Origin of the sequence: Rhizobium aethiopicum, assembly GCF_900094625.1 — a bacterium.
Classification (GTDB): Bacteria; Pseudomonadota; Alphaproteobacteria; order Rhizobiales; family Rhizobiaceae; genus Rhizobium; species Rhizobium aethiopicum.
This window is the reverse complement of sequence record NZ_FMAJ01000006.1, coordinates 57125-114795: the sequence shown is the minus strand read 5'-3', so window position 1 is coordinate 114795 and position 57671 is coordinate 57125. Positions and strand designations below refer to the sequence as shown.

General features: G+C 62.3%; 49 protein-coding genes (2 of these 49 running past the window's edge). 34 read left to right on the top strand and 15 right to left on the bottom strand.

The annotated features are described in order from the left end of the window. The 6 genes from pcaH to GA0061105_RS14710 form a co-directional block, all read left to right on the top strand. Positions 1-410: the 3' portion of a protocatechuate 3,4-dioxygenase subunit beta gene (gene pcaH / locus GA0061105_RS14735; protein ID WP_064808128.1), read on the top strand. 340 nt of this gene lie to the left of the window's left edge; only the last 410 of its 750 coding nucleotides appear in the window; its start codon lies beyond the left edge, outside the window; its stop codon occupies positions 408-410. Between the two features lie 2 nt (positions 411-412). Beyond that, the gene (gene pcaG / locus GA0061105_RS14730; RefSeq protein WP_092751058.1) at positions 413-1024 is read left to right on the top strand and encodes a protocatechuate 3,4-dioxygenase subunit alpha; all 612 of its coding nucleotides are present in this window, start codon (positions 413-415) and stop codon (positions 1022-1024) included. Between the two features lie 176 nt (positions 1025-1200). Further along, a complete protein-coding gene (locus GA0061105_RS14725) occupies positions 1201-2247 on the top strand; it encodes a 3-carboxy-cis,cis-muconate cycloisomerase (protein WP_092751430.1) in 1047 nt (348 codons plus the stop codon). A gap of 327 nt (positions 2248-2574) precedes the next feature. Then, positions 2575-3405, top strand: coding sequence for an MBL fold metallo-hydrolase (locus tag GA0061105_RS14720; protein WP_092751056.1), 831 nt, complete (start codon positions 2575-2577; stop codon positions 3403-3405). 111 nt (positions 3406-3516) lie between these two features. Then, complete coding sequence (locus GA0061105_RS14715) at positions 3517-3891, top strand: GFA family protein (RefSeq protein ID WP_064695589.1); 375 nt, start codon at positions 3517-3519, stop codon at positions 3889-3891. Further along, positions 3888-4763: an alpha/beta fold hydrolase gene (locus GA0061105_RS14710; protein WP_092751054.1), complete on the top strand. Its 876-nt coding sequence runs from the start codon at positions 3888-3890 to the stop codon at positions 4761-4763. Before GA0061105_RS14715 ends, GA0061105_RS14710 begins: the two co-directional genes overlap by 4 nt. 38 nt (positions 4764-4801) lie before the next feature. Here GA0061105_RS14710 and GA0061105_RS14705 read toward each other — a convergent pair whose 3' ends face one another. Then, on the bottom strand, positions 4802-5575 hold the full coding sequence (locus GA0061105_RS14705; RefSeq protein WP_092751052.1) for a polysaccharide deacetylase family protein: 774 nt from the start codon (positions 5573-5575) through the stop codon (positions 4802-4804). After that, positions 5575-6663 (bottom strand): glycosyltransferase family 4 protein, encoded by a 1089-nt coding sequence (locus tag GA0061105_RS14700; RefSeq protein WP_092751050.1) that lies wholly within the window; start codon positions 6661-6663, stop codon positions 5575-5577. Before GA0061105_RS14700 ends, GA0061105_RS14705 begins: the two co-directional genes overlap by 1 nt. Before the next feature lie 271 nt (positions 6664-6934). On the opposite strand from GA0061105_RS14700, the gene GA0061105_RS14695 reads away from it, so the two are divergent. Beyond that, entirely contained in the window at positions 6935-8647 is a 1713-nt protein-coding gene (locus GA0061105_RS14695; RefSeq protein WP_092751428.1) for an adenylate/guanylate cyclase domain-containing protein, read from the top strand. Next, on the top strand, positions 8647-9525 hold the full coding sequence (locus GA0061105_RS14690) for an FkbM family methyltransferase (RefSeq protein ID WP_092751048.1): 879 nt from the start codon (positions 8647-8649) through the stop codon (positions 9523-9525). The genes GA0061105_RS14695 and GA0061105_RS14690 overlap by 1 nt, the downstream gene beginning before the upstream one ends. 130 nt (positions 9526-9655) lie before the next feature. On the opposite strand, the gene GA0061105_RS14685 is transcribed toward GA0061105_RS14690, so the two are convergent. The 3 genes from GA0061105_RS14685 to GA0061105_RS14675 all read right to left on the bottom strand — a co-directional run bounded on the left by GA0061105_RS14685 (position 9656) and on the right by GA0061105_RS14675 (position 11658). Next, the gene (locus tag GA0061105_RS14685) at positions 9656-9985 is read right to left on the bottom strand and encodes a hypothetical protein (RefSeq protein WP_092751046.1); all 330 of its coding nucleotides are present in this window, start codon (positions 9983-9985) and stop codon (positions 9656-9658) included. A 166-nt stretch (positions 9986-10151) separates the two neighbouring features. Then, positions 10152-10505, bottom strand: a complete 354-nt coding sequence (locus GA0061105_RS14680; RefSeq protein ID WP_245304350.1) for a DUF805 domain-containing protein — start codon at positions 10503-10505, stop codon at positions 10152-10154. Between the two features lie 247 nt (positions 10506-10752). Continuing rightward, positions 10753-11658 (bottom strand): NAD(P)/FAD-dependent oxidoreductase, encoded by a 906-nt coding sequence (locus tag GA0061105_RS14675; protein ID WP_064695593.1) that lies wholly within the window; start codon positions 11656-11658, stop codon positions 10753-10755. A 131-nt stretch (positions 11659-11789) separates the two neighbouring features. Here GA0061105_RS14675 and GA0061105_RS14670 point away from each other — a divergent pair, with 131 nt between their 5' ends. After that, positions 11790-12245, top strand: coding sequence for an Rrf2 family transcriptional regulator (locus GA0061105_RS14670; protein WP_064695594.1), 456 nt, complete (start codon positions 11790-11792; stop codon positions 12243-12245). Between the two features lie 125 nt (positions 12246-12370). On the opposite strand, the gene GA0061105_RS14665 is transcribed toward GA0061105_RS14670, so the two are convergent. Beyond that, complete coding sequence (locus tag GA0061105_RS14665; RefSeq protein WP_064695595.1) at positions 12371-12850, bottom strand: class I SAM-dependent methyltransferase; 480 nt, start codon at positions 12848-12850, stop codon at positions 12371-12373. Between the two features lie 124 nt (positions 12851-12974). Here GA0061105_RS14665 and GA0061105_RS14660 point away from each other — a divergent pair, with 124 nt between their 5' ends. Continuing rightward, the gene (locus GA0061105_RS14660) at positions 12975-14150 is read left to right on the top strand and encodes a DUF3095 domain-containing protein (RefSeq protein WP_092751042.1); all 1176 of its coding nucleotides are present in this window, start codon (positions 12975-12977) and stop codon (positions 14148-14150) included. On the opposite strand, the gene GA0061105_RS14655 is transcribed toward GA0061105_RS14660, so the two are convergent. Then, positions 14140-15477 carry a nucleotide sugar dehydrogenase gene (locus GA0061105_RS14655; RefSeq protein WP_064695597.1) on the bottom strand — a complete coding sequence of 446 codons (1338 nt, stop codon included), beginning with the start codon at positions 15475-15477 and terminating at the stop codon, positions 14140-14142. The genes GA0061105_RS14660 and GA0061105_RS14655 overlap by 11 nt on opposite strands. A 509-nt stretch (positions 15478-15986) precedes the next feature. Between GA0061105_RS14655 and GA0061105_RS14650 the strand changes: the two genes are divergently transcribed. From GA0061105_RS14650 to GA0061105_RS14605, 10 genes are all read left to right on the top strand, one after another. After that, a complete protein-coding gene (locus GA0061105_RS14650) occupies positions 15987-17330 on the top strand; it encodes an adenylate/guanylate cyclase domain-containing protein (protein ID WP_064695598.1) in 1344 nt (447 codons plus the stop codon). Positions 17331-17484: 154 nt separating this feature from the next. After that, positions 17485-19380 carry an ABC transporter ATP-binding protein gene (locus GA0061105_RS14645; protein WP_092751040.1) on the top strand — a complete coding sequence of 632 codons (1896 nt, stop codon included), beginning with the start codon at positions 17485-17487 and terminating at the stop codon, positions 19378-19380. Next, positions 19374-21281: an ABC transporter substrate-binding protein gene (locus GA0061105_RS14640; RefSeq protein WP_092751038.1), complete on the top strand. Its 1908-nt coding sequence runs from the start codon at positions 19374-19376 to the stop codon at positions 21279-21281. Before GA0061105_RS14645 ends, GA0061105_RS14640 begins: the two co-directional genes overlap by 7 nt. 3 nt (positions 21282-21284) lie before the next feature. Continuing rightward, positions 21285-22283 (top strand): ABC transporter permease, encoded by a 999-nt coding sequence (locus GA0061105_RS14635; protein ID WP_064695601.1) that lies wholly within the window; start codon positions 21285-21287, stop codon positions 22281-22283. After that, positions 22283-23455: an ABC transporter permease gene (locus tag GA0061105_RS14630; protein ID WP_064695602.1), complete on the top strand. Its 1173-nt coding sequence runs from the start codon at positions 22283-22285 to the stop codon at positions 23453-23455. The genes GA0061105_RS14635 and GA0061105_RS14630 overlap by 1 nt, the downstream gene beginning before the upstream one ends. A gap of 97 nt (positions 23456-23552) precedes the next feature. After that, positions 23553-24761 carry a glycosyltransferase family protein gene (locus tag GA0061105_RS14625; protein ID WP_092751034.1) on the top strand — a complete coding sequence of 403 codons (1209 nt, stop codon included), beginning with the start codon at positions 23553-23555 and terminating at the stop codon, positions 24759-24761. A 9-nt stretch (positions 24762-24770) separates the two neighbouring features. Further along, positions 24771-26018: a glycosyltransferase gene (locus GA0061105_RS14620; RefSeq protein WP_064695604.1), complete on the top strand. Its 1248-nt coding sequence runs from the start codon at positions 24771-24773 to the stop codon at positions 26016-26018. Then, positions 26015-27160 carry a glycosyltransferase family protein gene (locus GA0061105_RS14615; RefSeq protein ID WP_064695745.1) on the top strand — a complete coding sequence of 382 codons (1146 nt, stop codon included), beginning with the start codon at positions 26015-26017 and terminating at the stop codon, positions 27158-27160. Before GA0061105_RS14620 ends, GA0061105_RS14615 begins: the two co-directional genes overlap by 4 nt. A gap of 181 nt (positions 27161-27341) precedes the next feature. Beyond that, positions 27342-30056, top strand: coding sequence for an ABC transporter ATP-binding protein (locus GA0061105_RS14610; RefSeq protein WP_064695605.1), 2715 nt, complete (start codon positions 27342-27344; stop codon positions 30054-30056). 97 nt (positions 30057-30153) lie between these two features. After that, positions 30154-30621: a cyclic nucleotide-binding domain-containing protein gene (locus GA0061105_RS14605; RefSeq protein WP_004679746.1), complete on the top strand. Its 468-nt coding sequence runs from the start codon at positions 30154-30156 to the stop codon at positions 30619-30621. A 3-nt stretch (positions 30622-30624) separates the two neighbouring features. Here the strand turns inward: GA0061105_RS14605 and GA0061105_RS14600 are convergent, their stop codons facing one another. From GA0061105_RS14600 to GA0061105_RS14590, 3 genes are all read right to left on the bottom strand, one after another. Then, positions 30625-30921, bottom strand: coding sequence for a type II toxin-antitoxin system RelE/ParE family toxin (locus GA0061105_RS14600; RefSeq protein ID WP_092751032.1), 297 nt, complete (start codon positions 30919-30921; stop codon positions 30625-30627). Next, positions 30918-31376 carry a hypothetical protein gene (locus tag GA0061105_RS14595; RefSeq protein ID WP_064695607.1) on the bottom strand — a complete coding sequence of 153 codons (459 nt, stop codon included), beginning with the start codon at positions 31374-31376 and terminating at the stop codon, positions 30918-30920. Before GA0061105_RS14595 ends, GA0061105_RS14600 begins: the two co-directional genes overlap by 4 nt. 309 nt (positions 31377-31685) lie before the next feature. After that, positions 31686-33017, bottom strand: coding sequence for an MFS transporter (locus GA0061105_RS14590; RefSeq protein WP_092751030.1), 1332 nt, complete (start codon positions 33015-33017; stop codon positions 31686-31688). 376 nt (positions 33018-33393) lie between these two features. On the opposite strand from GA0061105_RS14590, the gene cyoA reads away from it, so the two are divergent. The 6 genes from cyoA to GA0061105_RS14560 all read left to right on the top strand — a co-directional run bounded on the left by cyoA (position 33394) and on the right by GA0061105_RS14560 (position 39700). Then, complete coding sequence (gene cyoA / locus GA0061105_RS14585) at positions 33394-34560, top strand: ubiquinol oxidase subunit II (protein WP_092751028.1); 1167 nt, start codon at positions 33394-33396, stop codon at positions 34558-34560. A gap of 42 nt (positions 34561-34602) precedes the next feature. Next, positions 34603-36606 carry a cytochrome o ubiquinol oxidase subunit I gene (cyoB, locus tag GA0061105_RS14580; protein ID WP_092751026.1) on the top strand — a complete coding sequence of 668 codons (2004 nt, stop codon included), beginning with the start codon at positions 34603-34605 and terminating at the stop codon, positions 36604-36606. Between the two features lie 5 nt (positions 36607-36611). After that, positions 36612-37232 carry a cytochrome o ubiquinol oxidase subunit III gene (cyoC, locus tag GA0061105_RS14575; protein ID WP_092751426.1) on the top strand — a complete coding sequence of 207 codons (621 nt, stop codon included), beginning with the start codon at positions 36612-36614 and terminating at the stop codon, positions 37230-37232. Further along, positions 37229-37630 (top strand): cytochrome o ubiquinol oxidase subunit IV, encoded by a 402-nt coding sequence (gene cyoD, locus GA0061105_RS14570; RefSeq protein ID WP_092751024.1) that lies wholly within the window; start codon positions 37229-37231, stop codon positions 37628-37630. The genes cyoC and cyoD overlap by 4 nt, the downstream gene beginning before the upstream one ends. A gap of 38 nt (positions 37631-37668) precedes the next feature. Beyond that, entirely contained in the window at positions 37669-38427 is a 759-nt protein-coding gene (locus GA0061105_RS14565) for an SURF1 family protein (RefSeq protein ID WP_092751424.1), read from the top strand. 85 nt (positions 38428-38512) lie between these two features. After that, on the top strand, positions 38513-39700 hold the full coding sequence (locus GA0061105_RS14560; protein ID WP_092751022.1) for an acyltransferase family protein: 1188 nt from the start codon (positions 38513-38515) through the stop codon (positions 39698-39700). 20 nt (positions 39701-39720) lie between these two features. On the opposite strand, the gene GA0061105_RS14555 is transcribed toward GA0061105_RS14560, so the two are convergent. From GA0061105_RS14555 to GA0061105_RS14545, 3 genes are all read right to left on the bottom strand, one after another. Then, positions 39721-41649, bottom strand: coding sequence for a hybrid sensor histidine kinase/response regulator (locus tag GA0061105_RS14555; protein ID WP_092751020.1), 1929 nt, complete (start codon positions 41647-41649; stop codon positions 39721-39723). Between the two features lie 68 nt (positions 41650-41717). Then, positions 41718-43124 carry an FAD/NAD(P)-binding protein gene (locus tag GA0061105_RS14550; protein ID WP_092751422.1) on the bottom strand — a complete coding sequence of 469 codons (1407 nt, stop codon included), beginning with the start codon at positions 43122-43124 and terminating at the stop codon, positions 41718-41720. Positions 43125-43400: 276 nt separating this feature from the next. Then, complete coding sequence (locus GA0061105_RS14545; RefSeq protein WP_092751018.1) at positions 43401-44018, bottom strand: flavodoxin family protein; 618 nt, start codon at positions 44016-44018, stop codon at positions 43401-43403. A gap of 122 nt (positions 44019-44140) precedes the next feature. On the opposite strand from GA0061105_RS14545, the gene GA0061105_RS14540 reads away from it, so the two are divergent. The 5 genes from GA0061105_RS14540 to GA0061105_RS14520 all read left to right on the top strand — a co-directional run bounded on the left by GA0061105_RS14540 (position 44141) and on the right by GA0061105_RS14520 (position 50985). Then, complete coding sequence (locus GA0061105_RS14540; protein WP_208601654.1) at positions 44141-46102, top strand: ABC transporter ATP-binding protein; 1962 nt, start codon at positions 44141-44143, stop codon at positions 46100-46102. A gap of 249 nt (positions 46103-46351) precedes the next feature. After that, positions 46352-48250, top strand: a complete 1899-nt coding sequence (locus GA0061105_RS14535; RefSeq protein WP_092751016.1) for an ABC transporter ATP-binding protein — start codon at positions 46352-46354, stop codon at positions 48248-48250. 104 nt (positions 48251-48354) lie between these two features. Further along, complete coding sequence (locus GA0061105_RS14530; RefSeq protein ID WP_064695617.1) at positions 48355-48651, top strand: hypothetical protein; 297 nt, start codon at positions 48355-48357, stop codon at positions 48649-48651. Between the two features lie 176 nt (positions 48652-48827). Next, entirely contained in the window at positions 48828-49868 is a 1041-nt protein-coding gene (locus GA0061105_RS14525; RefSeq protein ID WP_064695618.1) for a LacI family DNA-binding transcriptional regulator, read from the top strand. Between the two features lie 79 nt (positions 49869-49947). Further along, a complete protein-coding gene (locus tag GA0061105_RS14520) occupies positions 49948-50985 on the top strand; it encodes a LacI family DNA-binding transcriptional regulator (protein WP_064695619.1) in 1038 nt (345 codons plus the stop codon). Between the two features lie 45 nt (positions 50986-51030). Here GA0061105_RS14520 and GA0061105_RS14515 read toward each other — a convergent pair whose 3' ends face one another. Continuing rightward, entirely contained in the window at positions 51031-52230 is a 1200-nt protein-coding gene (locus GA0061105_RS14515) for a multidrug effflux MFS transporter (protein ID WP_092751014.1), read from the bottom strand. Between the two features lie 211 nt (positions 52231-52441). Here GA0061105_RS14515 and GA0061105_RS14510 point away from each other — a divergent pair, with 211 nt between their 5' ends. Beyond that, positions 52442-53179 (top strand): TetR/AcrR family transcriptional regulator, encoded by a 738-nt coding sequence (locus GA0061105_RS14510; RefSeq protein WP_064695621.1) that lies wholly within the window; start codon positions 52442-52444, stop codon positions 53177-53179. A gap of 12 nt (positions 53180-53191) precedes the next feature. On the opposite strand, the gene GA0061105_RS14505 is transcribed toward GA0061105_RS14510, so the two are convergent. Continuing rightward, the gene (locus GA0061105_RS14505; protein ID WP_064695622.1) at positions 53192-53632 is read right to left on the bottom strand and encodes a response regulator; all 441 of its coding nucleotides are present in this window, start codon (positions 53630-53632) and stop codon (positions 53192-53194) included. Between the two features lie 283 nt (positions 53633-53915). Between GA0061105_RS14505 and GA0061105_RS14500 the strand changes: the two genes are divergently transcribed. Both GA0061105_RS14500 and GA0061105_RS14495 read left to right on the top strand, forming a co-directional pair. Further along, a complete protein-coding gene (locus GA0061105_RS14500) occupies positions 53916-54455 on the top strand; it encodes a L,D-transpeptidase family protein (RefSeq protein WP_092751012.1) in 540 nt (179 codons plus the stop codon). Between the two features lie 336 nt (positions 54456-54791). Next, positions 54792-57671, top strand: partial view of an alpha-2-macroglobulin family protein gene (locus GA0061105_RS14495; RefSeq protein ID WP_092751010.1) — the 5' portion only. 2589 nt of this gene lie beyond the right edge of the window; the window shows 2880 of its 5469 coding nt (coding positions 1-2880); its start codon is at positions 54792-54794; its stop codon lies beyond the right edge, outside the window.

Genomic DNA, 57671 nt, shown 5'->3' with positions numbered 1-57671 from the left:
GCTACCGCCACAAGAAGGAAACCTATCTGGCGGCGATCGACCCGAATTTCGGCGGCTGCGGTCGCGCCATCACCGATGAGGAGGGCCGCTACCATTTCCGCACCGTGCGGCCCGGCGCCTATCCCTGGCCGAACGGCGTCAACGACTGGCGCCCCGCCCATATCCATTTCTCGATCTTCGGCCACGGCTTTGCCCAGCGCCTGATCACCCAGATGTATTTCGAGGGCGATCCGATGATCTGGAAATGTCCGATCGTCGGCACCATCCCCGACAAGGCGGCGATCGAGCAGCTGATCGCGCCGCTCGACTGGGGCAACACCATTCCGATGGATTCACGTGCCTATAAATTCGATATCGTGCTGCGCGGCCGCCGCTCGACGATGTTCGAAAACAGGCTGGAGGGCAACTGACCATGCAGCAGCTCGGTTATCTCAAGGAAACCCCGTCGCAGACGGCAGGTCCTTACGTCCATATCGGCCTGACGCCGAATTTCTGCGACATAACGGGCGTCTATGACTGCGATCTGGGCGCGCAGATGGTCAACGACAAAACGCTCGGCGAACGCATCACCGTCACCGGCCGCATTTTCGACGGCGCTGGCGCCCTGGTGCGCGACGCCGTCGTCGAGATCTGGCAGGCCGACAGCGCCGGCCTTTACAACAGCCCCTCGGAAACGCGCGGCGCCGCCGATCCGAATTTTGCCGGCTGGGGCCGCTGTCCGACTCGCGCCGAAGACGGTATCTACAGCTTCGAAACTATCAAACCCGGCCCCGTTCCCTTCAAGGACGGCCGCAGACAGGCTCCGCACATCACCCTCTGGATCGTCGCTCGCGGCATCAATATCGGCCTGCATACCCGCATGTATTTCCCGGAGGAGACGGAAGCCAACGCCAGCGACCCGCTGCTGTCCCGCATCGAACATCGCGAGCGCGTCGCAACCATGGTCGCCACCCGCGACGACGCGACCTGTCATTTCGACATCCATCTGCAGGGGCCGAAGGAGACCGTGTTTCTGGATATTTGAGGGATAGGCGGGCTATTTATTCGGAGAGCTTCGCGCAAGTGGCCCCCTCACCCTGCCCTCTTCCCGCTGGGGAGAGGGGAATAGTGCCACGCGAGATCGCCCCGAGTCCCCTTCTCCCCAACGGGGAGAAGGTGGAGGAAGCCGGATGAAGGGGCCACCACCACAACGAGCAAATGATGACCGCATCACCCTTCGACCACCCCTTCCTTTCCGGCCTCGTTGGCGACGATGAAATCGCGCCTTACTTCTCCGCCGAAGCCGATATTCGCGCCATGCTATCCTTCGAGGCCGCGCTCGCCAGGGCCGAAGCTGTGCACGGCCTCATCCCCGGCGAAGCCGCAAGGAAGATTGCCCAAGCCTGCGCCGATTTTTCTCCGAATCTCACCAGCCTTCGCTCGGCCACGGCAAAAGACGGTGTCGTTGTCCCCGACCTCGTCAAGCAGCTGCGCGCCGCGGTCGGCGAGGAAGCCGGTAAAAACCTGCATCTCGGCGCCACCAGCCAGGATGTGATCGACACCAGCCTGATGATCCGTCTGAAAGCGGTGGTCTTCCTGTTTGCTGGCCGGCTCTCGGCGATAGTCGCGGCGCTCGATGGGTTCGACCGGCGGTTCGGCGGCAACCGCCTGATGGGCCATACCCGTATGCAGGCGGCGATCCCGATTACCGTCTCCGACCGTCTCGACGCTTGGCGCGCGCCGCTCGCGACCTATCGGGACCGCCTGACCGAGCAGAGCTTCCCCGTCCAGTTCGGAGGCGCCGCCGGCACGCTCGACAAGCTTGGACCGCAGGCTGCGGCCGTGCGTGCTTCGCTCGCCCAGGAGCTCGGCCTCACCGACACTAGGCAGTGGCAGAGCGCGCGTCTGCCGATCGCCGATATCGCCGGCCTGTTCGCATCGATCTCCGGCAGCCTCGGCAAGATGGGGCAGGATATCGCCCTGCTCGCCGAGATAGGCGGCGAGATCGAGATCTCAGGCGGCGGCACCTCTTCGGCGATGGCACACAAGCAGAACCCGGTTGCCGCCGAAGTTCTGGTCTCGCTCGCCCGTTTCAATGCCACGGTCCTATCGGGCATCCACCAGTCCCTCGTCCACGAACAGGAACGCTCGGGTGCCGCCTGGACACTCGAATGGCTGCTCCTGCCCGAGATGACGATGGCGACCGCCGCCAGCCTGCGGCTGGCGAAAGAGCTGATGGGCAATATCCAGAGACTTGGTAACGGCTGAGATGGCAGCCCGAAGTCCTGGCGGCGGCAGAGCCGAAGGGCGTGGATTCGACGCAATATGGCGGCAATTGTTTTTTCGATCGCGCGCAACCATCTAATAGACATGACTTGCGGAAAACGCCCCGCCCGAGCAGACCATTTACCGAAAACCAACCATATTGGGTTGCTTTCCGAAGCGAAAGCCGATTGCTTAGGAGAATATACTTCTTCTTCCGCTAGCGGTTAGGAGATTGAAAGGGGGCGCAGGCAAACTCGTGGAATTCTGCTGCTTCGCATCGGGATGAACTATGATTACGATGGCGATGCGGGAAGGCCGGTTTGAAAAACGATGACGACAGAACTGTTTCAAGTTAAATTTTGGGGTGTCCGCGGCAGTATTCCCGTATCAGGCCCCGAATTCGACCGCTACGGCGGCAATACCTCCTGCATCGAGATTCGCTGCGGAAAACATCGGATGCTTTTCGACGCCGGCTCCGGCCTGCGAGAGGCAGGGCTATCGCTGCTTGCCGACGGCGTCAGTGACGTTGATCTGTTCTTCAGCCACTGCCACTACGACCACATCATCGGCCTGCCGTTCTTCAAGGCGATCTATTATCCTTCGATCAACGTCAACATCTGGTCCGGCCATCTCGACGGCAAGATGAGCACAAGGGAAATGGTCGAGCAATTCATCAGCCCGCCCTGGTTTCCGGTCAAGACCGACATCTGTCAGGCGACGATGAACTTCCGCGATTTCCATTCCGGTCAGGTTCTGACCCCGCATGAGGGCATCAAGATCAGGACATTCACGCTGAACCATCCGGGCGGCGCCATCGGCTACCGCATCGAGTGGCAGGGTCGTTCGATCGCTCTCATCTACGACATCGAACATATTCCCGGCAGCTATGATCCTGTCTCCCTGGAGATGATGCAGGGTGCCGATCTCGTCGTCTACGACTGCACCTACAATGAAGACGAAATGCAGCGCTTCAAGGGCTTCGGCCATTCGACCTGGGAGCACGGCACCGAGCTCGCCAGGATGGCAGGCGCTAAACGCTTCGCCCTGTTCCACCACGCCCCCTCCCGCACGGACGAACAGCTGGCCGAGATGGAAGCGCAAGCGGAGGCCGCTTTCCCCGGCGCCTTCGCCGCCCGCGACAACCAGACCGTTGTGATTTAGGCGCTGCGCCCGCGCAATCAGGTGCCGGCCCGTTCGTGCCTTGCTGACGGAACAGATGCCGGCCCTGACCGTTTCCCCGGCAGCGCAGATCGATGAAACGGGGTCTCGACCATGAGTGTGTTTTCCGGACAATGCCTTTGCGGGCAGGTGAAGCTTTCTGTAAGAGGCGAACCCTTGCGCGTCGGCATCTGTCATTGCACCGACTGCCGGAAAGAAAGCGGTTCGGCCTTCACCTTCTACGGCATCTGGCCCGCCGGCCAGTTCGAACATTCCGGCGAAACGGCCGAATTCCACGGCCGACGCTTCTGCACCGGCTGCGGTTCGCGTCTGTTTTCCGCCGATGACGAAGAGGCGGAAATCAAGCTCGGCGCCCTCTCTGAGGCGCCGACGCCCTTGGTGCCGCGCTACGAACTCTGGATCAAACGCCGCGAAGCGTGGCTGCGACCGGTGGAGGGCGCCGAGCAATATCAGGAGGACCGGAAGTGAAGGCGGCGGCTCTCGTCCGGCATCGCTTTGTCACGGTCGCAGGCATCGAGACGTTTTACCGCGAGGCCGGTCCGCAGGAGGCGCCGGTCCTGTTGCTGCCGCACGGCTATCCCTGCTCGTCCTATGAATTTCGCAATCTCATGCCGCGCCTTGGCGACCGCTGGCGCCTGATTGCACCGGATTTTCCGGGCGCCGGCTACAGCGGCACGCCTGACGATTTCGACTACAGCTTCGATGGCTATGCCGCCTGGCTGGAGGCCTTCACCGGCGCGGTCGAAATCGACCGCTTCGCCCTTTACCTCCATGATTTCGGCTCGCCGATCGGAGCGCGACTGGCGATCAGAAACCCCAAACGCATCGCGGCGCTGATCATCCAGAACGGCGATATCCCCTACGAGGACGCCCTCGGCGCGAAATATAAGGATATCGAGGCGACCTGGACGCTACCGCGGGCAGAAATGAGGAAGGCGCTGGCGGATGCGATCAGCGAGGAGACTTTCAGGGAGGAATTCCTCAACGACCTGTCGCCGCCTCTGGCCGACACCATCCCGCCGGATCTCTGGAGGCTGCACTGGTCACTGATCACGCCGCGGCGCAAGGAAATCGCCATCGACCTGATCGCCGGACTGAAGGAGAACCGCGCCTGGTTTCCCGAGCACCGGAAATATCTCCGGGAAAACAGCCCGCCGACCTTGATCGTCTGGGGGCCGAACGACCACTATATGCCGGAAAAATCGGCACGAGCCTATCTCCGCGATTTGCCGGATGCCGAACTGCATCTGCTCGACGGCGGGCATTGGCTGCTCGAGACGCATCTGGAGGAAGTCGCAGCACTCACGCGGGACTTCCTCGGACGCGTTCATACAGGCTGATCGACGGCTTTAATTGCAATGTCGCCCGCGGCGTATAATCAAGTTTGATGCACCACGCTTCGGGCTTTGAGAAGCGCCGGCGCCGGCAACCATTGGGCGGCGGGATGCCGACCGGTCGCCGCAAACAAGGCCGAGAGGAAATCCCAGGCCACCTCATCATGCACCAGATGGTGAGTGAGAAGGCCGATGGGCTCGTCGTTACCGGCAAACCTGTCGCCGAGCTCAGCGACCAACTCGGCCACAAGTTCCTCCTCCCTGCGACCGCCACGGGTGCCGTGCCAGTCGATAATGTCGACATGGGTGTTGAGAAACGGGATCGGCCCGCCCTCTCTTGCCCGCCCGTAAACCGAAAGCGCGGCGAAGGAGAGTTGGGGCAATGCCGGGATGAGGGTGGCGTCGATCCTGTTCCATGGCGGCACCAGCACCGGCAGGAAACGGGCGGGATGCAGCCGTTCCAGGCGCTGCAATCCTTCACGCAGCTCGCCGAGCACCACCTCGGCCGGCCGTTCCCCACCGAGTTCCTGCTTCTTGCGCTCAGGCCCGGCGTGGTTGGTGTGGGACCAGCCATGCACGGCAACGCTGACGCCCGCCTCCTCCGCCAGCCGCGCAGCCAAGGCCTCGCCGGTCAAGCCGGGAATAACGGCAAGCGTCAGCGGTATCCCGTTCTCGCCGGTCAGCACCAGCAGCCGCTCCAGATCGGGCGTCGGCTCGACGGCATCGTCGTCCCGCAGCCAGAACCGCGCCACGCGGCCGGCAGCCCGCCAGCGGTCGAGCTCGCGGTGCAGCGGTTCCCAGCTCATCGCTTCGTTCATCACCTCACCCCTGTTGCTGCGCTGTTGCGCAGAATTTCGTCCAAGGCCCGGGCAGCCGTCGCAAGCGAACGCTCCTCCAGCACGAAGCGCCGCGCCGCCTCACCCATCGCTTCGCGCTTTTTTTCGTCGGCGAGCAGGGCCGCGACGGCCCCGGCATAGGCGGTGACATCGCCTTCCGGCGTCAGCAGCCCGGTCACCCCGGCCTCGACCACGGCGGGCACGCCCGCCGTTTGCTGCGCTACGACAGGCAGGCCGGCGGCTTGGGCTTCGAGATAGGCAAGGCCATAGGCCTCGCCGCAGCCGGGCCAGACATAGACGCCGCCGCGCGCGAGCAAGCCGGCGATCTCGGCCTCACCTTGCTGGCCCAGCCATTCGATGCGGCCGGCAAACCCGGCAAACAGCGCCTCCACCTCCTGGCGCATCGGCCCGTCGCCAATGAGCGAAAGGGTCCATGGCCGGTCTTCGATCAGCCGCAATGCTTCTGCGAGCATCGCATAACTTTCCATTTTGTCGCCGGCCCGCATCATCGCGACCGTCATCAACCGGATCGGATCGGGCGCCGGCGACACGGCCTCGAACGGCACCGGATCGATGAAGGGTTTGAGAGCCGCAAGTCGGGCCTGCGGAAAGGCGGCGCAAAGCCCGGCCCGGTCACGCTCGGTGAAGCTGATATTCACCGCCGCCCGCATGACCGCCTCGCCCACGCGCTTCTGCCGGGCCGCCCAGCCGGTCTTGTCGCGTTTTGCCGCATAAGAGGCCTCGGCGGTGACATAGGGAATGGCGAATTCGGCCGAGATCACCGGCCCGAAAGGATCGGGCGATTTGTAATAGGGGTGGTAGCAGAACCAGAGCTCCGGTCGAGGCTCGGATCTCCATGACAACCGTAGCCGTTCCAGCTCGGCTGAGATGGCAGGTTCGAGCGCCGCTGCCGCTTCGGGTGTCGCGGCATGGGTGCGAAACTCGGAGATGACCACGACCTGATGTCCGGCAAGCTCCAATGCCCGGATCAACAGCCGCGCCATCAACCGGTCGCCGGAGGGCACCGGATGGTTCGGCGATTTCATCGGCGCATAGAAGGCGATCCGCATTCGCATCCCTCAGGTAGACACACCGTTTTCAATCGGCATTCAGGGGCAATCATAGATAACTCGAATTCATAATCAAATCAGCCGGATGAAGCATGACGCCGCACTAAAGTCACACATGGTTTGCAGCCATCGTGTCCGACGGCGAAAAATCCGTTATTGCTGCTTTGCCGAAAACTTGCGCATAAGCATATGGAATGTGATCGCAATAGAAGCAATTCCGCCTTTTCCCGATCTCTATGGGCCCCAACTGATATCGACAAGAACGGGAATGATGACGACGGTCTCGGCCACAAGGATTTTTTCGGAACGCTCGATAAGAAGGGCAAGGCTCGGCTCCGGCCTCGTCATCTTCGTCTTCGTCCTATTGCATCTGTCGAACCATGCGCTGGGGCTGATTTCGCTCGCCGCCACCGACAAGGCCCGTCATCTTTTCATGGCCGTCTGGCGCAATCCGGTCGGCACCACGCTCTTCTACGCCTCGGTGCTGATCCATATGGCGCTGGTGCTGCGCGCCATCTATATGCGCCGCAGCCTGGTCATGCCAAAAGGGGAAACGGCGCAGATCGTGCTTGGGCTGCTGATCCCGCTGCTTCTGATCGATCACGTCATCGGCACACGCATTGCCCATGAACTCTACGGCTATATCGACGATTACGAGACGATAGTCGAGCTGCAATGGATCAAGTCGCCGTCGACAGGCATGCGGCAGGCTCTCGCCGTCCTTGCGGTCTGGATTCACGGCTGTATCGGCATCCATTTCTGGCTGCGCTACCGCGCGTGGTACGCCGATCTCTCGGCGCTGCTGCTCGCGCTGGCGATCCTCATACCGGTGCTCTCGCTTCTCGGCTTCGTCCAGATGGGCCGCACGCTGGCCGACCCCTCCTATCAGCTGACGACCAATCCTTATGAGGTGAACCTCAACGCCCACTATCTGACCGACCCCGAGATCCGCAGCCAGATCGCCATGGTGCGCGCCGGGCTCTACGGCGCCTTCTCGGTCTCGCTTCTCGCCGTCGTTGCCGCCCGCGCCCGGCGCAGGCTGAAGGAGCGCCTTGACCAGGTGGCGGTGCATTATCCGGGCGGTGAGGTGATCCGCGTGCCGCGTGGCTTTACGGTGCTGGAAGCGAGCCGACTCGGCGGCCTGCCGCATTATTCCGTCTGCGGCGGCAAGGGCCAGTGCTCGACCTGCCGGGTGCAGATTCTCGGCGACTACGAACATCTGCCGCTCCCCGACAAGATGGAACAGACGACGCTGCGGCGCATCAATGCCGGCCCTGACGTCCGGCTCGCCTGCCAGCTTCGGCCGAATGCCGACGTCGCGGTCGCGCCTCTTCTCGTGCCGGCCATCGAAACCGCACTTCCCGCCAACAGCCAGGAGACGAGCCCCGGCCGCGAGCGTGAGATCGTCGTGCTCTTCGTCGATATCCGTCATTTCACCACGCTGACGGAAACGCGACTGCCCTTCGACGTCGTCTTCCTGCTGAACCGCTATTTCGCCATCATCGGCAAAGCGGTGGAACAGGCGGGCGGGCGGCTCGACAAGTTCATCGGCGACGGCGCCATGGCGCTCTTCGGCCTCACCGCCGCACCGGAGGCGGCCTGCCGCCAGGCGCTCGACGCGGCGGCGACGATCGTCGCCGGGATCGAGAAACTGGCAGCCGAGCTCGCCGAGGAACTGACGCTGCCGCTGCGCATCGCCATCGGAATTCATACCGGCCCGGCCGTCGTCGGCACGATGGGTTATGGCCGGGTGCGCAGCATGACGGCGATCGGCGATACGGTGAATGTCGCGAGCCGGCTGGAAAGTGCGGCGAAGGAATTCGACGCGGCGATCGTATTCTCAGAGCCGGTGGCCAGGCTTGCCGGCGCCGATCTTTCCGGCATCGAAAGTCGTGAAATCAGCGTGCGCGGCCGCGCCCTGCCCTTGAAAGTCTATGTCATTCCGAGAGAAAAAGCGGCAGAACCGCTCGAAGGAACAGACTAATGCCCCGCAAGCCGTGGCTCACCGCCAAATACTGGAGCCGCCGGCTGCGCAAGGCGCGCAACAGAGCCGCCTCGCGCTTCTTCAACACGCGCTTCGGCCGCCGCCTGCTGATTGAGAATATCGGCCCGCGCGTCGTCTCGATGACGGTCGATGCCGGCGATCATCTGATGACCTTCTCGCCGGCCGACTATATTGGGCGCAAGGTCTTCCGGAAGGGCCATTTCGAGCGCGACGCCGTCGACCGGCTGATCGTCATCCTGCGCGAGCGTGGTCTTCTCAGAAAGGACGCGACGCTGCTCGAGATCGGCGGCAATATCGGCACCCAGACGGTCTATTTCGCCCTGAGTGGCGATTACATCAAGATCGTCAGCGTCGAGCCCGATCCGCGCAATTTTCGGCTGCTTGAACTCAACATCCGCCAGAACCGGCTGGAGGACAAGGTCCGGCTCGTCAACTGCGCCGCCGGCGAGCACGAAGGCGAGATCGACTTTTTCCTCAACCTCAACAATCACGGTAAGAGCAGCGCAATCCGCCAGAGCCCGAGCGACAGGAAGATCAGCGTACCGGTGAAGCCGGTCTCCGAAATTCTCGCCGGTCTTTCCATCGACCCGGCCGCCATCGGCCTCGTCTGGATGGATATCGAAGGCTACGAGCCGGTCGCCTGCCGCTCGATGCAGCCGCTGCTTGCCCGCCGCGTGCCGCTTTACATGGAGTTCACGCCGCTCTTCTACGGGCCGGAGGGAACGAAAACCTTCATAGCGATGCTGTCGGGCTTCTACGAGGATTGTCTCGTGCTCTTCGAGGACCGTGAGGAGGAGATGAAGGTGCGGGATCTGCCGGATGAGTTCGATCAGTACAATGTGCTGTTTTTGCCGTAGCGTATATCCTGAAAGCTGATCGTTGGCGGCACGCCATGTCGGAGCAACGGATTCCGCGCTAGAGCCTTCTCAGCGTGTCTCCAACGCGGTGTCCAGAACCACACCTTCGCTGCCGACGATGAATTCGGCATCATGCTTGCCACCACTTGGCCCTTTCAAGGACGACCTTCCGCATCACTTTGCGGTTGTCGGGAGCCCGGATCTCGATGGTTTTGCCTTTGTTTCCCTTTTTTACCTCTTCACAAACTGCAAACACCGCCGAAAGCACTGGCTCGCCGACAAGATCTGACATTCCAAGAGTGGCTGCAGCTTTGATTGCCGATTCTGGCGTCATCTTGAAACCGCATGTCGACTTCGTCACGTCACGAAAGAACATGGCTACTGTTGTGCGATCGCCGGCTTGAACATGCCCAGTAACCGAAAGAAGAAGCGCCAAAGCGCCAAGAATTCGCAGTTTCATTACTATATCCCTATATCGGAATCTGCGGTCGCGATACAAACCTGCGAATTCCTAAGCCAATTTGCTGCACCCCAAAACCACTAGTTTCGGAATTCGGTCGAAGGCGCGATTCTTCATCTAATGCGAGCGAAAGAGCCAGCGGTCTGGCGTTGCGGATCGGCATGCTCTAGGCAAAGGCCGCTGCGCGCGCTTCGGGATGCAAGGGATCCGGCCCGAACTTGTTCGGCCCTACCGTGCCCGGAAGTATGGAAATCACAATAATCGCCGGGACTGTGACGAAAGCTAGATAGGGAACATAGCTCACGATAAACAGCGCGAGATACCACCAGCCGGAAATGTTGCGATCATGGAAGCGGCGAACCTGTAGAGATACCAGCGGTAAAAAGATTGTGAGTGTGAACACCATCCAGATCACCACGGTATAATGAACCGGCGACGGCGCTCCACCCCCGCTGGTGGCGAAGGCGAGTATAAAGGTCAGAATTGCTAGTGGGAACAGCGCCAGCAAATAGAAGAGCATGAACCACCAATACTCCGATCGGGAAGCCCTGCCGGAAAATGTCACATATTTCAAGACTGTTCGAACGGCTTCAGAAAACCCATTTGCAATGTCCCCATTTCTGCCTGCGGTAGGCGCCGTAGGTTCCGAAGCCGTCTTGCCGCTGGTAGTAGTGCCGATGGAGACAGCTACAATTCAAACGTAAAAATTGCAACAAGTCTCCTGCTAAAACCGTGTTGGGTTGCTGTTCGGACGCCGTCGCAAGCGCCTATCCGGCCGGCGGCATCACCAGCGACTGATGGCAATGCACGCCGGCGAGCACGCCCGAGGCGGAGGCGAGTGTGGCATTGTGCATTGAACTTGCAGCATCGCCGGCGGCGAAGACGCCCTTGACGCTGGTCTCCTTGTTTTCGCCGGTGCGGATGACCGGCCCGAACGGACCGTCATCGAAGGCGCAGCCGAGCTGTTCGGCAATAGGGCTTGCCATCGCCGTTTTCGGCGCGACGAATATGGCGTCGACCGGCACGGTACGGCCATCGGCGAGGCGCACCGCTTGGAGTTTCGGGCTGTCGCCCAATAGCTCCACGACAGGGCTGCGTTCGATGCGTACGCCGCGGGCGGTGAGCCGTGCCAGCTGCTCTTCATCGGGCTCGAACAGGCTCTGGGTGAAAAAGGTCGTCGCGCCCCAGTCCGGGATCATCATGGCGGAATGGGCCGAATGCGGATGGTTTGCGAGGACGCCGAGCTCGCCGCCGCTCACCTCGAAGCCATGGCAATAGGGGCAGTGCAGCGCCGAGCGACCCCAGCGCTCCCTGAGACCGGGGATGTCGGGCAGCGTGTCGCTGACGCCGGTTGCGAGAATGAGGCGGTCAGCGCGTTCTTCACCGCCGCCTTCGATGGCGATTGTGAATTCCTCGCCCTCCTTCTGGGCGCGGATAACCTTGCCGTCGCGCAGCGTTATGTTCGGATAAAGCGAAAGCTGCCTCTTCCCCTCACCCATGATAGCCGCCGGCGCCTGGCCGTCCTGGCCGAGGAAACCGTGCGAGGCGAGCGAAAACCGGTTTCGCGGTTTGCCCGCATCGACGAGCAGAACCCGCCGTCGCGCCCGGGTGAGCTGCATGGCTGCCGACAGGCCGGCAAAATTGCCGCCGATGACGATGACTTCGTAGGACATGCGATCACTCCTTGAACATTGCCTCTCATGAATCAACATAAGTTACATGAAAATCGCCGTCAATACTCATGTCACTTGTCTTGTTACAAATTACTTGTGATAATTGCGCGCTCGATCGACAGGATAGAACCATGCGCAACGACAGCCGCCTTTCTCGCATGCTGCACGTGCTGATCCACATGGATCGGCATCAGGATGCGGCGACCTCCGAAATGATTGCGAAGATGCTGAACACCAATCCCGTCGTCGTCCGCCGCACCATGGCCGGGCTTCGCGAGGAGGGCTATGTGCGCTCGGAAAAAGGCCATGGCGGCGGCTGGAGGCTGGCGCGGCCTTTGTCAGAGATCACCTTGCTCGACGTCTACAACGCGCTCGGCGAACCCCACCTGTTCGCCATCGGCCCCGCCGACGATCAGCCGCAATGTCTGGTCGAGCAGGCGGTGAATGCCGTGCTGGCAGACGCGATGAAGAAGGCTGAGGCCCTGCTGCTGAGACGGCTGGGCGGTGTGACGCTGGAAAAAATCGCGGCCGAGTTCGAGGCAAAAATGACGGCGCGCTCGGCTGCGGCTTATTCCTGCGCCTCGTGAGCGGGGATTATGTTCAACGACAGCCGAAATAGCCGGCATCTCTGAGGACGCCCTAACCGCCTCGGCTGCTGGCACACGACTAAAGGCCTGAGGAGGCATCACGGTTCCGCGCAAGGCACCAACGCTCACACCCTCCGATACAGAAAATACCGCCCTTCCTTGATTCCATCGGGCAGCGGCAGCGCCGTGAGCTCCGGATGCTCCAGCGGCAGACCGCTGACGGCGATCCCGTTCGGGGCGAGCACGCCGGCCATCAGTTGCGGCAGCCAGGTCAGCGTTACCGCGTCGATCTCGTCATGGCCGGTACCAATATCGGCATGGGCGAGGGCCGCGCCGATGCCGAGGAAGGCCTGGCCGGAGTCGCGAATATTGCCGGTGACCATGTCTTCCGGCTCCGGGGTCGAGGCCGAATAGGAGCGGACTTCCCAGTCGAAGGCGATGATGCGGCGGCCCATAAATTTTTCGCGCAGGTGATCATAGGTGCGGCCGTTGCCGAGGCCGAACTCCAGCACCGGCCCCTCGATGTCTTCGACCAGATCGGTGATTGCGTTCAGAATGTCGCGTTGGGCCGTCAACCGGCGAATGAAGCTGTCGAGGCGGCTCATCGAAATCCGTATCCGTGATGAAAATCGTGAGCGCGTGCTAACACATGAAACCTTGCCAAGTCGATTGCCGTAAGTGGGAATTGGCGTTGCAGCAGCGACATGGGTCTGTGCTAAGCTCATTGACATGACAATTGTGACCGACGAAGAATTTTTTGCCACCGTGCCGCTCTTCAGCGCTTTCGAGGGCGTGACCGATGCCGGCAACTACCGGCCGCTGCCCGAGGGATGGGTGCTGGCGCTTGCCGATATCGTCGGCTCGACGCAGGCGATCGCCGGCGGCCGCTACAAGGACGTCAACATGGCCGGCGCCAGCGTCATATCGGCTGTGCTGAATGCCGTCGGTCAGGGCGACTACCCCTTCGTCTTTGGCGGCGACGGGGCGCTGATCGCGCTGCCGGGTTCGCTGGAGAAGACGGCGCGCGACGCGCTCGCCGCGGTGCAGGTCTGGGTCGAGGAGGATCTCGGTCTGATGCTGCGCATCGCCATCGTGCCGGTCGCCGATACCCGCGCAGAGGGGCTCGACGTGCGTGTCGCGCGCTATTCCGCAAGTCCGCATGTCACCTACGCGATGTTCTGGGGCGGCGGCACGAGCTGGGCGGAACGACAGATGAAGCTTGGCCGCTACGGCCTCGACCGCGCCGCGCCGGGAACGCGGCCGGATCTTTCCGGCCTTTCCTGCCGCTGGAGCCCGATCGAAGCCGAGAATGGCGAGATCGTCTCGATCATCGCCGTGCCCGGCGAAGGCCGGCCGGGCGAAGAGTTCCGCGATCTCGTCAACGGTATCGTCGCCATCACCGCCGAGCAGAACCGCGGCAGCCACCCGGTGCCGGCCGATGGCCCGAAATTCGCCTTCTCGCTGAAGGGCATCAATCGCGAGGCCAAGGCCACCGCGCCGGCCGGTAGGCGGCTGCGGCAGAAACTCATCATCTTTCTGCAGCTCGCCATCACCGTTCTCTGCTACAAGCTCGGCATTCCGCTCGGCCGCTTCGATGCGCGCCGCTACAAGGGCGACGTCGCCGGCAATTCCGATTTCCGCAAGTTCGACGACGGGCTGAAGATGACGGTCGATGTCGACGCCGGCCGCTTGAAACGGATCGAGACGCTGCTGGAAGAAGCGCGGGCCAAGGGCATTGCCCGCTACGGCCTGCATCGCCAGGCCTCGGCGCTGATGACCTGCTTCGTGCCGACGCCGATCTCGCGCGACCACATGCATTTCATCGATGGCGCATCAGGCGGCTATGCCGTCGCCGCCAGCCGGATGACCGGCAAATCGCTTTCGGCCGTTTCGGTCAAGCCTTGATGATGTGATCGGCCGAAAGGCCGAGCCGGTTGAAGACGTTGCGGGTGTCTACGATCAGCGCCGCAGTTTTGGCGAGCGCCGCATAATCCACGCTGTCATGGTCGGTCGCTACCAGCACGGCATCGTAGCCGGCCACCGCCTCCGGCGTCAGCGTCACCGACTTGCGGCCCTTCAGCGCTTGATACTCACGCGTCGGCGGGATCTCGGCGACGAACGGGTCGTGGTAATCGGCCCGGCCGCCTCGTTCCTCGATGATCTCGATCAGCCGCAGCGACGGGCTCTCTCTTATATCGGCGACGTTCTTCTTATAGGCGAGCCCGAGCACCAGCACACGGCTGCGGCTCAGCGCCTTGCCGGCGCGCATGTCGAGCGCTTCAGCCAGCTTGCCGACGACATAACGCGGCATCGCCGAATTGATCTCGCCGGCGAGCTCGATGAAGCGGGTCGGCAGCTCGTATTCGCGCGATTTCCAGGTGAGGTAGAAGGGATCGATCGGGATGCAATGACCGCCGAGGCCCGGGCCGGGATAGAAGGGCATGTAACCGAAGGGCTTGGTCTTGGCCGCCTCGATCACTTCCCAGACGTCGATGCCCATCGCCGCGTAGACGGTCTTCAACTCGTTGACGAGGGCGATGTTGACCGAACGGAAAATGTTTTCGGTAAGCTTGACGGCCTCGGCCGTCGCATTCGAGGAGACCGGAACGACGGTCGACACTGCCGCACCGTAGAAGGCCTTCATCAGAGCCAGCGCTTCCGCGCCGTCGCCGGCGACGACCTTCGGGATGGTGGCGGTGTGGTAATGCTGATTGCCGGGGTCCTCGCGCTCCGGCGAGAAGCCGACGAAAAAATCCGCGCCGGATTTGAGGCCGGTGCCTTCGAGAATGACCTTGACGATATCGTCTGTGGTTCCGGGATAGGTGGTGGATTCCAGCGCGACGAGCTGGCCGGGGCGCAGGTGCTCAGCGATCGAACGCGACGTCGTCTCGACGAAAGAAAGGTCGGGATCGCGATGTTTGGTCAGCGGCGTCGGCACGCAGATGATGATGATATCGCATTCGGCAAGGCCGACGAAATCGGTGGTCGCCTGGAACCGGCCCGCCTCGATCTCGGTTGCAAGCGCCTCGTTGCTGACGGCGTCGATATAGGAGCGGCGGGCTTCGAGCGCCACCATCTTGCCGGGATCGATGTCGAAGCCGGTGACCGCAAAGCCGCTGCGCGCCACCGCGATCGCCAGCGGCAGGCCGACATAGCCGAGCCCGATAATGCCGGCACGCGCCGCGCGGGTTTCGATCTTCTGCAGGAGCGTATCGAAGGTGGAGGTGGCCAAGGCGGGATCTTTCCAATGGGGAATACAGGAAGCTGATCTAATGCATGATCGCGGGGAATTAAACCCGGCTCCTCTTCTCCCCGGCGATGCTACCCCTGCTTACGCCAATGCTCTACAGTCGCCTCGACCTGATGAACGGCCGTCAAAGCTTGCGTAAAAGTGGCAGCCGCGCCGCCGAGATCCCACATCGAACCCTACCCCACGTGTGGCCGAAATGTCCCGGAACCACACTTTTGCTGCAACTTCGGCGCACAAAAAAATCGGCCTCCCATTGTTTCGCACTTGCAGCATCCCTATCTGAGCTTGATATTGAACCATCGAGAAAGGACCACCCGTCCGATCCCCGTTCCAGGGAGATGAGGGGCGCCGCTGCCGGGCTTTCGGCAGATCGTTGACACTATTTTACCGCTCGTACATCCTGATTTCCTTGTGACCTGCGCATGATAATGTGCCGGGCGAGGGATTTTTGGCTCTTGGGGATGGCGTGCCTTATGAGGATCATACCGAGAATGAGCACGATCGAATCCAGCGTCTCCTCCATTCTGTTGGACAGGGTCGCGGAATGGCTGACGAATTCGTCGCTCGCCGGAGACGAGCTTGAAAACATCGTGCGCGGCTTCTGCGAAAGGCTCGCCGCCGCCGGCCTGCCGATCGCGCGCGTGCACCTGACCTTTTCGATGCTGCATCCGCTCTACGACGCGCTGAGCTTCACCTGGCGGCGCGCCAGCGGCGTCACCATCGAGGGTTTTCGCATGCCGGCCGGCCAAAAGCCGGACCGCTTCCTGCAGAGCCCCTATTATTACCTGCTCGACAACAACCTGCAGCACATCCGCCGCCGGCTGATGCAGGAGGGCCCGGCCGAATTCCCGATCTTCGAGGATCTGCGCAAGGATCAGATCACCGATTACCTCGCCTTCGTGCAGCCCTTCGGCGACGGCTCGGTGCAGGGCATGATGGGCTCCTGGTCGACCGACCACCATAACGGCTTTTCCGACGACATGATCGACGCGCTGCTGAGGATGCAGAACCATCTGGCGGTCGCCGCCAAGATGGCGGTGCTCGGCAAGCTCGCCAACAACATGTTGACCACCTATCTCGGCGGCGACGCCGGCAAGCGGGTGCTGAACGGCCAGATCCGCCGCGGCGACGGCGAGACGATCCGCGCGGCCCTGGTCATGGGCGACATGCGCGAATCCACCATGTATGCCGAAAAGGAAGGGCGGCAGGCCTATATCGATACGCTGAACCAGTTCTTCGATGCGATCGCCGCCCCCTTCAACCGCAATGGCGGCGAGATCCTGAGCTTCCTCGGCGACGGCTTTCTGGCCGTCTATCCCTGCGGGCGTCACAAGGACCCGTCGAAAATCGCCTGCGAGGCAGCACTTTCGGCCGTCCACCAGGCACAGGCGCGGGTAGCCGAGCTCAACCGGGACCGCGAGCAGAAGGGCCTCAGCAAGGTCGGCTATGGCATCGGCCTGCATGTCGGCAACGTCATGTTCGGCAATGTCGGCCTCAAGGACCGGCTGACCTTCTCCGCCTTCGGATCGGCGGTCAACGAGGTGCAGCGTCTGCAGATCCTTACCAAGAAATACGGCCGCGAGGTCGTCGCCAGCCAGGCTTTCGCCGGCTATTGCGGCGGCGAGTGGACGAGGCTCGGCGAGGAGAAGCTGCGCGGCATCCGCCAGAAGGTGACGGTACTGCAGCCGCGGGCACCCGCCCCCGAGATCCATGTCGAGGACAGCTTCCGGGAAGCGGTGCAAAACGGGCTTTCCGAGGCCGAACAGGTCATCCTGCTGCATCGTGACGCCAAGAAGCAGGTCAACCGCACAACCACGGAGAACTTCATCCAGTAAAGGCTCGAGCCCCCGCCATCTTTTGCCCGTCTCGCCTGGGGAACTTCGGCGCGACGCAGCGGTTTCCCCTGCCATTGTCATCAACTGGACACCCCGTTTGCGGTACGATAGTGTGCCTTAACGGGAACATAGAAGACTGGGGAATTTCATTGGTATGGCGTCCGCTGCCGATTTGTTGCGTATTGAGAATCTCGACATCTCCTTCTCGGTTTTCGGTGACCGGCTGCGCGTCGTAAAGGAAGCCAATCTTCGTATCCTGCCGGGCAAAGTCACCGCTCTCGTCGGTGAATCCGGCTCCGGCAAATCGGTGATCAGCCAGGCAGTCATGGGCATCCTGCCCAATCCGGCCACGGCGTCGGGCAGCATCCTCTTCACCGACCCGCTCGACGGCAGCACGACCGATATCCTGTCGCTCTCGCGCGACAGCGATGAGATGCGCGATCTGCGTGGCAAGCGCGTGGCGACGATCTTCCAGGAGCCGATGACCTCGCTCTCACCGCTGCACACCGTCGGCAACCAGATCAGCGAAGCGCTGCTGATCCACACCGAGACCGACAAGCAGGAGGCGCGCGAGAAGACCGAGGAAATGCTCGGTCTCGTCGGCTTTTCCAATCCGCACCGCACCTACGATATGTATCCGTTCGAACTGTCAGGCGGCATGCGCCAGCGCGCCATGATCGCCATGGCGCTGATCTGCAAGCCGGCGCTCCTGATCGCCGACGAGCCGACGACGGCGCTCGACGTGACGATCCAGGCGCAGATCCTCGAGCTGCTGCGTGACCTGCAGGCCAAGCTCGGCATGGCGATGCTGCTCATCACCCACGATCTCGGTATCGTCGCCAACATGGCGGACGAGGTGGTCGTCATCTATCACGGCGAGATCATGGAAGCCGGGCCGGTCGAGGCGATCTTCCGCGATCCGCAGCATCCCTATCTCAAGGGGCTGATGGCCGCCGTTCCGCATTTCGACATGAAGCCCGGCGAGCGGCTGAAGGCTCTGCGCGATGTGCGGGTCAATCTCGAGGCCCTTGTCGGCCAGAAAAAGCCGCAGCAGGCGGAAACCCCAGGCACGCTGCTTTCGGTCTCCAATCTGTCCAAGACCTACAAGACGCGTAAGCGCAGCTTTCTCGGCAAGCACGAGGCCACCGTGCTGCGCGCCGTCGACGATGTCAGCTTCGATATCCGCCGCGGCGAATGTCTTGGCCTGGTCGGCGAATCCGGCTGCGGCAAGACGACGCTCAGCAAGATCCTGATGCGCGCCATCACGCCGGACAGCGGCGCGGTGGTGTTCAACGACGGCAAGGACTTGATCGACGTGCTTTCCGTGCGCGGCGATGCACTGCAGGATATGCGCACCAAGATCCAGATGGTGTTCCAGGATCCGGTCTCCTCGCTTTCGCCGCGCATGACGGTGCGCAACATTCTCAGCGAACCGCTGGAGATCCACGACCGCGGCGACAGTGACGAGCGCAAGCGCAAGGTCGAAGGGCTGATGGCGGCGATCGGCCTCGACAAGCGCTATCTCAGCCGTTACCCGCACAGCTTCTCGGGCGGCCAGCGCCAGCGCATCGGCATTGCTCGGGCACTGGCACTCGGCCCGAAACTCGTCATCCTCGATGAGCCGGTGTCGGCCCTCGACGTCTCGGTTCAAGCGCAGATCCTCAACCTCCTGAAGGATTTGCAGAAGGAATTGGGGCTTACCTATCTCTTTATCTCGCACAATCTTGCGGTCGTCGATTACATGGCCGACCGCATCGCGGTCATGTGCAAGGGCCGCATCGTCGAGATCGCGCCGCGCGAGATCATCCTGCGCGATCCAGTGCATCCTTATACGAAATCACTGCTTGCCGCCGTCCCCTTCCCCGATCTCGACCGGCCGCTCGATTTCAAGGCGCTCCGGGAAAACGGCGCCGCCGACAAGCAGAACTGGGGCATCACCTTCACCGCCGAGCATGACGACGCGGCCGAGCTTGCCTATGCCGACCTTGGCGACGGCCATCTGGTGCGCGCCCGCAAAGGCGCCGATATCAGGGAGTTGCGCGGATGGTGACGCGTCGCACTTTCCTCGGCGGCCTCGTCGGCGCTGCAATCGCGCCGGCGGTGCTTCGGGCCGAACAGGCCGGCGAGCCGGAATTCCTCAAGGAGCGGCTGAGCGCCGGCAGCCTGCCGCCGATGGCAGAGCGCATTCCCGCCCGTCCGCGCATCGTCAACCTCAAGGAGATGGGGCTCGAACCCGGCGCCTATGGCGGCACGGTGCGCACCATCATCGGCAGCCAGCGCGACATCCGCTTCATGACGATCTACGGTTATACCCGCCTGATCGGCTACAACAAGCACCTGCAGTTCCAGCCTGACATCCTGGCCGATTTCAACGCCGAGGACGAGAAGGTCTTCACCTTCACGCTGCGCGAAGGCCATAAATGGTCCGACGGTCAGCCGTTCACCGCCGACGATTTCCGCTACTGGTGGGAAGACGTCATCCTGAACGACAAGCTGACGCCGGGCGGCGGCGCCCTCGAGCTTCGTCCGCACGGCAGCCTGCCGCGCTTCGAGATGCTCGATCCGCTGACGGTACGCTACACCTGGGAAAAACCGAACCCGATGTTCCTGCCGAGCCTGGCAGGACCTCAGCCGCTCGTCATTTTCGGGCCGGCGCATTACCTCAAGCAGTTCCACAAGAAGTTCCAGCCCGACGAGGCGATGATGGAACAGATGATGAAAACGAGCCGCGTCAAGAAGTGGCAGGATCTGCACATCAAGATGGCGCGCTCCTATCGTCCCGAGAATCCGAAACTGCCGACGCTCGATCCCTGGCACAATACGACGGCGCTGCCGGCCGAGCAGTTCGTCTTCGAGCGCAACCCCTTCTTCCATCGCGTCGACGAGACCGGCAGGCAGCTTCCCTATCTCGATCGTTTCGTCCTCAGCGTCTCCTCCTCGTCGATCATTGCAGCCAAGGCGGGTGCGGGCGAAGCCGACCTGCAGGCGACCGGCATCGATTTCAACGACTACACCTTCCTGAAGGAGGCCGAGAAGCGCTTTCCGGTGAAGGTCAATCTCTGGAAGGTCGCGCGCGGCTCTCGCATCACGCTGTTGCCGAACCTCAACTGCGCCGACGAGGTGTGGCGCGGCCTTTTCCGCGACGTGCGCCTGCGCCGGGCGCTGTCGCTGGCGATCAACCGCCACGAGATAAACATGGTCGCCTTTTACGGCTTGGGCACGCCGAGCGCCGATACCGTCTTGCCCGACAGCCCGCTCTTCAAGCAGGAATATGCCGAGGCCTTCGTGAAGTTCGATCCCGATGAGGCCAACCGCCTGCTCGACGAGCTCGGCCTGAGCAAGCGTGGCGACGACGGCATCCGGCTGCTGCCGGACGGGCGGCGCGCCGAGATCACCGTCGAGACCGCCGGCGAGAGCAATCTCGACACCGACGTGCTGGAACTGGTGCACGATCACTGGGCCGATATCGGCCTTGCGCTCTATACCCGCACCTCGCAGCGCGACGTCTTCCGCAACCGCGCCATGAGCGGCACGATCATGATGTCGATCTGGTACGGCCTCGACAACGGCGTGCCGACGGCCGACATGTCGCCGTCCGGCCTTGCGCCGACGCTCGACGATCAGCTGCAATGGCCGCTCTGGGGCATGCATTACCTCTCCGCCGGCCAAGAAGGCGTGGCGCCCGATCTGCCGGAGGCGGCCGAGCTGGTCGATCTTCTCAAACAATGGGGCTCGACGGCGAAATTCGAGGAACGTCAGACGATCTGGCACAGAATGCTGTCGCTCTATACGCAGCAGGTGTTCTCGATCGGCCTGATCAACAGCACGCTGCAGCCGATCCTGCGCGCCGCCAAGCTGCAGAACCTGCCGGAAAGAGCGCTCTACGGCTTCGATCCCACCTCCTATCTCGGCATCTATATGCCGGATGTTTTCTGGTACAAGGAGGGCTGAGGCGTGCTCAGATACATTCTCTGGCGCATGGCCGCCATGGTGCCGACGCTCTTCGTCATTTCGGCGCTTGTTTTCACAATCATCGAGCTGCCGCCGGGGGACTTCTTCGAGAGCCAGATCGCCGAGCTGCGCGCTTCCGGCGAGACTGCCAACCTCCAGGAAATCGAGGAAATGCGGGAGCAATACGGCTTCGACAAGCCGGAGATCGTGCGCTACTTCTACTGGGTCGGCGGCATGCTGCACGGCGATTTCGGCTATTCCTTCGAATACCAGCTGCCGGTCTCGGACGTGGTCGGCGAAAGGCTATGGCTGACGATCCTCGTCTCCTTCACGACGATCCTGCTCACCTGGCTGATCGCCTTTCCGATTGGCATCTATTCGGCGACGCACCAGTATAGCTGGAGCGATTACGGGCTGACCTTCCTCGGCCTGCTCGGCATCGCCATTCCGAACTTCATGCTGGCGCTGATCCTGATGTATTTCGCCAATGTCTGGTTCGGGCTGTCGATCGGCCATCTGATGGACCAGCAATATCTCAACCAGCCGATGAGCTGGGAAAAGGCGAAGTCGATCCTCGCCCATCTCTGGATTCCTGTGATCATCGTCGGCACGGCAGGCACCGCCGGCATGATCCGGCGGCTGCGGGCCAATCTTCTCGACGAGATGCAGAAGCAATACGTGACGACGGCTCGCGCCAAGGGACTGCATCCGATGCGGGCGCTGGTCAAATATCCGCTGCGCATGGCGCTCAATTTCTTCATCGCCGATATCGGTTCGATCCTTCCGTCGATCATCTCGGGCGCCGAGATCGTCGCAATCGTCCTGTCGCTGGAAACGACCGGGCCGATGCTGATCAAGGCGCTGCAGAGCCAGGACATGTACCTCGCCGGCTCCTTCCTGATGTTCCTGGCCTTTCTCAACGTCATCGGCGTGCTGATCTCCGATATCGCCCTCGGCTTCCTCGATCCCCGCATCCGTCTGCAAGGCAGGAGCACCAAATAATGTCGCCCCTTCCCGCACCCGGCGCGCCGTTGCCGCACTACGTCTCGACCGCTCCCTTCGATCCGCACGCGACGGAAAGCATGACGGCGGCGCAATCGCGCATCCATCTCGCCTCGCAGAAGCAGCTGATGTGGTGGAAGTTCAAGCAGCACCGGCTGGCCTTGATCTCCGGCATCTTTCTCGCCGTCACCTATCTGATGATCCTGGTCGTCGAGTTCCTGGCGCCCTACGGCCTGCACACGCGCAATGTCGATTTCATCCATGCGCCGCCGCAGCGGGTCCACTTCTTCGACAAGGGAGAATTCGTCGGTCCCTTCGTCTACGGCCGCACCATGACGCTCGATCTCGACACGCTGCACCGCGTCTATACCGACAGGCCGAACGATGTGCAGCCGATCCGCTTCTTCTGCCGGGGCGATTCTTACAAGTTTTGGGGCCTCGTCACCTCGAACTATCACCTCGTCTGCCCGGCGATCGGCGGCCAGATGTTCCTGCTCGGCACCGACCGGCTCGGCCGCGACGTGCTGTCGCGCATCCTCTACGGCGCACGGATCTCGCTGACGATCGGCCTGATCGGCATCGCCATCAGCTTTGTGCTCGGCATCGTCATCGGCGGCCTTGCCGGCTACTGGGGCGGCATTTTCGACCTCATCGTCCAGCGCCTGATCGAGGTGCTGCAATCGCTGCCGAGCCTGCCGCTATGGATGGCGCTGGCCGCCATCATGCCGGTGACCTGGAGCCCGATCGTCATCTATTTCGGCATCACCGTCATCCTCGGCATTATCGACTGGACCGGACTTGCGCGGGCCGTGCGCTCCAAGCTGCTTGCGTTGCGCGAAGAGGACTACGTCCAGGCCGCGCAGCTGATGGGCGCCAGCACGCCGCGCATCATCGGCCGGCATCTCGTGCCCGGTTTCATGTCGCACCTCATTGCTTCGGCGACGATTTCCATCCCCGGCATGATCCTCGGCGAGACCGCGCTCTCCTTCCTCGGCCTCGGCCTTCGTCCGCCGATCACCAGCTGGGGTATTCTGCTGACCGAGGCAAAAAGCGTCAGCGTCATCGCATTCTACCCATGGCTGCTCTTTCCGATCATTCCTGTTGTTCTTGTCATTTTGGCGTTCAACTTTCTGGGAGACGGCTTGCGCGATGCGGCAGATCCCTACAAATAGCAGGAAGCTCGGCGGCGCCCTAGGGCACCGCCCCCGCCTCTTGGCCTCCGGACGGTGGGGGTACTAATTCATGTTGTTCACCCCGGAGGGAACACCCATGGCCAGACGTCTCGAAGATGCTCGCATCCTCATGTACAGCCACGACACCTTCGGCCTCGGCCATCTCAGGCGCTGTCGTACCATCGCCCATGCGCTGGTCGAGGATTATCGCGGCCTCAATATCCTGATCATCTCGGGCGCCACCATCGCCGGCGCCTTCGATTACCGCGCCCGCGTCGATTTCGTGAAGATCCCGAGCGTCATCAAGCTTCGCAACGGCGAATATACGTCGCTCGCCAGCCATATCGACCTGCACGAGACGCTGAAGATGCGTGAATCGAGCATCCGTCATACGGCCGAGACCTTCCAGCCCGATATCTTCATCGTCGACAAGGAGCCGATGGGATTGAAGGGCGAAGTCGAGGATACGCTCGCCTATCTCAAGTCGCGCGGCACCGTGCTGGTTCTGGGGCTGCGCGAGATCATGGACGCGCCGCATCTGCTCGAGGCCGAGTGGAAGAAGAACAGCGTCATGCAGAAGATCGACCAATATTACGACAGCGTCTGGGTCTACGGTCCGCCTGATTTCTACGATCCGCTTATCGGTCTCGACGTGCCGCCGAGCCTGCGCCGGAAGATGGATTTCGTCGGCTTCCTGCAGCGCAGCGTCTCCAAGGGCAAGAGCTCGATCAACGCCCGCAAGGACAATTACCTTCTCGTCACGACGGGCGGCGGCGGCGACGGCTCCGATCTCGTTCATGACGTCATGAATGCCTATGAGGCCGATCCGACGCTGACGCAGAAGGCGCTGGTCGTGCTCGGGCCCTATATGCCGGCGGCCGAACGCGCCAAGCTGGTGCAGAAGGGTGAAGCCATTCCCTATATCGAGGTGATCGAGTTCGACAATCACATGGAGGAACTGATCGCCGGCGCCACCGGCGTCGTCGCCATGGGCGGCTACAACACCTACTGCGAGATCCTCTCCTTCGACAAGCCGGCCCTCATCGTGCCGCGCGTCAAGCCGCGCGAGGAACAGCTGCTGCGCGCCAAGCGCGCAAGCGAGCTCGGCCTCGTCGACATGCTGCTGCCGGAACAATCGATCGATCCCACCATCATGTCCGAGGCTCTGAAGCGCCTTCCTTTCCGCCTGCCGCCGTCGAAGAGCGGCAGCAACATGCATCTCGAAGGGCTGGACCACATCTCGCAGACCGTCGGCCGATGGCTCGACGGCCGCGCCACCCACCTTGCCCTCGTCGGCGCGGAATAGGGCACAGCCTTGCCGCCACGCCGCAAGATCCTCGTCGTGCTGAAAGGCTATCCCCGCCTTTCGGAAACCTTCATTGCCCAGGAGCTGCTCGGCCTCGAAAGGGCCGGCTTCGACCTGACGCTGATTTCCATGCGCCGGCCAACCGACAAGAAGCGTCATCCCGTGCATGACGAGATCAAGGCGCCGGTCGTCTACCTGCCCGAATATCTGCACGAGGAACCGATCCGCGTGCTGAAAGGCCTGTTTGCCGGATTCGGCAAACCCGGCTTCAAGGCGCTGATCAAACGCTTTTTCGCCGACCTCAAGCGCGACCCCTCCCGCAACCGCTTCCGCCGCCTCGGCCAGGCGCTGGTGCTGGGGCGCGAATGGCCTGACGGAGGCGAATGGCTGCACGCCCATTTCATCCACACGCCGGCCTCTGTGACAGAATATGCGAGCATCCTCACCGGCACGCCGTGGACCTGTTCGGCCCATGCCAAGGATATCTGGACATCGCCCGACTGGGAGCTCAACGAAAAACTCGGCAGTGCCCGCTGGGCGGTCACCTGCACCAGAACAGGCTACGAGCATATGCGGAGTCTGACCTCACGCAAGGACGCCGTGCATCTGAGTTACCACGGTCTCGACCTCGCCCGCTTCGGCCATTTTTCCGGCGCGCATTCGCAAAGGACCGGCAACGACCCCGACGATCCGGCCTTCATCCTCAGCGTCGGCCGAGCCGTCGAGAAGAAGGGCTACGACGTGCTGCTGCGGGCGCTGGCGCTGCTGCCCGCCGATCTGCATTGGCGCATGGAGCATATTGGCGGCGGCGACGAGCTTGCGAAGCTGAAGGCGCTTGCCACCGAGCTCGGCCTCTCCGGCCGCATCGTCTGGAAGGGCGCCATGGCCCAGGAAGAGGTGCTCGATCACTACCGCCGCGCCGATCTCTTCGCGCTTGCCTGCCGCATCGCCGCCAACGGCGACCGCGACGGCTTGCCGAACGTGTTGGTCGAGGCCTCGAGCCAGCGCCTCGTCTGCATCTCCACGACGGTATCCGGTGTGCCGGAACTGCTGACGGACGGCGAAAACGGCCTCGTCGTGCCGGCGGAGGATCCGGCGATGCTTGCCAAAGCCCTGGAGGCGGCAATCCGCGACCCGGCGCTGCGCAAGCGCCTCGGCGACGCCGCCGAAAGGCGGGTGCGTGAGAATTTCGACTATCATTCCAGCATCAGACAGCTCACCGGCCTGTTCGAGGCCGAATGGCAGAAGGCGTCATGACGGCCCCGCGAATCTTCTTCTACGTCCAGCACCTGCTCGGCATCGGCCACATCGCCCGCGCCAGCCGCATCGCCAGCGCGCTGGTCAAGGACGGTCTCGACGTCACCGTCGTGACCGGCGGCCTGCCAGTGCCGGGTTTTCCCGGCGAGGGCGTCAAGACCGTCGCCTTGCCCGCGGTCGTCGCCAGCAATACCGGTTTCTCCGGCCTCGCCGACGCCGACGGACGGCCTGCCGGTGAGGAATTCCTGGCTGCCCGCCGCGACCTGCTGCTCCAGGCATTCCATGCCGCAAGACCGGATGTCGTCATCATCGAGGCCTTCCCCTTCGGCCGGCGCCAGATGCGCTTCGAACTCCTGCCCCTGCTTGCGGCAATCGCGACGGCCGAGCCGCGGCCGAAACTGCTGAGCTCGGTGCGCGACATTCTGCAGGAAAACCGCAAGGCCGGCCGCGACGCCGAGACGGTCGCCCTCGTCAAAGATCATTTCGACGCCGTGCTCGTCCATGGCGATCCCGATTTCGTCAGGCTCGAAGACACCTTTCCGCTGACATCGGAGATCGCCGACAGGCTGCGTTACACCGGCCTCGTCGCTCCGCCGCCTGCGCCGGAACCGGTGGAGACCTTCGACATCATCGCATCGGCCGGCGGCGGCGCGGTCGGCGCCGAGCTGATCGGCGCGGCAAAACAGGCGGCGGCGCTGCTGCCGGGCGATCTTCGCTGGCTGCTGATATCGGGGCCCAATCTGCCGGAGCCCGATTTCGCCGCACTGTCGCGTAACATGGCTCCGAACGTGACGCTGGTGCGCTTCCGCAAAGATTTCCCCTCGCTTCTGCGCGGCGCCAGAGTGTCGATCTCGCAGGCGGGCTACAACACGGTCGGCGACCTCCTGCGCAGCGGATGCCGGGCGATCCTCGTCCCCTTTGTCGCCGGCGGCGAGACCGAACAGACGGTGCGCGCCGAACGGCTGCAGGCCCTTGATCTTGCCGATATCCTGCCGGAAATAGGGCTAACCTCCGCGCATGTGAAAGAGGCGGTCGAAAAGGCCCTTGCAGCGCCCCGGCAGGGGCCGGTCTCGCTCGATCTGGATGGGGCGGCGAAGACGGCCGCCATCATTCGCTCCATGATTGCCGAATCGCTCGCCTAATTCAAAATTCCTGTGATATAAGCAAGGTTCCGGTGAGAATCGGCCTTTCTGCTGTCGATGCCTTCGCCTTGTTTTCATTGCGATATCGGCGGTCCCGCTGCATGGTCCTGTTCTCAAGAATTCCTCCGTCCCCGCGCCCGGATCGCGCCTTCGGAATTTCCCAGCAAGCTGACGGTTAGCCATGGAAAAAAGCCTCGCCCGCTACATCTGGAAGAACACGCGGCTGCAGCAGCTGTGGATCCTGGCTGTCGTCGCCGCCTCGATGATCCCCTATTTCCTGTCCTTCGACCTGCCGAAGCAGATCGTCAACGGACCGATCCAGGGCGATGGATTCGAGGGACCGGGCGCAACGCAGAAATTCATGCACATCGCCTACGACATTCCGCTGATCGGCCATGTCGAATTTTTTCAAGGGCTGGAGCTCAACCGTTTCCAGATGCTGATGGCCCTCAGCCTGGTGTTCCTGGCACTGGTGGTACTGAACGGTCTCTTCAAATTCTACATCAACACCTATAAGGGCCGGCTCGGCGAACGTATGCTGCGCCGCATCCGCTTCGAGCTGATCGACAGGGTGCTGCGTTTCCCGCCCGCCCATTTCAAGCGGGTGAAATCGGCCGAGATCGCCACCATGATCAAGGACGAGGTGGAGCCGATGGGCGGCTTCACCGGCGACGCCTTCGTTTCGCCCGCCCTGCTCGGCGGTCAGGCGATCACGGCTCTCGCCTTCATCATCGTGCAGAATTTCTGGCTCGGCATGATTGCCGCCGGCATCGTCGGCGTCCAGGCGGTCGTCATCCCCCGCATGCGAAAGCGCCTGCTGGAGCTCGGCCGCCAGCGGCAGCTGACGGCGCGTGAACTCTCCGGCCGCGTCGGCGAAATCGTCGAGGGAATCGGCACGATTCACGGCAACGACACGTCAAACCTCGAACGCGCCGACATCGCCTCGCGCCTCGGCCGCATCTTCTCGATCCGCTACGACCTTTACCAGTGGAAGTTCCTGGTGAAGTTCATCAACAACTTCCTCGCCCAGGTCACGCCCTTCCTGTTCTACGCGATCGGCGGCTATCTCGCGCTGCAGGGCAGGCTCGATATCGGCCAGCTGGTCGCCGTGATATCGGCCTACAAAGACCTGCCCGGGCCGCTGAAGGAACTGATCGACTGGGACCAGATGCGCCAGGACGTGCAGGTGAAGTACCAGCAGGTCTACGAGCAGTTCAACGTCGAGCCCTTGATCGACAGCCGCATCCAGGAACTGGCGACCGCACCTGTGGGTGCGCTGACCAGCGCGCTCGTCGTCACCAACCTGACGCTCTCCGACGACAGCGGTGCCCGCCTCGTCGATCACGTCTCCGCCGAAATCAAGCCGAACGAGACGGTGGCGATCGTCGGTCCGAACGGCAGCGGCGCGGAAGCCTTCGCCGAAGCGCTCGGGCGGATGATCTGGCCCGACTCCGGCCGCATCACCATCGACGGACGCGACCTGCTCGAGCTGCCGGAATCGGTCACCGGCCGCCGCATCTCCTACGCCTCGGCCGACACCTTCTTCTTCCATGGCACGCTCGCCAGCAATCTGCTCTACGGCCTCAAGCACGCGCCAATGATCGACGCCGTCTACGACGAGAAGGAAGCGCAGGAATATAAATGGCACTCCGCCGAGGCGGTGAAGGCCGGCAATCCGACGCTCGACCTCAACAGCGATTGGGTGGATTACAAGGCGGCCGGCGCCAATGGGCCCGACGATCTCCTGACAGCGATCCGGCCGGTGCTCGACGCCGTCCAGATTTCCCAGGATATCCTCGACCTGGCGCTGCGCTCGAACGTCAATACCGACGTGCATGTGGCGGTCAGTGACCAGGTCGTGGCGCTACGCGCCTCGCTGCGCGACCGGCTGCGCGACGAAGGTCTCGACGGCATCGTCGTGCCTTTCGATTTCGATGCCTACAATGCCCAGGCGACGGTCGGCGAGAACCTGCTCTTCGGCACGATGAAGCGGCCGCTGATGACCAACCGCCGGCTTGCCGCCCATCCCTATTTCCAGCAGCTGTTCCGGGAAACGGGGCTCAGCACCGATCTCTACGCCATGGGCCTCGAGATCGCCGAAAATGCCGTCGAACTCTTCCACGACCTTCCGCCCGACCATCCCTTCTTCCAGCAGCTGACCTTCATGACGGCGGACGATATTCCGACCTATCAGGCGCTCTTGCAGAAGCTGCAAAGCCGCCGCTTCGAGGATGCGACGCCGGAAGAACGTTCGGCCATCATCCGTTTAAGTTTCGCCTATATCGAGCCGCGCCACCGCTTCGGCCTGCTGACCAACGAGCTGATGGACAAGATCGTCAGCGCCCGCAAGCAGTTCCACGCGCATATTCCGGCCGATCTCGCCGAACTGATCGAGCGCTACGACGCCGAGCGCTTCACGCCATCGGCCAGCCTGATGGACAATGTGCTCTTCGGCCGCATCGCCTATCAGCAGGCCGACGCCTCTGACCGCATCCGCGCGATCATGGGCGAGCTTTTCGACGCGCTCGACCTCTATGACGATGTCTTGTCGATCGGCCTCGAATTCGACGTCGGCTCCGGCGGGAAGCGGCTGACCATGGTGCAGCGCCAGAAGCTGAACCTTGCGCGGGCGCTGTTGAAACGCTCGGACTACTTCATCTTCAACCGGCCGCTGTCGGCGCTCGACCAACGCGTCCAGGATCAAATCACCCGCAACATCATCGAAGACCTGCATAAGGAAGGCCAGCGCCCGGCGATCATCTGGGTGCTTTCGAATGCGCGGCTCGCCGAGATGTTCGACCGGATCCTGCTGTTCGACCGGGGCGGGCTGGCAGAAGCCGGAAACTATCCGGAACTTTCCGAGAAAAACGGTATGTTCAAGGAACTGTTATCGTAATATTCTATTGGGGCGGCGATGGTAGGCGTTCCCGGGGGAACGCCCGGAATTGAGGCGCCTGGTTCCAAGAACCCTGCGTCAGGGGATTGAAACGCTCATGCTGTTGAGAGACGAAGTCGAAATGCTACGCCGGGTGCCGATCTTTTCGAGGATTGCGCCAGCGAAGCTCAAGCTTTTGGCCTTCACCTCCGACCGCATGACCTACAAGGCCGGTCAGGATCTCTTCCATCAGGGCGATGTCGGCGACGCCGCCTATGTCATTCTCTCCGGCAGCGCCGACATCATCGTCTCCTCGCCCGCAGGTGAGATCAAGGTGGCCGACGTCGAGCTCAATTCCATCGTCGGCGAAATCGCCATTCTCTGCGATGTCTCGCGCACCGCGACGGTGCGCGCCACCTCGCCGCTCGAGGTGCTGCGCATAAGCAAGGAGCACTTTCTGAAGCTGCTCAGCGACTTCCCCGAAATGGCCGTAGAAATCATGCGTGTGCTCGCCGACCGCCTGAACCACACGACGGCGGAGTTGACCGCAGCGCGTGCGGCAAAGCAGCCGCAGATGGCGCAGTAAGGTTTATAATCGATATTTCGGCGGCCATTTCTGCGCGCCGTGCACAAGGCGCAAAATTTCCACTTGGCCGATTTTCTGGCGAACACGATAGATCACGATAAAAGAGGTGCGTGAAATGACCAGTTCGCGCGTTCCATTAATGCGTCCGGGCCTGCCAATCTCCGGCTGATCGATGAGCAAATCGGTCTGACGCTCGATTTCATCGAGCTGGCTTATCGCGGCGCCGATATTCTGGTCGGCGATAAACTGAATTGCTTTCCTACGATCTGATTCAGCTTTCGCACGCCAGACGAGCTTCACTTCGTCTTGCCCTTAAGCCGCGCCACCAATTCCGCCCGTTCGCGCGCCATCTCTTCCTTGACGGTGTCGTGCGGGATCCAGACCGCGTTCGGATCGTCCGCTTCCCGGATCGCTTCCTCGACCTGCTCGCGGAACCACTTGTCGTATTCCGCCGCCTCATGGGTACGGCGTAGCGCCGCGGCCCGATCGGGCCGCGTTGCTATCTCAGGGACGTAATTGGCGGCATCGACATCGAACTGCGAAATGCCTACGTCCTTGAGATAGGAAACCAGAGTATCCATGCGCTTGAACAGGCGCACCTGCCGACTGCGTTGGGCGGCGAGCGGGCGTTCGGCCTTCCCGTAGCGGATGACGACGGACCAGCCGCCCGTTTTGCCGACGACATGCGCGGCATCGACCGCTCCGGCTTCGACAAGACGGGAAAGGGTCGAATGATCGATGGTTTCTGCGGTCATGGCATATCCTCGCTTGTCGCGAATATGATATGCAATTAATTATAGATTGCAACGCGTTCAACAATTGGAATGGCAGCTGCAGCGGTCTAGCAGATGTCAGATGCGAGGCAGGGCTGCTGCAGCTTTTGTGCCGCGAGGCTGCTTCTGACCCTAGCCCTCCCCCCGCAAAAACGAGAGAGGGACGTGCCCTGCGAGAAGCTGGCGGGGAACGGAGAAGTCGCGGCTTGCCCCTTCTCCCCGCGCGCGGGGAGAAGGGGCCGGCAGGCGAAGGAGGGGCCCGCGCCGTAGATGCAGGCCCGCGTAATAAACCTATTCCCGCTGTTCCAGCGCCTTGCTGAAGGCGAGTGCCGCAAGCGTGCAGACGGCGCCGGAGAGCAGGTAGTAGCCGACGAAGGTCAGGCCAAAGCGGCTGGAGAGGCTGAGCGCCACCAGCGGCGCGAAGCCGGCGCCGACAAGCCAGGCGAGATCCGAGGTGAAGGCGGCGCCGGTATAGCGGTAGCCGCGGCCGAAGCGCGACGAGATCGAGCCGGTTGCCTGGCCGAAGGACAGGCCGAGCACGCCAAAGCCGATGATGACGAAAGCATCGTGGCCGTTATTGCCCGACGCGATCAGGATCGGCCCGATAAAGCTGAAGATGGCGATGATCACGGCGCAGATGGCAAGCTGGGCGCGCCGGCCGATACGGTCGGCGATCAGGCCCGAGGCGATAATGGCGACGACGCCGACCATGGCGCCGATCACCTGCACCACCATGAAGGTGCCGATCGGCTGGTTGCCGTAGAGGCTCATCCAGCCGAGCGGGAAGATGGTGACGAGGTGGAACATGGCGAAGCTGGCGAGCGGCACGAAGGCGCCGATCAGGATGTCGCGGCCGTGAACGCGCAGCACCTCGAGGATCGGTGCGGCCTCCAGCTCATGCTGTTCGAGCAACGTGCCGAATTCCTTGGTCATGACCAGGCGCAGACGCGCAAACAGCGCCACGACGTTGATCGCGAAGGCGACGAAGAAGGGATAGCGCCAGCCCCAGGACAGGAAATCCTCGCTGGAAAGATTGGCGACGAAGTAACCGAAGAGCGTGCTTGCAAGCGCAAAGCCGATCGGCGCGCCGAGCTGCGGGATCATCGCATACCAGCCACGGTGATTGGGCGGCGCGTTGAGTGCGAGCAGCGATGCCAGGCCGTCCCAGGCGCCGCCGAGCGCAAAACCCTGGCCGAGACGGAAGAGCGCCAGCAGGGCGATCGACCAGACGCCGATCTCCGCGTAACCCGGCAGGAAGGCGATCGAGGCCGTGGAGCCGCCGAGCAGGAAGAGCGCGATCGTCAGCTTCGTGCCGCGCCCATACATCCGGTCGATCGTCATGAAGACGACGGAGCCGACGGGACGGGCGAGGAAAGCGAGCGAGAAGATGGCGAAGGAATAGAGGGTGCCCGTCAGCCTGTCCGGCGCGAAGGGAAAGACGAGCTGCGGAAAGACCAGGACCGAGGCGAGGCCGTAGACGAAGAAATCGAAGAATTCCGACATGCGGCCGATCACCACGCCGATGGCGATGCTGCCCGGTGACACCGGCTTGTCGTCGTGAATGCGCCGCGCGTCGCGTTCCAGCGACGACGACGACGGTCCGTAATGCGATGTTGTTGCCATAAACGCCTCCTCGTTAAGGCGCTTCCGGCAAGGCGCCCCAAGCGTGATCTTGATCAAACCCGCAGGCTTATCAAGTCCGTAAGACGGAAATAGTTCATCATCACGGCCCAAATGAAGCGGGGACCGAAAAATTTGCGTGATCCGGACGGAGATTTTCCCCTGCAAATGCTGGCCTGACCGGCTGTAGTGGATATATTGGCCTGAAACATGCGCACGCCTAAAATCCTTCTGAATCTCATCAGGATTTCAAAGCACTAGCGCCCGATGATTTTGCCGCAGTGCGGCATGTTTGCTGCACTGCGACCTTCCGCCTCATGTCGCGATCCGGTTCAGTGCTTTAGTCGCGGACCAAACGAAACAACAAGAGCTTAGAGACGTGCCAAAACTCATGAAGTTTTCCCGCCTTCTATCCGTCTTGCCGCTGCTTTTCCTGGCAGGATGCAACATGGTGGTCATGGCGCCCTCCGGCGACATCGCCGCGCAACAGCGTGATCTCATCGTCATCTCGACGGTGCTGATGCTTCTGATCATCGTTCCGGTGATCTTCCTGACGCTGCTCTTCGCCTGGCGCTACCGCCGCTCCAATACGGCCGCGACCTACGCGCCGGAATGGCATCATTCGACCCGCCTCGAAATCGTCATCTGGGCGGCACCCCTGGCGATCATCATAGCGCTCGGCGCCGTCACCTGGATTTCCACGCACAAGCTCGATCCCTACCGCCCGCTCGACCGGCTCGATGCGGAGCGCGCCATCCCGGCCGATACCAAGCCGCTGACCGTCGAGGTCGTGGCGCTCGACTGGAAATGGCTGTTCTTCTATCCCGAACTCGGCATCGCCACCGTCAACGAGATGGCCGCCCCCGTCGACACGCCGATCAATTTCAAGATCACCGCATCCTCGGTGATGAACTCCTTCTACATCCCCGCCCTTGCCGGCCAGATTTACGCCATGCCCGGCATGGAGACGAAGCTGCACGCCGTCATCAACCGGGAAGGCGAATATGAGGGCTTCTCCGCCAATTATAGCGGCTCAGGCTTCTCGCATATGCGCTTCAAGTTCCATGGCCTCACCGGCGAAGGCTTCGACGCCTGGGTGGGGAAGGTCAAGCAGCAGGGCACGATGCTCAACCGCGACGCCTATCTGAAGCTCGAAAAGCCGAGTGAAAAGGAGCCGGTGCGCTACTATGCCGGCGCCGATGGCGATCTCTACAATGCCATCCTCAACATGTGCGCCACGCCGGGCAAGATGTGCATGAACGAGATGATGCACATCGACATGACGGGCGGCGGCGGCAAGGAAAGTGCGGAGAATCGCGAGAGGCTGCAGTACGACAACCGCCACGCCGGCGAAGGTGTGGTGGCGCCGGCGGCCACCGTGCCGGCAACGGGCGCTCCGGCCCGCAGCGAACCGGCCAAAAACACCGATGGCAACAGCATGCAGCACGACATGCCCGGCATGGATATGCAGCATGAAGGCCATTCCATGCCCGGCATGAGCAATGGCGCCGATCCGGCGCCGGCGCAGCTCAACAACAACAATTAACCTGGCGCTTTGCGTCGCAAGACATAATGAACGGGTTGTTCCATGTTTTCCAATCCTGACCTCCTGAAGTTGATCTTCGGCCGGTTGACCCTCGACGCCATCCCCTATCACGATCCGATCCTGGTCGTGACCTTCATCGGCGTCGTCATCGGTGGCCTCGCCGTGCTCGGCGCCATCACCTATTTCAAGTTCTGGGGCCCGCTCTGGCACGACTGGATCTGCAGCGTCGATCACAAGAAGATCGGCATCATGTATGTGATCCTGGCCGTCATCATGCTCTTGCGCGGCTTTTCCGACGCGATTCTGATGCGTGTCCAACAAGCGATCGCCTTCAACGGTTCGGAAGGCTACCTGCCACCGCACCATTACGACCAGATCTTCACCGCCCACGGCGTCATCATGATCTTCTTCGTGGCGATGCCCTTCGTCACCGGCCTGATGAACTTCGTGGTGCCTCTGCAGATCGGGGCGCGCGACGTCTCCTTCCCCTTCCTCAACAACTTCTCCTTCTGGATGACGACCGCCGGCGCGATCATCATCATGCTGTCGCTGTTCATCGGCGAATTCGCCCAGACCGGCTGGCTTGCCTATCCGCCGCTATCGGGTGCCGCCTACAGTCCGGGCGTTGGCGTCGACTATTATATTTGGGGCCTGCAGGTGGCAGGCGTCGGCACGACGCTATCCGGCATCAACCTGATCGCCACCATCGTCAAAATGCGCGCGCCCGGCATGACCTTCATGAAGATGCCGGTCTTCACCTGGACTGCGCTCTGCACCAACGTGCTGATCGTCGCCTCCTTCCCGATCCTGACGGCAACGCTCGCGCTGCTGTCGCTCGACCGCTATGCCGGGACCAACTTCTTTACCAACGACCTCGGCGGCAATCCGATGATGTACATCAACCTTATCTGGATCTGGGGCCATCCGGAGGTCTACATCCTGGTGCTTCCGGCCTTCGGCATCTTCTCGGAAGTCGTCGCCACCTTCTCCGGCAAACGGCTGTTCGGCTATGCCTCGATGGTCTACGCCACCTGCGTGATCATGATCCTGTCCTACATCGTCTGGCTGCATCACTTCTTCACGATGGGTTCGGGCGCCAGCGTGAACTCCTTCTTCGGCATCACCACGATGATCATCTCGATCCCCACGGGAGCGAAGATCTTCAACTGGCTCTTCACCATGTATCGCGGCCGCATCCGCTACGAGGTGCCGATGCTGTGGACGGTCGGCTTCATGGTGACCTTCGTCATCGGCGGCATGACCGGCGTCATGCTGGCCGTGCCGCCGGCCGACTTCGTGCTGCACAATTCGCTGTTCCTGATCGCCCATTTCCACAACGTCATCATCGGCGGCGTTCTCTTCGGCATGTTCGCCGGCGTGAACTACTGGTTCCCGAAGGCCTTCGGCTTCAAGCTCGATCCCTTCTGGGGCAAAATGAGCTTCTGGTTCTGGCAGATCGGCTTCTGGTTCGCCTTCATGCCGCTCTACGTGCTCGGCCTGATGGGCGTCACCCGCCGCATGAGTCAGTTCGAGGACCCGTCGCTGCAGATCTGGTTCATCATCGCCGCCTTCGGCGTCGGCCTGATCGCCCTCGGCATCGCCGCCTTCCTGATCCAGATCGTCGTCAGCTTCATGAAGCGCGAAGAACTGCGCGACGACAGCGGTGATCCCTGGGATGGCCGGACGCTGGAGTGGTCGACGTCCTCGCCGCCACCGGATTACAACTTCGCTTTCACGCCCGTCGTGCACGACCATGACAGCTGGTACGACATGAAGAGGCGCGGTTACGAACGCCCGCTCGGCGGCTTCAAGCCGATCCACATGCCGAAAAATACCGGCACCGGCGCCATCCTGTCGGCGATCAGCGTCGCCCTCGCCTTCGGCCTGATCTGGTATATGTGGTGGCTGGTGATCGTCTCCGCCGTCGCGCTGCTCGTGGTGGCGATCGGCCACACGTTCAACTACAGACGCGACTTCTACATTCCCGCCGATAAGGTGACTGAAACGGAAGGCAAGCGCACGGTGCTGCTTGCCGAGCAGGTGTAATGACCATGAGCGATCAGACCATCGACACGGCCGAAAAGCCTGAATTCTACCTGACGGAAGATCATCATCCGGAGAACAGCACCAATCTCGGCTTCTGGCTCTACCTGATGAGCGACTGCCTGATCTTCGCGGTGTTGTTTGCCACCCACGGCGTCGTCGGCCGCAATTATGCCGCCGGCCCGTCGCCCGCCGATCTCTTCGATCTGCCGATCGTGGCCCTCAACACTTCGATGCTGCTTCTCTCCTCGATCACCTATGGCTTCGCCATGCTGCAGATGGAGCGCAACGCCAAGGCGGAAACGCTGTTCTGGCTCGCCGTCACCGGCCTGTTCGGCGCGGCCTTCATCGGGCTGGAGCTGTACGAGTTCATCCACCTGATCCACGAGGGCGCCGGGCCGACGCGCAGCGCCTTCCTCTCCTCCTTCTTCACGCTTGTCGGCACCCACGGACTGCACGTCACCTTCGGCATCATCTGGCTGATCACGCTGATGGTGCAGGTGTCGATGCACGGGCTGATCGAGGCCAACCGCCGCCGCCTGATGTGCCTTTCGATGTTCTGGCACTTCCTCGACGTCGTCTGGATCGGCGTCTTTTCCTTTGTCTATCTGCTCGGAGTTCTCGGATGAGTTCGCAAGCACCCGCCCATGAGGATGCCCACGAGGCCCATCACGGCCACAGCCACGGCCACCAGGCCGGCCACGGCACGTTCAAGAGCTATATGACGGGCTTCGTGCTCTCCGTCATCCTGACCGCCATTCCTTTCTGGCTTGTCATGGCCGGCGTCTTCGACAGCCAGGCGCTGACGGCGGTGCTGGTGATGGGCCTCGGCGCCATACAGATCGTCGTCCACATGGTCTTCTTCCTGCACATGAACCCCAGGAGCGAAGGCGGCTGGACGATGATGGCGCTCATCTTCACCATCATCATCGTCGCCATCACGCTCTCCGGTTCGCTCTGGGTCATGCATCATCTCAACGCCAACATGATGCCGATGAGCCCCGAGATGATGAAGAACATGCCGTAGCGGCAATGAAGGGCGGCCGCAGCGCCGCCCTGAGTCCAATGAGCGAAGCCTCCACACAAACATCGGATAGACGGCATTTTCGGGCAAAGCGCGTGCTCTTCGCCGTCTGCCTGGCGCTGCTTGCCGCCATCCTCCTTGGTCTCGGCACCTGGCAGGTCGAGCGCCTGGGCTGGAAGCGCGACCTCATCGCCCGCGTTGACCAGCGTGTGCACGCAGGCGCCGTGCCTGCGCCGGCGCGCGCCGACTGGGACAAGGTCAATGCCGGTGACGACGAATATCGCCGGGTGAGCGTCGAGGGAACGCTGGCAAACGACAAGGAGACGCTGGTCTATGCCTCGACCGTGCTCGGCCCCGGCTATTGGGTGATGACACCGCTGATGCTCGCTGACGGAACCGCGATCCTCGTCAATCGCGGCTTCGTGCCGACCGACAGGCGCGACCCGGCCTCACGCCGCGAGGGTCAGTTGTCGGAGCCGATCGCCATCACCGGGCTGATGCGGATGACCGAGCCGAAGGGATCGCTGCTTCAATCCAACGACGTCGGTGCCGACCGCTGGTATTCGCGCGATGTCGCAGCGATCGGACAAAAGCGCGGCCTCGATGCAGTCGCGCCCTATTTCATCGATGCCGACGCCGCCGCCAATCCCGGCGGCCTGCCCGTCGGCGGCCTGACGGTCATCCATTTTCCCAACAATCATCTCGTCTATGCGATCACCTGGTACGGGCTGGCGGCGATGGTGCTGGCATTGCTTGTGTTTGTTGTACGCGGCGAGCGGGAAAGAGGCCGCCGGGAGTAATCGGGGCAGTTGAGTGCAGCGGATTAATATCTTGTAAAGCGATGTCCGATACTGCTTGCCCGAACAGAACATTTTGAAGCTGCACATGAGCCGGCCGGACTACATCCCCAGTCTCGATGGTCTGCGCGGTATCGCCGCGGTTCTGGTCGTTCAAGCGCATATCGGGCTTATCTTTCCGAACACAGCCTTGCATGTCATGACCATGGGCAGCGAAGCCGTCGGCTTGTTCTTTGCCCTCAGCGGCTTTCTGATGGCCCATCTCTATGGCTCGCGGCCGGTGACCAAAAACGCCGTCCTGGATTTTCTTGTGAGCCGCATTGCCCGCATCTATCCGGTCTATCTGGCCGCGGTCCTGCTGGTGGCGATGCTGTCCAGCATGCAGGATCTAAACTTCGTTCAGCCGATCATCGGCGGCACGGATTTCCTGCGCCATGTTTTCCTTCTGGGCTCGAGCGGCGTTTTCTGGTCAATTCCGCCCGAAATACAATTCTATCTGCTCTTCCCCATCCTCTGGCTCTGCTTGGCCCGCCCGCACCGCCATAGCGGCGTGATCGTAGGCTTGGCGGTGCTGGTCGTGGTGGACGGTCTGCTTGAATTGCCGGGGCCGGGAATACTGCTTCTTTCCAAGCTCCCCTACTTTGTTTTCGGCGCACTTGCCGGAGCGATTCATTCCTACTGGGACAGATGGACGCCAACCGCCCTCGCGGGAGCCTTCACGCTGTTCCTTCTGGCGGCGTTCTTCACTTACAGGCATGTCCTGCCGGGTTTCTCCCCGGAATTCTGGGGCCTGCAAAGCGCCGTCGCCGCAGCCGTAATCGTGGCGCTCGTCGCTCGGCACCCGCCCATCGCGGCACATTTCCTGGCTGCTGCCCCCTTGCGGTTCTTGGGCGCGATCAGCTTCTCGCTCTATCTATTCCATGTCCCCATCATGTTCCTTGTGCGTCGGGCTTTCGATGGCCTGATACCGGAACCGGCGCTCATCTTGGTGGCGCTTGGCACTGCGGCAGCAGGAGCATGGTTCATCCATGAGACTATAGAAGTCCCGAGCCGCCGCCTGCTCGTCGGCTTGTGGCAGCATCATCGGTGGCGCGCAGCCTCGCGCGAAACTCCGGCCGAGACGATCGAACAGGCGATCTTCGACCTGCAGGAGACCGAAAAGCGCCTCCTGAGCAGCGCAGCTTTGGCACAAGAAATGTCGACGACCGCAGAACCTGGAGAGACAGCCGGGCGCACGGTCATCGAAGATCAGTGCGACGAGAAGCTTCGCGCCTAAAGCGCCGATCCGGCTTACAGTTAAACGCCAATCCGGCTGATCGCTTCGGCAAGCTGCGCCTGCGAGAACGGTTTGCCGAGGCGCGGCAGATTGGCGGCGCCGGCGCCGTCGGGCAGATCGGCGTAACCGGTGGCGAGAATGATCGGCATCTTCGGCCACTCGCTGCGGATCGCCTCGGCGAGCTGTGCCCCCGTCATCCGCGGCATGGCGTGATCGCAGATGACCAGATCAACCGGCTCCTTGCGCAGAATGTCGAGCGCCTCGGGACCGGCCATCGCCTCGAAAACGGTGTGGCCGAGATCCTCCAGCATCAGCGTCGTATTCATCAGGACCAGGCCGTCGTCATCGACGGCGACGATGCGCAGCCCGTGCGGCGGGTTTTCCGGCCGTTGCGGCACATCGGCCGATGCTTCGGCGGCCTGTTCGGCAATGACGACAGGAAACCATAGCTCGGCCGTCGTGCCCTCGCCGAGGGTGCTCTTCAGAATGAGCCGACCGCCGGACTGGCTTGCGAGACCCTGCACCATGGAAAGGCCGAGGCCGGTGCCCTTGCCGACACCCTTGGTGGTGAAGAACGGCGTCACCGCCTGCTCCAGCGTCTTCGCATCCATGCCCTCGCCTTCATCGATCACGGCGATACAGATGTAGCGGCCGGCCGACAGCGGCCCCCTGCCTGCGGTTATCGATTCCTCGGATGCGCGAAGCACGATGCGGCCGCCGGAAGGCATGGCGTCGCGCGCGTTGACGACAAGGTTGAGGATCGCCATCTCCAGCTGGGCGGGATCGGTGAGAATGGTCGGCAGCCTGACCGGGAAGGAGGTCTCGATCGTGGTGAGAGGACCGAGCGACCGGCTCAAAATATCCATCATGCCACGCACCAGGCCCGAGACGTCGATCGGCTCCATGTGCAGTTCCTGCCGGCGCGAGAAGGCCAGCATGCGCTGCGTCAAGGCGGCACCCCGCTGGGCGCCCTGCATGGCGTTGTCGACCAGCGACGTCAGCGAGAGGTCTTGCGGCATGCGCTTTTTCAGGATTTCGAGACTGCCGAGCACAGCCATAAGCAGATTGTTGAAATCATGGGCGATACCGCCGGTCAATTGACCGATCGCCTCCATCTTCTGCGATTGGAAAAGCTCTTCGCGCGCCTGCTCCAACGCCCGCTGCGTCTCCATCTTTTCGGTGATGTCGCGGGTGATCTTGGCGAAACCGAGCACCTCACCCTGTTCGTCCCGGATGACGTCGACGACGACGCTGGCCCAGAAGCGGGTGCCGTCCTTGCGAACACGCCAGCCTTCCCTTTCGAACCGGCCTTCGGCGCGCGCGACGTGTAGCGCCTTCTCGGGCAGGCCGGCCGCGCGATCCTCGGGCGTGTAGAAGGTCGAGAAATGCCGTCCGATAATTTCATCAGGCTGATAGCCCTTAATGCGCTCGGCGCCGAAGTTCCAACTGCTGACATGGCCGCCGGGATCGAGCATGTAGATCGCATAGTCCGAAACGCCCTGGACCAGGCGGCGAAATTGCTCCTCGCTCTGGCGGATCGCGTTTTCGGCTGCCCTGCGTTCGGTTAGATCGCGGGTAATCTTGGCAAAGCCGACGAGTTCACCAGTGGGGTGCCGGATCGGATCGATGACGACATGCGCCCAGAAGCGGCTGCCGTCCTTGCGCTGGCGCCAGCCCTCCCCCTCGAACCGACCCTGCTCCACCGCCGTTGCGAGGGCACGCTCAGGGACGCCTGCGGCACGGTCCTCTGCCACGTAGAAACGAGAAAAATGCTCGCCGAGGATTTCCGATGGCTTGTAGCCTTTGAAACGTTGCGCACCGGTATTCCAGCTGGTGACAATGCCTTCAGGGCTCAGCATATAGATGGCATAGTCGGTGATGGCATCGACCAAAAGACGAAAGCGCCCGTCTTCATCAAGAGACGTAGCATGTCGATCCAGCACTTCCATCTGCCCCTCTCGGTTACCAGCGCCCTTAACGCGGCACGGGGCAGATAGTTCCGAAAAATCACACTTTTTCAGACGGCCCTGACCTGCGGATGGAACCGCTCGCCGATACGCTCGGCAGCGGCATAGGCCTGCGAGACGATCTCCGGCACGAGGTCGATATCGGGCAGGCTGCCGAGACCGAGCGGGCCGATGGCAAAGAGGCCGGCGACCGTTGAACCGTCCTCCAGAAAGGGCTCGCCGCGTGCACTGACCGCCACTCCGAGCGAAAGTTCGTCCGGCATGGCAAGCCCGGCGGAAAACAGGCTCTGCATCAGCGGCGCGGAAAGATCTGGCGCCTGGCAGCGGCAATCGATGACGCGCTCGGCATGGATGACCTCTTCGACAGAGGAACCGGCCGGCGTGAAGAACAGGCCGCTCAGGCCCCGGCGGCCGGCCCGGCCGCGGCGCAGCACAGTGCGGCCTTCGGCAAGCTCGCGTTTCAGGCGCAGGTGCATGGCCTCCGGCAGACGATTGCGATGGCTGTCGTAGATCGCCCTCAAATGGCGGTTGAACTGGTGTTTGTCGCGGGCCGGCAGCGATCTCCAAAGGGAGCGGGCATGTTTCCTCAGACCATTCATCACCGACTGCCAGCTGCGCCCCTCTTCCTCCGCCTCGCGACAGGCCTGGCGGATGAAGCGCACGATGTCAGGCAGGCTCTCCGGCAGCGCTTCGGCCGGAAACACCGGGTCGGCCGAATTCGGCGTATGGCTCTGGGGCAGAAAGCCGCGCCGAGAGATGATCGTCACTTGGCCGGCATAACCAGAATCGCGCAGCTGCAACAACTGATCGACGACGCGAATGCCGCTGCCGAGCAGCACGGCATGCGGCCGCGCGACGAGGCGCTGGGCCCTGACCGGCGAAGGCCCCGGCTCCTCGGCATCCGGATCGCTCAGGCCGTAGCCGGTGGCGAGAACCACGGTATCGAACAGCGGATTGGCCGGATTGGCGCTTTCGAGCAGGAAGCGGTTGCCATGGCTCCGGCGGATCGCCACCACAGGATCGTTGCAGACTTGAACGGTGATGTCCCGGCGCGCGGCGAGTGCTTCCGAAAAGCGCTGGTAGACGTAGTCGCTGAAGATCTCCTTCGGCACGAATATCTGCCGGAAACCCGGAATGGCGGCCGGCACTGCGGCGCGGAAGGCGGCGTTGCTACAGAGCCAATCGTTGAAATCGTCGCTGTCGCCGACCGAAACCGAGAGATCACGCACGCGGGTATTGAGGATCGTCGAGGCGCGGGCGGAGGCCAGCGCCTGCCCGCCACTGACCGACGAATCCGGATCGAATAACTGCAGGTGGAAAGGCGCGTGCACCGTCTTCATCAGCGCAATTGCCGTCATCATTCCGGAGAAGCCGCGCCCGACGATCGCTATGCGCGGCACGGCCGAAATCTGCGCCGCAGCCTTGGCTCTTCCCGAAAAAAGTCCCTGAACCGTCATCGCAACTCCTTTGCGCTTCATTCGCAGCCTGAGGTCGATCGAGGTTTCAACGCATAAACAGCGGCTCACGCGTTGATGAGGGTCACGCGGCCGTTCACGCCGCAGCTCGGGTCCAACCAGGAGCCCGCAAAGGAACGAGGAACTGCTCCTCGCGCCGATAGTCTATCAAACTGGTAGTGTATCAAAGCGCGAAATGGCACAGCTGGCAAGAGCTTTATTGCGCCTTGTTCTAAACCGTTGGTGAGATTGTAGATTTGACCGCCGCCAGCGCCCGCTTCAGCCGCCCTCGCCCGGATATTGCTTCGCCTTCAGCAGGCCCGCCAGATGTGCCGTATTGCGCGCCAGCATGTCGACGGCTTTCGTCACGACCTTCGGCACCTTGTCGAGATCGACGAAATTGGTGGAGCCCATCGCCTCTCCGACCCAATAGGCGACAGCGTTTGCCGGAATAGTGAAGCCGACATCGTTCAGCGCCTGGTAGAGTTCGGCCGACACATGGTGGGCACCGTCCTCGTTGCCGACGACGGCGACGGCCGCGACTCTGCCGTAAGAGACCATACGGCCCTGATCGTCCGTCTCATCGAGGAAGGCGTCCATACGCTCGAGCGCTCGCTTGCAGACGCTGGACGGCTGGCCGAGCCAGATCGGCGTCGCCATCAACAGGATATCGGCTGCGAGCAGCTTGGCGCGAATATCGGGCCAATCGTCGCCGGCGCCTTCGTCCGATGTGACGCCCGGCTTGACGTTGAAATCGGCAAGGCGGAGCACCTCAGTCACAATGCCATATTCTGACATCGCCTTGTCGATGAGAGCGACCATCCGGTCGGTCGAAGACGGATCCTTGGAATCAGCGGTCTTCAGCGTCGCGTTGAGAGCAAGGGCTTTCAGCGGCATCGGTCTCTCCGCAGCAGTTGCCTGAAGGGGTTTGATGCTGCAACCCATCCGCGCGGCGATTGTTCCCGCGGGGGGATGCGAGACGGGCTCACGTAAAAATAACCAGTTAGTGAATTCTTTACTTGAACCCCCGGTCGGAATCGGCAAAAATGACCCTGCTATCAATCCCTTCATGGATTTGCCGTCTTTTCGGGCCAGCGTCCGAGCACCACATCTATTGGAAAAATACCGTGAGCAGCGAAGCGTCAACACGCGCGACGAAGCCTTCGGCTTCGATGGCCCTTGCAACTGCGGCAGGCTGGGGCCGAGGCCTCTACACACTGGTGCGCATCACCGTGATGGCCTTCCGCCACCCCTGGCAGGCCGGCTTTGCAATCGGCGCCACGCTCATCGCCTCCACCTTCCAGCTGATGATCCCCCGTCTTCTCGGCCAGGCCGTCGACCACACGCAGCTGGCGATAGGCGGCGGCGTGGCGGGCCAGGCAGCGCAGGACGCGCTTCTGACCACGGCGCTGCTCCTGCTCGGGGCCAGCGTGTTGCGCGGTCTCTTCACCATGGTGCAGAACTACTACAGCGAATCCGTCGGCCACCACATGGGCTACGAGCTGCGTCTGGCCTGCTACGAGAAGATCCAGCGCCTGTCCTTCAGCTTTCATGACACGGTTCATTCCGGCGATCTGATCACCGTCGGCCTGCTCGATCTCGAAGGCGTGCGCATGTATTTTTCGACGGCGCTGGTCCGCATGATCCTGCTGTCGATCCTGATCGGCATCGGCGCCTATATGCTGCTGTCGACCGATGTCGTGCTCGGCTTGCTGGCGCTCTCCTTCGTGCCTTTCGTCGGCTGGCGTTCCTCGGCAACGCAGCTCAGGCTGCGCGCCACCTGGCTCGACCTGCAGGAACGGCTGTCGGTGCTGACCCGCATCATGGAGGAGAATCTCGGCGGCATCCGTGTCGTGCGCGCCTTTGCCGCGCAGGAGCACGAACTGTCGAAATTCGAGGCGGCCTCGAAGAACGCACTGGCGCTCGCGCATCAACGCGTCGGCATCCGTGTCGTCAACACCAGCGCCATGACCTTCTCCTTTTTCGCGGCGATGGGGCTCGTGCTCTGGGTCGGCGGCGGCAAGGTGATGTCGGGCGAGATCACCGTCGGCACGCTCGCCTCGTTCCTGACCTTCATGACCATCCTGCAGATGCCGGTGCGCCAGCTCGGCCTGATGGTCAATGCCTTTGCCCGCGCTTCCACCTGCGGCACGCGGCTCTTTAATCTGCTCGACCTCGACATCGCGATTAAGGACGCGCCGGATGCCAGGAAGCTCGATGTAACGGAGGGCGTGCTGCGCTTCGAGAATGTCAGCTTCGCCTATCCCGGCTCGGAAAAACGCACCATACTCCACGATGTCTCGTTCGAAGCCAGGCGCGGCCAGACCATCGGCATCGTCGGCCCACCCGGCAGCGGCAAGTCGACCATCGCCCATCTGATCCCGCGCTTTTACGATGTGACGGGCGGCAGGATCACCATCGACGGCCAGGACATCCGCAAGGCGACGCTGCAGTCGCTGCGCCGGGCGGTTGCGGTCGTCCAGCAGGATTCATTCCTTTTCACGACGACGATCGAGAACAACATCGCCTATGGCGATCCCTGGGCGAAGGAAAGCCGCATCGAACGCGCCAGCGAAAGCGCTCAGCTGCACAATTACGTGCTCGGCCTTCCCACCGGCTACGGCACCGTCGTCGGCGAACGCGGCGTTTCGCTGTCCGGCGGTCAGCGGCAGCGCCTTTCGATCGCCAGGGCGCTGATGCTGAAGCCGGCGGTGATGGTGTTCGACGATTCGACGGCGGCAATCGACGCGGCCACCGAGCAGCGCATTCGCAGCGCCATGCGCCGCTATGCCGCCGACCGCGTGACGATCATCGTGGCCCATCGCCTGAGCTCGCTGATGCATGCCGATTTGATCCTGTTCGTCGAAGACGGAAGGATCGTCGAGCGCGGCACGCATCAGGCGCTGCTTTCGCTCGGCGGACGCTACAAGGCGCTCTACGACCTGCAGGTGCGGCCGGGCGACGAGGTGCTGAGCGCGTAACTCCCTCTTCTCCCCACTGGGGAGAAGTGCCGAGCAAAGCGAGGCGATGAGGGGCGAGGAGCGACAGCGACGAATGCCCTGAGTGGAAGCGACAGGCAAACGGGCGTGCCGTGCGGCCCTCATTCGCCCTTCGGGCCACCGACCGGGGTCGAGCCGGTGGGTCTCTACCCGTCCTTCCCACCCCCGCCGGGGTGAAGGAGAGACGCAATGAAAGTGCGAGCCACCTGTGTTGGCCGCAGGAGGAATGTGATGGCCGAGGAACTGGAAACCGAACGTCCCGACATTCGCGAGGATGGACGCCGTCCGCCGCGGGCGGTGGTCGGTTCGCATCGCGTCGAAGAGGAAATGTTTGGCAAGGCCTTCGACGGCAACATCGTCAAGCGCATCTGGGCTTTCGTTCATCCCTATCGCCGTCAGGTCGCCTGGGCAGTCGTCGCCGTCCTGATCTTCACGACGATGCAATTGCTGATCCCGCTGATCATCCGTTACGCCATCGACCACGGCATGTCGCCGGGCGGCAATCACTCGGCGCTGATCGGGGCGATCGCCGCCTTCACCATCGCCATCCTGATCAACTATGCGGCAAGCTATGCCCAGGAGACGCTGGTCGGCAACGTCGCGGAAGAGGTGCTCTTCGACATCCGCAAGGCGATGTTTTCGCATCTCCAGCGCGTCTCGCTCTCCTTCATGGACAAGACCGAAGTGGGGCGGCTGATGTCGCGCCTGCAGGGCGACGTCAACTCGATGCAGGAATTCCTCGAAACCTCGGTGCTATCAGTCGGTGACATCGTGCTGCTTTTCGGCATCGTCTTCGTGATGCTCTATCTCGATTTCAAGCTGGGGCTGCTGACGCTTTCGGTGCTGCCGGTGCTGTTCATCGTCCGGCTGTTCTGGCTGCCGCTCGCACGCAAGTCGTTCATGGCCGCGCACGAGACCAATTCGGTTGCGAACGGCGCGCTCGCCGAAGCCATCCACGGCGTGCGCGCCGTTCAGAGCATGGATCGGCAGGGCGTCAACTTCACCCTCTACGACGACAAGGCGCATGCCAACCTCAAGACCCATCTGACGGCGGCGCGTTATGCCCAGGTGATGGTGCCGATCGTCGACAGCCTGACCGGCGTGGCGATGGCCCTCGTCATCGTCGTCGGCGGCGCACGCGTTCTCAACCAGGCGCTCGACGTTGGCGTGCTTGTCGCCTTCCTCTTCTATATCCAGCGTTTCTTCGACCCGATCCGTTCGCTGACTTTGCAATATTCGGTGATGCAGCGCGCCATGGCGTCGGGCCAGCGGCTGACCGAAGTGCTCGACGTTCCTGTCGACATCAAGGACTCGCCCGACGCCAAGACCCTGTCGCGCGACATGGACGGCTCGGTGGAATTCAGAGATGTCGTCTTCGGCTACAATCCGAAGCATCCGGTGCTGAAACATGTGAACTTCAAGGTCAATCCCGGCGAGACGGTCGCGCTTGTGGGTCCGACGGGATCGGGCAAATCGAGCTGCATGTCGCTCATCCATCGCTTCTACGACGTGCAGCAGGGCCAGGTGCTGGTCGGTGGCCACGACGTCAGGGAATTAACCCAGGATTCGCTCGGAGCTGAGATCGCGATGGTGCTGCAGGAGCCCTTCCTGTTTACCGGCACCGTCTTCGAAAACATCCGCTACCACAAGGTGGAGGCGACGCGCGAACAGGTGATCGAGGCGGCTAAAGCCGTCGGCGCGCACGATTTCGTCATGCGATTGCCCGATGGCTACGACAGCGTTCTCGGCGAACGCGGCGGCAATCTTTCGCTCGGCCAGCGCCAGCTTTTGAGCTTTGCCCGCGCGCTTGTGGCGGATGCAAAGATCCTGGTGCTCGACGAGGCGACCGCCAATATCGACAGCTATACCGAGATGCTGATTCAAAAGGCACTGGTGAAGCTGCTCGAAAACCGCACCGGCCTCGTCATCGCCCATCGCCTGGCAACGATCCGCGAAGCCGACCGGATCATCGTGCTGCAGAACGGCGAGATCATCGAAAGCGGCGACCACCGCCAGCTGATGAAGAACGGCAAGCTCTATTCCAGGCTTTATAACCTCAACTACGCTTCTTTCGACGATATACCCGAGGATGTGCTGGAAGAGACCACTGCAGCGGAATCGGCGACCTGATCGGGTATGACTTGCGTTAACGCATGTCGCAAAGTTTGAACGAACAAACGCCTTGCTGCCGCATTTGCCTTTTATCCGGGGCAAGTGCCACTGAGGAGATTATTATGAAGAGAATTATTAGCAGCCTGTTGATCGCGACGGCCCTTGTTGGATCGGCTATTCAGCCTGCTGCCGCGCGTGACCGTCATCATGATGACACCGGTCGAATCATTGCAGGCGGCGTTGCCGCGGGTGTCGTTGGCGGTCTGATCGGCGGCGCGATCGCCAATGGCGGTCCTCGTTACATCGATGAGGGCCCTCGTTATGTCGAGCCGGCGCCGAGATGCTGGTATGAGGACCGCGACGTGCGCAACCGTTATGACGGCGGCTATCATGTCGAGACGGTCCGCGTCTGCGAATAGTTCCTGAAGTTTTGCGGCGGCATCGGTTTTATCGCCGCCGGTTTGCCTTCAACCGAGGTTGCGTCCCGCAGCCTCGGTTTTTTGTGCGGCATGCCGACGACAGCACCATCGCAAAAAATTCCGCCCGCCCCGCCGCCTGTCATCTGGCTGTCAGAGACAATCAATAGCTGACAGCCATGAATGATGGTCCCATAAACGGCGGCAAGACGCCGAAAAAAGAGCGTATGCGTTTCGTCAGCGCCGAACAGGTGGCGCAACTGGCGGGCGTTTCGCGCTCGGCCGTCTCGCGCACCTTTACGCCAGGCGCGAGCGTTGCGCCTGCAACGCGTGAAAAGGTGCTGCGGGCGGCTGACGAACTCGGCTACCACGTCAATGACCTGGCGCGCGGTGTGCTTGCCAATCAGAGCCGCCTCGTCGGCATCGTCGCCACACGGCCGGAAGTGGGTTTTCGCGCGCATCTGGCCGCCGCCCTTGCCAAAGCGCTGATCCGGCGCGGCAGCATTCCGATTCTCATCAACACCGGCCAAACGGAAGACGAATTGCTCGCCGCCCAGAAGATGCTGATCGGCCATCGGGCCGAGGCGATCATCATCCTGTCCGGCTCGCCGCCAGCCAGTTTCCTCGAACTCGCCCACCGAAACGGCCAGCCGCTCGTCGTCATCGGCCGCTCAGAGCCAGACGCCGATCATGTCCGCGCCGGCAACTCCGAAGCTTCGCGCAGGGCAGCGACGGCCTTCTACGAGAGCGGTAGGCGGCGGCTGGCGGTGATCGGCTCCAACTCGAGAACGCCTGCGATCGTCGAGCGCGAAAACGCTTTCCTTTCGACGGCGCAGGCGTTCGGCGCATCCGTCGTCGTCGCACGCGGCGGCGATTCCGATTATGAGGGCGGCGTCGCCGCCGGCCGCGCGCTTTTCTCGGAGAGAACAAAACCTGACGCCGTCTTCTGCGCCAACGACCTGATCGCCTTCGGACTGATGGATGTCGCGCGCCAGGAAGCGCGGTTGCGCATCCCGGAGGATATCGCCGTCATCGGCTTCGACGACGTTCCGGAATCCTCCTGGCTGAGCTACCAGCTAACCACCTTCCGCCAGGACCCTCTGACCATGGCGCAACGCGCCGTCGAGCTGATGGAGCGGCGGCTTGAAAATCCTGACGCGCCGCCGGCTCATGAACGTGTCATCCCGGAACTCGTCATCCGCGAGAGCTTCAAGCCATAAGCCCTTCCGACTTTTCGCAGGCGCCATCCTGTGGCAAGAAAGGACAAATGCGATCCGATCGGGAGGAAAATCGTCGGAGATGAAGGGAATTCGCCAGCTCGCCGAGCACCTCGACATTTCGATCGGGACCGTGTCCCGGGCGCTGAACGGCAAGCCTGACGTTAATGAAGACACGCGCCGGCGCGTGCTCGCCGCTGCCGAAGAGCTCGGCTACGTTGCCAACCAGTCGGGCCGCAGCCTCCGCCAGGGCATGACCAACGTCATCGGGCTGATGCTCGAGGTCAGCCGCGAGACGGTCGAAAACAGCGACGACTTCTTCCTCGGCGTCACCGACGGGCTGCAGAGCGTCTTCTCCCGCCACAAGCTCGACCTGGTCATGCTGCCCTGCCCCGATGACGAGGATCCGCACGAATATCTGAAGCGCATGGTGGCGCGCCGGCTCGTCGACGCAATGATCATCTCGGCGACACGGCGCACCGACCGGCGCATCGAGCTCCTGGAAAAGGCCCGCATTCCCTTCGTGGCGCTCGGCCGCAGCGCATCTGGCGGCAGCTATACCTGGATGGATCTCGACTTCGAGGGCGTGGCGGCGCGCGGCGTCGACCGGCTCGTTGCCAAAGGCCACCGGCGGATCGCCGTGGCCGCCCCCTCCTCCGACATCAACCTCGGCTACATCTTTCTCGACGCTTACCGGCAGGCGCTGAAACGGCACGGCATTCCTTTCGACCCGGCGCTGGTCATTCGCGTCAAGTCGAGCGAACAGGGCGGTTATCAGGCCGGTCACGAACTGCTGATGATCGAAGAGCGGCCGACCGCAATCATCCTGATCCACGAACTGATGGCGATCGGCCTTTACCGCAGGCTGGCCGAGGCGGGCATCGTGCCCGGCCGCGACCTTGCCGTCGTCGGGTTCCGCGAGGAGCCGCGCACCCATTTCCTGCAGCCGTCGCTGACGTCCTTCCGCATGTCGCTGCGCGATCTCGGCGCCCAGCTCGGCGAAACCCTGCTCGCCACCATGCCAGCCTATGCCGATCATTATCCGCAGGGCGCCCGCAACAGGATCTGGCCGCTGGAGCTCGTTCCCGGCGAAAGCGACGCCTTTACGCTGACGAGCTGAGCCCGTCACCTAGGCAAGATTCTGCCGGCTGCGGCCTGTTTCCGGCTATTCGGCGGCAGCGACGGCGGCGCGGCGGCCGATTGTTGCCTGGGTCAGCACGAAGGCCGAGAAAGCGCAAAGCGCGATGCCGGCGGCCATCGGAACGGCGGTGCCGTCGAAGAACAGGCTCGATATGACCATGGCGACGGCGGCGATGACGAAATGCAGCGTTCCCATCAGCGACGAGGCGGTGCCGGCGATCGCGCCGTGATCCTCGAGGGCAAGCACCGCACTCGTCGGAATGACGAGGCCGAGGAAGCCATAGCCGATGAACAGGAAGGTCGCCATGACCGGAAGCTGGTTGAAGCCTGAAGCCATCACCACCGCCATGACGATCATGGCCAGCGCAAAGGCGCTGACGGCAATCCGCATGACGCGCACCAGGCCGAAACGCTCCCCAAGCCAGCCGGTCGCCTGCGACACCGCGAAGAAGGAGACGGCGTTGATCGAGAAGGCAAAGCTGTATTCGGTCGGCGTCAGCCCATAGTGCTGGATCAGCACGAAGGGCGAGTTGGCGAGATAGACGAGAAAGCTCGAAATGCCGAGACCGCCGATGAAGGTCAGCGTCAGGAAATTGCGGTCGGCGAGCAGCAGGCGATAGGCCTTCATGGCGCTGCCGAGGCCGCTGCCGCTGCGCTCCCCGGCGGACCGGGTTTCTTCGAGCTGTGTGGCGAGCAGCACGAGGCCGATTGCGGCAGCGATCGTCACGGCCCAGAACACACCGCGCCAGCCTGAAAATTCGATGACGGCGCTGCCGGTCAGCGGCGCCAGGATCGGCGAAATCGAGAAGACCAGCATCAGCAGCGACATCAGCCGCGCGGCTTGGACGCCGGTGTGCATGTCACGGACGATGGCGCGCGGAATGACCATGCCGGCGGCGCCGCCGATGCCCTGGACGAAACGGAAGGCGATCAGCGTTTCGATATCCGTCGAAAGGGCGCAGCCGATCGAAGCGACGGCGAAGAGGCCGATGCCGAGATAGAGCGGCAGCTTGCGGCCCCACATGTCCGACAGCGGCCCATAGACGAGCTGGGCGAGCGCAAAGGAAATGAAGAAGGCGAGAAGGGTGAGCTGAGTGACGCTGTTATCGGCATGCAGGTCCTGGCCGATGGAGGGCAACGCAGGCAGATACATGTCGATGGCAAAGGGGCCGATGGCCGACAAAAGGCCGAGAATAAGGGCAATGCGAAAGAAGGAAGCCGTCATAATGCTGATCTTTCATAAAAGCGCAGCGGAGGCGCCGGATGTTCGCTCCGCCGCATGGCGCATCGTGCTTTCCGAAAATCGATCCGATTTCGCGCCGATGCGCTGGGTTCAATGATGATCGTTCGCGCGGAGACGAAGTGCGAGCTCATATCTCCAGCGGCGGAACCAGGAGTGTCAATAAACTTGGACACGCCTGTAAAATTAGACGCCATTGTCTAACTCGTCAAGACGTCTTATCTTTGCTCTCATGAAAGATCGCATGACACCGCCGGGGATGACGGGGCATACGCAACGTGGACAATGCGCCAAGCGTATGTCGATCCTCGACGCCGCCGCCGATGTCTTCTGCCGCCAGGGTTTTGCGGCCGCCAGCATCGACGAGATCGCCGCTGTCGCCTGTGTCTCCCGTCAGACGATCTACAATCACTATCGTGAAAAGGAGACGCTGTTCGTCGCCGTCGTTGAGGACGTGATGAATCGTGCCAACGCCATGCTCTTCTCGGTGCTGTCGACCTTCCCTGACGGCGCCGATGATCTGGAAGACGGATTGACGGGTTTTGCCGTTCGCCTCAACAAGAACTGCATCTGCAATCATGATGGAAAATTCCTGCGCAAGCTGGTGCAGACCGAGGGCGAGCGATATCCGCACCTCTTCGAAGGCTGGCGGCAGCAGGGGCCGGGCAAGCTGACCACCGCGCTTTCGGCGCTTCTCGCGCGCCTTGCCCACAACCAAGTGCTTGTCATCGACGATTTCGACGTCGCTGCCCGGCAGTTCGTGGCGCTTGCCAATGCCGACCTGCAGATGATGACCCTGTTTGGCGGCACACCCACCAATGAAGAACTGGAGAAGGCGGCGCGCAATGCCGTGCGCACCTTTCTCAAGGCGTATGGCACCCCGAAAGCCGAAAAGGCGGGCGGAGAGCCGCAGCTTGCGACCATATCCGGCTGATCGCCCTCACAATCAAGTGAAGACCGTCATCTGCGCCGGCACGACCGCGAACATACCGACGCGGCGCGCGGCAAGATATTTCACCAGCTGTTCGACAACCGAGGGCATCACCGGCTTCTGAACGACGCCGACCGCGCCCTTGACGCCGTCGGCGACGGTCTCTGGATTGCCGGTCATGAAGACGACGGCGATACCATGTTCTTCCGCCAGGCGCCTGCCGAGCTCGGGCCCGGTCGGGCCATCGGCGAGATTGACGTCGACGAAGGCGATATCGGCCAATGGCGCCAGCCGCAACGCCTGTTCCCGGTCATTGGCAAGGCCGGCGACCTGCATGCCAATGCCTTCCACCGTCGCGCCGAGATCAAGCGCGATGAGGAACTCGTCTTCAACGATCAATACTCTCTGCTTCATGAGATCATCTCGTTGCCAGCGCCGCACGACATTGGTGGCCATGATACGTCCTCTCGTTACGCACATACTCCGAAAGAAGGAGCCGCTCCGGCAGCCTGTCCCTGCCAAAACTCATTGTCGTAACGGCGAACCGGCTGATATGTTCCGTGATGAAACGCCAATTTTTTCATTTAAGATATTGTTAACGTTGATAAATCCTTAACGGGCAGCCGGCAAAGCGAAAACCCGCCGCGTGAACGTGTTGAAATTCAACCCCCTACTTCTGGATGCGAGCGGGCAATGATACGATCGGATTATTCCATCTGCCTGGCGATCGAGGATCCCATTGCGAACCAAACTTATCGTTCTGGCCATCGTGGCCGTCAGCCTCTTCGCCTATACGAAAGTGATGGCCAGGATCGGCCCGGGCTCGCCGCCACCGGATGCACCGCCGGAGCAACGGGCCGACCTCATTCGCGTTTATAAATCGGAACGCCGCATGGTCCTTCTCAGAGGCGATGCCCCGATCTCGACCTATCAAATTTCGCTTGGAAGTGCTGCCGATGCTGGTCCCAAGCAACGCGAAGGCGACGAGAAAACACCGGAAGGGCGTTACCAGATAGACTGGCGCAATCTGAAATCCGTGGCCCATCTCAGCCTGCATATCTCCTATCCGAACGCCAAAGAGCAGAGCGAGGCGGAAGCCAATGGCTTTCCGCCCGGCGGCAGCATCATGATCCACGGGCTGCCCAATGGCTGGGGTCTGCTCGGAGGGCTCCATCGACTGTGGGATTGGACGGATGGCTGTATTGCGGTGACCAACGCGGAAATGCGCGAGATCTGGGCCCGCGTTCCCGACCATACGCCGATCGACATCATGCCTTAGGATCAGCCGCCGGAACCGATGGGCTTAAATCAGTTGACGACCGCCTCCCCGGCGGCGCGGCCACGCCGCGCCGAGCAAGAACAGCAGCCGCGGCGAGGATCAAGGTATGGTTCCCCGCGGTTGGAAGAGATTGGTGTCGGTCTACCTCCTGTCGGTCGCGCAAATCCTTGCTCATCCTCGCAAAAGCCGCAAATCACAAGGCGGCCGCTCAGCGCCGATGTGACAACCAAATGAAAGCGTGTGTTTGAGGATGAAACAACGCTCAAGTTGAGTTGACAATCTCGTGAGGAGTGAGGAGAGTGCCGCCGATCAGAGCCAGCATTCCGGGGGGAACTTATGTCCGTGCGCTCGTTCTTTGCTTTCGCCACCGTCGCATTTTTCTCTGCAATTGCCGTCGGACTTCCAACTGCCGCTGCGGAGACCAAGCGCGACATCCAGACGATCAACGATGCCGACTTCTTCGGCTTCGATCTTCGCACCGAGCAGAATGTTTCGCTCGACCAGTGCAAGACCTCCTGCATCGGCGATAAGAGCTGCAAGGCCTTCACCTACAATCCCAAGGTGAAATGGTGCTTCCTGAAATCCGACTTCAAGACGATGAACGCCTTCCCCGGCGCTATCGCCGGCAAGATCGTCGAGACGGCAGCTCAGAAGGAACCGGATATCGGCGCTGCGCCGCGCCTGACCTTCCTCAGCAACGATCTCATAGAGCAGGCCCACGATTTCAAGGATAAACTTGCCCTGACCGACGGCCAGCAGGGCCAGAGCCTCGACAGCCTGACGGCCACCGCCCGTCTCGACATGACCGACAACAATCTGACCAATGCGCTGATCGCCTTCCATGGCGCCCTGTCGATAACGCCCGACGATGCCGATCTGTGGCTGGAAACAGCCCGCGCCGCCATTTCGTACGGCAGCACGGAAAGCAGTGTCACGGGGCAAGCGGTGCTCGACGCGCTGAACGGCTACGAGCTGACCCGCACCAAGGCCAAGCGCGCCGAAGCGCTCTCCGTCCTCGCCACCGCTCTCGAGCGAAACGCCAATTATCGCCCGGCGCTCGACGCCTATAAGGCGAGCCTGGCGCTGGTTGCCTCCGACGATGTGCAGACCGCCTACGTACAGCTCAGAGCGACGCAGGGCTTCCGCATCACCGAACATACGGTCGATGCCGACAGCGCCACGCCGCGGGCCTGCGCCACCTTCTCAGAGGCGCTGGTCAAGACCACCGACTACACGCCCTTCGTGACGCTGAACGGCGAGGCGCCGAAGGCGGTCGAAACCAAGAACAAGCAGATCTGCGTCGAGGGGCTGACGCACGGCCAGACCTACAAGATCACCTTCCGCACCGGCCTGCCGTCATCCGTCGACGAGGCGCTCGACGCGCCTGTCAGCATCGACGTCTACATCAAGGATCGCAGCCAGATGGTGCGTTTCACCGGCGACAGCTTCGTGCTGCCCTCGACGGCGCGCCGCGGCATCCCCATCGTCTCAGTCAACCTCGCCTCGGCCAATCTCAAACTCTACCGCATCGGCGATCGCGGCATCGCGTCCCTGCTGACGAACTCCCAGTTCCTGAGCCAGCTCGACGGCTACAGCGCCCAGAACATCCAGGACCAGAGCGGTGAACTCGTCTGGCAGGGTTCGATCGAAATCGCCAACGAGCTCAACAAGGACGTCGTCACCAGCTTCCCGGTCGACGAAGCGCTGCCCGAGCGCAAGCCCGGCATCTACGTCATGACTGCCACGGCAGGAACCGGCCCTTCGCAGGAATGGGATTCACAGGCGACGCAATGGTTCCTCGTCTCCGATATCGGCATTAGCACCTATGCCGGCACCGACGGGCTCAACGTCTTCACCCGCTCGCTCGCCTCGGCCAAGCCGATAGCAGGCGTCGAGCTGCAGCTGCTTGCCAAGAACAATGAGGTGCTCGGCACGGCGACCACCGACGAAAACGGCCGCGCCACCTTCACTGCCGGCCTGATCCGCGGCACGGCGGCGCTGACGCCCGCCGTCATCGCCGCCAAGAACGGCACGTCGGACTATGTTTTCCTCGACATGACGCGCGCCGGCTTCGACCTTTCCGACCGCGGCGTGACCGGCCGCGCCGCACCCGGCGCGATCGACGTGCTGACCTTTACCGAGCGCGGCATCTACCGCGCCGGCGAAACGGTGCATGCCCAGGCGCTTGCCCGCGACACCGACGGCAATGCCATCGAGAACCTGCCGCTGACCTTCATCTTCAGTCGGCCGGATGGCGTCGAACACCGCCGGATCGTCAGCCAGACCAGCAATCTCGGCGGTTACTCCGTCGATTTCGCCACCCAGGAAAACGCCATGCGCGGCACCTGGACGATGAACATCTACACCGATCCGAAAGGCAGCGCGATTGCCAGCAAGAGCTTCCTGGTCGATGATTTCGTGCCTGATCGCACCGACATGGAGATCAAGACCGACGCCAAGGAGATCGGCCCGGATACGCCAGCGAACATCACCATCTCAGGCAAATATCTCTACGGCGCTCCGGCCGCCGGCCTGACGCTCGAGGGCGACGTCGTCGTCAAGCCGACGCGTGAGAGCGCCGCCTATAAGGGCTTCTTCTTCGGGCTTGCCGACGAGGAGGCGAACGAGGATTCGCGCCTGCCGATCGACGGGCTGCCCGAACTCGACGAAAACGGCGAAGCGACGACCGACCTCACCGTCAGTGACCTGCCGGCAACGACGCAGCTGCTCAACGCCACCGTCTATATGCGCATGCAGGAAGCGGGCGGGCGTGCCATCGAGCGCTCGCTTGTCATTCCGGTGAAGAACGAGCGCGCTTCGATCGGCATCAAGCCGGAATTTTCCGACGAGCTGCCCGAGAATTCCATCGCCAACTTCACGGTAATCGGCGTTGACGCCGACGGACAGAAGCAGGAGAGCAAGGGCCTTCGCTGGAAATTCTACAGCCTCAACCGAGAATACCAATGGTATCGCGAAGGGACGGCCTGGAAATACGAGCCGGTCTATACTGCCGAGCAGATTTCCAACGGCAGCGTCGACGCGACGATGGATGGCGGCAAGATATCCGTGCCGGTGACCTGGGGCCGCTACCGCCTCGAAGTGGAAAGCCCTGACGCCGACGGCCCGACCTCCAGCGTGGAATTCGACGCCGGCTGGTTCGTCGCCTCGACGTCGACCGAAACGCCGGACGGCCTCGAGATCGCCCTCGACAAGGAC

What these genes read in the sequence shown, in the direction of transcription:
- GA0061105_RS14680 (WP_245304350.1), bottom strand. Translation starts at nt 10,505, where the DNA reads ATGCTCTTCTATTTGCTGGCGCTGTTCCCACTAGCAATTCTGACCTTT.
- GA0061105_RS14705 (WP_092751052.1), bottom strand. Translation starts at nt 5,575, where the DNA reads ATGAACGAAGCGATGAGCTGGGAACCGCTGCACCGCGAGCTCGACCGC.
- GA0061105_RS14590 (WP_092751030.1), bottom strand. Translation starts at nt 33,017, where the DNA reads ATGGCAACAACATCGCATTACGGACCGTCGTCGTCGTCGCTGGAACGC.
- GA0061105_RS14595 (WP_064695607.1), bottom strand. Translation starts at nt 31,376, where the DNA reads ATGACCGCAGAAACCATCGATCATTCGACCCTTTCCCGTCTTGTCGAA.
- GA0061105_RS14720 (WP_092751056.1), top strand. Translation starts at nt 2,575, where the DNA reads ATGACGACAGAACTGTTTCAAGTTAAATTTTGGGGTGTCCGCGGCAGT.
- GA0061105_RS14555 (WP_092751020.1), bottom strand. Translation starts at nt 41,649, where the DNA reads ATGGAAGTGCTGGATCGACATGCTACGTCTCTTGATGAAGACGGGCGC.
- GA0061105_RS14675 (WP_064695593.1), bottom strand. Translation starts at nt 11,658, where the DNA reads ATGTCCTACGAAGTCATCGTCATCGGCGGCAATTTTGCCGGCCTGTCG.
- GA0061105_RS14685 (WP_092751046.1), bottom strand. Translation starts at nt 9,985, where the DNA reads ATGAAACTGCGAATTCTTGGCGCTTTGGCGCTTCTTCTTTCGGTTACT.
- GA0061105_RS14630 (WP_064695602.1), top strand. Translation starts at nt 22,283, where the DNA reads ATGTCGCCCCTTCCCGCACCCGGCGCGCCGTTGCCGCACTACGTCTCG.
- GA0061105_RS14550 (WP_092751422.1), bottom strand. Translation starts at nt 43,124, where the DNA reads ATGACGGTTCAGGGACTTTTTTCGGGAAGAGCCAAGGCTGCGGCGCAG.
- GA0061105_RS14605 (WP_004679746.1), top strand. Translation starts at nt 30,154, where the DNA reads ATGCTGTTGAGAGACGAAGTCGAAATGCTACGCCGGGTGCCGATCTTT.
- GA0061105_RS14515 (WP_092751014.1), bottom strand. Translation starts at nt 52,230, where the DNA reads ATGACGGCTTCCTTCTTTCGCATTGCCCTTATTCTCGGCCTTTTGTCG.
- cyoB (WP_092751026.1), top strand. Translation starts at nt 34,603, where the DNA reads ATGTTTTCCAATCCTGACCTCCTGAAGTTGATCTTCGGCCGGTTGACC.
- GA0061105_RS14625 (WP_092751034.1), top strand. Translation starts at nt 23,553, where the DNA reads ATGGCCAGACGTCTCGAAGATGCTCGCATCCTCATGTACAGCCACGAC.
- GA0061105_RS14715 (WP_064695589.1), top strand. Translation starts at nt 3,517, where the DNA reads ATGAGTGTGTTTTCCGGACAATGCCTTTGCGGGCAGGTGAAGCTTTCT.
- GA0061105_RS14535 (WP_092751016.1), top strand. Translation starts at nt 46,352, where the DNA reads ATGGCCGAGGAACTGGAAACCGAACGTCCCGACATTCGCGAGGATGGA.
- GA0061105_RS14725 (WP_092751430.1), top strand. Translation starts at nt 1,201, where the DNA reads ATGACCGCATCACCCTTCGACCACCCCTTCCTTTCCGGCCTCGTTGGC.
- GA0061105_RS14560 (WP_092751022.1), top strand. Translation starts at nt 38,513, where the DNA reads ATGAGCCGGCCGGACTACATCCCCAGTCTCGATGGTCTGCGCGGTATC.
- GA0061105_RS14665 (WP_064695595.1), bottom strand. Translation starts at nt 12,850, where the DNA reads ATGAGCCGCCTCGACAGCTTCATTCGCCGGTTGACGGCCCAACGCGAC.
- GA0061105_RS14640 (WP_092751038.1), top strand. Translation starts at nt 19,374, where the DNA reads ATGGTGACGCGTCGCACTTTCCTCGGCGGCCTCGTCGGCGCTGCAATC.
- GA0061105_RS14565 (WP_092751424.1), top strand. Translation starts at nt 37,669, where the DNA reads ATGAGCGAAGCCTCCACACAAACATCGGATAGACGGCATTTTCGGGCA.
- GA0061105_RS14645 (WP_092751040.1), top strand. Translation starts at nt 17,485, where the DNA reads ATGGCGTCCGCTGCCGATTTGTTGCGTATTGAGAATCTCGACATCTCC.
- GA0061105_RS14615 (WP_064695745.1), top strand. Translation starts at nt 26,015, where the DNA reads ATGACGGCCCCGCGAATCTTCTTCTACGTCCAGCACCTGCTCGGCATC.
- GA0061105_RS14520 (WP_064695619.1), top strand. Translation starts at nt 49,948, where the DNA reads ATGAAGGGAATTCGCCAGCTCGCCGAGCACCTCGACATTTCGATCGGG.
- GA0061105_RS14530 (WP_064695617.1), top strand. Translation starts at nt 48,355, where the DNA reads ATGAAGAGAATTATTAGCAGCCTGTTGATCGCGACGGCCCTTGTTGGA.
- pcaG (WP_092751058.1), top strand. Translation starts at nt 413, where the DNA reads ATGCAGCAGCTCGGTTATCTCAAGGAAACCCCGTCGCAGACGGCAGGT.
- GA0061105_RS14545 (WP_092751018.1), bottom strand. Translation starts at nt 44,018, where the DNA reads ATGCCGCTGAAAGCCCTTGCTCTCAACGCGACGCTGAAGACCGCTGAT.
- GA0061105_RS14525 (WP_064695618.1), top strand. Translation starts at nt 48,828, where the DNA reads ATGAATGATGGTCCCATAAACGGCGGCAAGACGCCGAAAAAAGAGCGT.
- GA0061105_RS14505 (WP_064695622.1), bottom strand. Translation starts at nt 53,632, where the DNA reads ATGGCCACCAATGTCGTGCGGCGCTGGCAACGAGATGATCTCATGAAG.
- cyoD (WP_092751024.1), top strand. Translation starts at nt 37,229, where the DNA reads ATGAGTTCGCAAGCACCCGCCCATGAGGATGCCCACGAGGCCCATCAC.
- GA0061105_RS14650 (WP_064695598.1), top strand. Translation starts at nt 15,987, where the DNA reads ATGAGCACGATCGAATCCAGCGTCTCCTCCATTCTGTTGGACAGGGTC.
- cyoC (WP_092751426.1), top strand. Translation starts at nt 36,612, where the DNA reads ATGAGCGATCAGACCATCGACACGGCCGAAAAGCCTGAATTCTACCTG.
- GA0061105_RS14670 (WP_064695594.1), top strand. Translation starts at nt 11,790, where the DNA reads ATGCGCAACGACAGCCGCCTTTCTCGCATGCTGCACGTGCTGATCCAC.
- GA0061105_RS14660 (WP_092751042.1), top strand. Translation starts at nt 12,975, where the DNA reads ATGACAATTGTGACCGACGAAGAATTTTTTGCCACCGTGCCGCTCTTC.
- GA0061105_RS14610 (WP_064695605.1), top strand. Translation starts at nt 27,342, where the DNA reads ATGGAAAAAAGCCTCGCCCGCTACATCTGGAAGAACACGCGGCTGCAG.
- GA0061105_RS14690 (WP_092751048.1), top strand. Translation starts at nt 8,647, where the DNA reads ATGCCCCGCAAGCCGTGGCTCACCGCCAAATACTGGAGCCGCCGGCTG.
- GA0061105_RS14700 (WP_092751050.1), bottom strand. Translation starts at nt 6,663, where the DNA reads ATGCGGATCGCCTTCTATGCGCCGATGAAATCGCCGAACCATCCGGTG.
- GA0061105_RS14695 (WP_092751428.1), top strand. Translation starts at nt 6,935, where the DNA reads ATGACGACGGTCTCGGCCACAAGGATTTTTTCGGAACGCTCGATAAGA.